The organism is Tessaracoccus flavescens (assembly GCF_001998865.1).
Taxonomy (GTDB): Bacteria; Actinomycetota; Actinomycetes; order Propionibacteriales; family Propionibacteriaceae; genus Arachnia; species Arachnia flavescens.
Window position 1 is genome coordinate 114,034 of record NZ_CP019607.1, and the last position, 55,388, is coordinate 169,421.

Here is a 55,388-nt window from a genome sequence, read left to right on the forward strand (position 1 = left end):
GCGGTCTTCCAGTCACCCTCGGCACCGAAGCCGTAGCCGTCGGCCATGAGGCGCTGGACGGCGAGGCCCGGAAGCTGCTTGAGGCCGCCAAGGTCCTCGAAGGTGGTGGTGAAGGCCAACGCACCGACCTCCTCCAGGAACGCGCGCAGCGCGAGTTCCTGGCGGGCACCGTAACGAAGCGACTCATGACGCTCTCCGCCCGACTTCAGCTCGTCCGCGACGTCGTAGAGCTCCTCGTACTCCGCGCACAGCGCGTCGACGGCCGCGTCGTCGACGGCCTCGACCGCTGCGACGAGCTCATTGACGCCCCACGTGTTCACGCTGACACCGAGCTTGTGCTCCGCCTCGGTCTTGTCGCCCTCGGTGACGGCGACGTTGCGCATGTTGTCACCGAAGCGCGTGAGGCGCAGGGCGCGCAGCTCGGTCCAGCCCGTCGCCGCGCGCGACCAGACGGCGATCTTGTGCTGGACGTCTGGGTTGGTCGAGTGGCCAACGACGATCTTACGCTGCTTGCCGAGCCTGCTGACGATGTAGCCGAACTCGCGGTCGCCGTGCGCGGCCTGGTTCAGATTCATGAAGTCCATGTCGATGGTGTCCCACGGCAGGGCCTCGTTGGCCTGCGTGTGCAGGTGCAGCAGCGGCTTGCTGAGGGCTCCGATGCCGAGGATCCACATCTTGGCGGGCGAGAACGTGTGCATCCACGTGATCACGCCGATCACGGAGGCGTCGGCGTTGGCCTCGAGCATGGCGCGCTCGATGGCGACGCGGTCCTTGAGGATGGGGCGCCACTCGATCTCGACCGGGAGCTCGTCGGAGGCGTTGAGGTTCTCGACGACCTGATTCGACTGCTCCTCGACCTGGGCGAGCACCTCGGGACCGTAGAGGTCCTGCGATCCGGTGAGGAACCAGATCTTGCGGTTGGCGAACGGGGATTCCATGGCTACTTGGTCCTACTTCCTTGGCTGTCCGTAGACGTTCTGGTAGCGGTCGAAGAGGGAGTCGACCAGCTCCTGTGCGATGGGGACGGGCTCGCCGAACTGACGCGAGATGTGCACGGTGCGCGCGACCTCCTCGCACATCACTGCGGCCTTGACGGCGTCGCGGCCGTCCTTGCCGATCGTGAAGGGCCCGTGGTTCTGCATCAGGACGGCCCGGCTGCGGGAGTCCTTGAGGGTCTCGACGATGCCGCGGCCGATGGAGTCGTCGCCGATCAGGGCGAAGGGCCCGACGGGGATGGGGCCGCCGAACTCGTCGGCCATCATGGTGAGCACGCAGGGGATCTCCTCGCCGCGGGCCGCCCAGGCCGTCGCGTAGGTGGAGTGCGTGTGCACCACTCCCCCGAAGTCGTCCATGTGCGTGTAGACGTATGCGTGCGCGGCGGTGTCGCTGGAGGGCTGCAGTGCGTCGGGCGTGCCGTCGTTGACCTTCCTGCCGTCGAGGGTGCACACGACCATCTGGTCGGGGCCGAGCTCGTCATAGGAGACGCCGGAGGGCTTGATCACGAACAGGTCCTCGCCGATCTGGTCCGCGCAGCGGATCCGCTGCGACACATTGCCCGCGGTCCAGACTACGAGCTGCCAGCGGGGCAGCTCGGCGTGAAGATCGGAGACGATCTGACGCGTGCGCGCCACCTCGTCCTGCACCTGAGCGGGTAGCTCGGTAAGCGTCAGCGTCATCGCATCCTCCAATAACTCCGGGGTGTCTCACGGTACAGATCCGCACCCCTATGTGACCGGTCACACACAGGGTACCCGCAGGCTTCCATCGTGTCAATGGCGATCGAGCCGGCGATCGAGCCCGGTATACGCTGACAGACGGCGGAAACCGCGGCCTCACGAAGGGACATGAGTGGCTACGCCGATGCAGGATGTGGCGAGGCTCGCCGGAGTCTCGATCAAGACCGTCTCCAACGTGGTCAACGACTATCCACACATCAGCAAACCACCAGGGCGGAGGTCGAGAAGGCGATCGTCCAGCTCGGCTATGAGCCGAACCTCACGGCGCCGAACCTGCGCCGCGGACGCACGGGGCTGATCGGGCTTGCCCTCCCGGACTCAAGCGCCCCTATTTCGCGGAGCGCGCAGGCTCGGTCATCGCCGCGGCGCAGAAGCGTGGCCTACGCATCCTGATCGAGCAGACCAGCGCCGAACGCTCCCGCGAGATCGACGTCCTGCACGGGGTCGGTCCGCCACCTGCTGGACGGCCTGATCTTCTCCCCGCTCGCACTCGGCGAGGACGACGTGTGCCAACTGCGCGTTTGCTACCCACTGGTGGTCCTCGGCGAACGCGTCTTCGACCACGGTAACGACCACGTGTCGATGAGCAACATCGAGGCCGCCAGGGCCGCGACGAGCCTCCTGATCGAGCGCGGACGAAGGGGAATCGCGCTGCTCGGCAGCCATCCCGGAGAGATCGTCGGCTCGGCCGCGTTGCGCGAACGCGGCTACGTGGGGCCCTCGTCAGCGCCGGTCTGCCCCTCGACCGGAACCTGATCCGGGAGGCGGGGCTCTGGGAGCGTGGGACGGGCGCTGCCGCGATGCGCGCGCTGCTCGAGTCCGGCACGCGGTTCGACGCCGTCTTCGCAATGAGTGACGACCCTGGCGATCGGGTGCCTGCACGCCCTGCACGAGGCGGGTCGTTCCATCCCCGAGGACGTCGCCGTGGTCGGCTTCGACGACATCGACGACACGGCCTTCACCTCGCCCACGCTCTCGACCGTCTCCCCCGGGCGCGAGCAGATCGCGGAACGGGCCGTCGAACTCCTCGCCATCCGCATTCAGAACCGGGTCGAAGGGACAGACGAACCGGACCGCTTCGTGCGGGTCGACGCCGACTTCGAGGTGATTGCCCGGGAGTCGACGGGCTCCTAGGGCTGGTACCCCGCCGACTCGCGCCACACGAACCGCGAAGGCAAAAGCCGCTCGCCAGATCCTCCGCCGTCGAACAGGTCGAACAGCAGGTCGACCGCAGCAGAACCGACCGCTGTGAACGGTTGGCGCACCGACGCGAGGGGAACGCTGAGGAAGGCGGCGACGTCGATGTCGTCGTAGCCGACCAGTGCCACGTCGTCGGGCACGGCCTTGCCGAGTTCCCCCAACCGCTTCAGGGCGCCGACCGCGACCTGGTCGTTCGCGGCGAAGATCGCGTCGACGGAGTCGTCATGGGCGAGCACCTCGTCCACGCCGCGATAGCCGCCGGACGGATCCCAGCCGGTCGTGACCATCGGGCCGCGCGACTCCCCCGCCGCGGCCGCCCAGCCTTCGCACCGGGCGCGGGCCTCGAGCCAGTCGTCCGGGCCGGCAAGGTGGGCGATCCGGCGGCGGCCCGCCGAGACGAGGGCACTGACCGCCTCTTCGGCGCCGCCCCGGTTGTCGGCCCGCGCGCGGGAGAGCCCGGACGGGACGGGGCCCTCGGCCACGACGGAGGTGGGGATGTCACCTGCGAAGCGCTGGGCAAGCCCCATCGAGTCCTCCGACCAGGCGATCACGACGACGCCGTCGACGCCGAGGCCGAGCAGGTGTTCGCGGGCCGAGGTCAGCGAGGCCGGTCGGTCGTCGCGCACCGTGACCGATGCGGTGGTGTAACCGCGGCCGCGAGCCCCCTCGTCGATGGCGAGGGCGGTCAGGTTCGGCCCGAGGAGAGCTGCGTGTACCGCGACCACCCCGATCGTCATCGAGTCGTTGCGGGCCAGCGAGCGGGCGGCGCGGCTCGGACGGTAGCCGAGCTCGGCGATCGCGGCCTGCACCTTCGCGAGGGTCTCGGGGCGCACGAGCCGGGGCTCGTTGAGCACGCGCGAGACGGTCTGGTACGAGACCCCGGCGAGGGCGGCGACGTCGCGGATGGACGGCTTGTCGTGGGCGCGTGGCATCTCAGACGGGCCACAGCTGCTGGGCTGCCATCCAGCTCATCGTGTCGGCGGCGACGAGCAGCCCGCGCGAGCGCGAGAGCAGGGTGTAGCTGATGCCGTCGAGGGTCCGCGCGATGCCGCCGTTCTCGGTGACCATGAGCGCACCGGCCAGATGGTCCCACGGATGGACCGACGAGTAGAAGATGAAGTCGATGTCACCGTGCAGCAGCGCAGGGTAGTCGAAGGCGCAGCAGAAGTTGCTCGAGACGACGGGGCTGAGTCGACCGTCGGCGTCGAAGCCGAGCAGCTTCTTCTTGGAGGTCGCTCCGAGCGGGAGCCGGTCGTGCGATGCGCGCTCGATCGGATCGCCGTTCATCCTGACGCCCGCGCCGCGCTCCGCGACGTAGCCCCGGCCGGTCATCGGCTGCCAGATCCAGCCGCGCGTCGTGACCCCGCCGCGGACCTCGGCGAGGATCACCCCGTGCTGCTCCTTGCCGTTGACGAAGTTCCTCGTGCCGTCGATCGGATCGATGATGAACGCGTGATCGGCGTTGGGCAGCCCCTTGAGCAGGCCGGGCTCGAGGAACACCGTCTCCTCCCCCACGACGGTGGCGCCCGGGAAGGCGGCGTTGAGCAGGCGGGTGAGGTACTGCTCGGCCTCGCGGTCGGCGACGGTGACGAAGTCCCCGGGGTTCTTCTCCTCGATCTCGCCGTCGCTCAACTGCCGGAACTTCGGCGTGATGACCTCGGCGGCCGTCTCCTGGAGCATTCCGAGGATGTCGTCAGTGTCCATGTCGTTCACCTTAGTGGGGACGGGCGGGGCTCAGTCGTCCGCGAGATGGTCCTGGGTCACGAAGTCGATCAGCGTCTCCACCTTGGTGTTGAGCTGGGGCTCGAGGTCGCGCCAACTCTCGACGCGGGCGAGGATGGCCTTCCAGCCCCGGGCGATGTCCGCCTGGTCCTGGTGCGGCAGCCCGAGGGCCGACAGGGTGCCCAGCTTGAAGTCGACGTCCCGGGGGACGCTCGGCCACGCCTTCCTGCCGATCCGTTGCGGCTTGACGGCCTGCCAGATGTCGATGAACTCGTGTCCCTCGATCAGAACGGTGTCGCGGTAGCCGGCCTGGTAGACCTGCTTGGCGATCCGCGACTCCTTGCTGCCGGGGACGAGATGGTCGACCAGCACGCCGAGCCGACGACCCGGCTCCGGGCGGAACTCGGCGACGATGGCGGGCAGGTCGTCGATGCCGCCCAGGTACTCGACGACGACACCGACGTGGCGCAGGTCCTCGCCCCACACCTTCTCGATCAGCTCCGCGTCGTGGCGGCCCTCGACGTAGATCCGGGAGGGAAGCGCCACCTTCGCTGGCGCGGGGGTCTCGCTCGCCCGCGACCCGGAGGCGGTGTACTTCGGCTTGGCCGCGCCGCCCCGCAGCGGCGGGCGCAGCGCCACCGGCTCACCTTCGAGCAGGAAGCCGGCACCGAGCGGGGCGCCGCGCCGCTTGCCCTTGCGATCCTCGAGCAGCACGATGCCGTTCTCCCAGCCGACGACGGCCCCACAGAAGTCGTCGAACTCGACCACGAGGTCGAGTTCGACGGGTACATCACGCGTCTGCTTGAGATGCGCCTTCTGCCAACCGGGGGCCAGCACGTCCTTCGAGTAACGATCCACGGTCAGCGACCGTATCAGCGCAACTCCAGCTTGCGGCTGTACGACACCTTGGCCCACCACATTCCCACGACGGCCATCACGAGCATCCAGCCGAAGATGCCGAGCGGAAGGTACTGCGCATCGTTGGCCGCGGTGGCGAGCCGCATCGGATCGTAGAAGACCGTCACGTCGGGGAACGCGTTCAGGTCGGCCACCGGGGCGAAGAACACGGCGGCGACGCCGACGAGCTGGCTCGCCAAGTAGAACAGGAACCAGACGAGCACGACTCCGCCGAAGCCGGAGCGGTTGATCCAGGCCTCGCTTCCCACCGTCGCCGCGAAGAAATACGGGGTGATGCCGGTGAGCGGAAGGAACACCACGATCACGATGAGCGAGACGAGCAGCCAGGCGGGCAGCTCCCACACCATGGCGAGCGAGCTGAACACGGTGTCGATCGTCGCGGAAGCTGGAATGCCCGATGCGGAGCCGATCCCGATGGCCGCGATCAGGAGCAGGCCAAGATCGAGCACCAGCGCCAGCAGCGACACGAGATAGGCGTAGAGCGCCTTCACCCCGAAGATCGTGGATCCCTTCTCCGGAATCGCCGCCGTGAAGTAGCCGGTCTTCGAGTAGCAGGAGCGGTAGAAGTCGAGCGAGATGAGCAGCTGCACCGCGAACGGGTACAGGGCCGCCACGATGATGGCCACCACCCCGAAGGCGAGGTTCACCGGCGCCGGGAACACCGTGGCGAGCAATGTGGCAGCCGACACGACGAGCGCGGCGCCGAGGGTGAGCAGACCGAGCCAGCGCCAGGTGCGCAGGATCTCGTGCTTGAACAGTGTGGTGATCATCGGTAGACCTCCCTGAAGAGTGCGTCGATGGACAGTCCCCGCTCGGAGCGGAGGTCGTCGACCTCGCCCGTGAGCAGGATCCGTCCGTGCCTCATGAAGGCGACCCCGTCGAGGATCGGCTCCAGATCGTGGATGAGATGGGTGGAGACCAGGACGAGCGCCTCGGGCGACAGGTCCCGGATGATGGCCTGCAGCAGCACCTCGCGTGCGGCGGGGTCGACTCCCGAGATGGGCTCGTCGAGCAGGTAGACCTTCGCCTGGCGCGACATGGCCAGGGCGATCTGCGCCTTCTCCCGCATGCCCTTGGAGAGCGTGGAGAGCCTGCGCCCGGTCTCGAGACCGAAGAAGCCGATCAGGTCACGGGCGTGGTCCTCGCTGAAGTCGGAGAAGAAGTCGCGATACTGCCGGATGCAGGCGTCGAGGGTGGCACCGTCGGGCAGGAAGCTGGCGTCCGGCAGGAAGGACACGACAGCCTTCGATTCGGGGCCGGGGCTGTGGCCGTCGATGCGGACGTCGCCCTCGTAGTCGGCGAGCGCTCCGGCGAGAACCTTCAGCAGCGTGGTCTTTCCGCAGCCGTTCTCGCCGAGCAGGCCGACGATCCGGCCGCCGTCGAGTTCGAGATCGAGGTCGTCGATGGCACGGAACTTTCCGTAGTTCTTGACCAGGTTCGTCACGGAGACGAGGCTCATGGCGTTCCTCCTTCATTGCCGGTGGGCCATTGGCGACCCAGGAGTTCGCGCGCCGCTGTGAGGCTCATGCCGAGGCCCTGCGCGCGTCGGGCATAGGTGTCGGCCGCATCCTCGGCCAGGTCCTCCCGGGCATGGGCGATGACACTCTCGTCATCGGTGATGAAGCGGCCGGTGGTGCGTTCCGAGCGGGTGAGTCCCTGGCGGTCCAGCTCGGCGAGCGCCCGCTGGACGGTGTTGGGGTTGACCTTGAGGTCGAGCGCGAGTTCGCGGACGCCGGGGATCTTGTCCCCCGAGCTCCACTGCCGCACGACGATCCGGCGGGTGAACTCGCTGACGAGCTGCAGCCAGATCGGGGTACTCGGATCAAACTCCATGTCTTTCACCGCCCTTCTGTATCGCTGTACTACGTGCTTAATACAGTAGGACAGCGAGGGGCCGGTGTCAACGGTCAGGTCACCGACTTGAGCAACGCTCGGGGCCCGCAGAGCTCAGAAGCCGCCGGAGCGGGCGACCTCCCCGAGCCAGAGGGCGGAGGCCTTCGGGGTGCGGACCTGGGTCTCGTAGTCGACTCGGACGATGCCGAAGCGACGTGCGTAGCCGAAGGCCCACTCGAAGTTATCCATCAGCGACCAGGCGAAGTACCCCGTCACGTCGGCGCCGGCGTCGATGGACTCCGCGACCGCCGTGAGATGGTCGCGGTAGTAGGCGCCACGGTCGGCGGTGTCGTCGACGAAGCCCGCCTCGTCGGGAGCGTCGTCGTAGGCCGCACCGTTCTCGGTGATCACCATCGGGATCCCAGCCGGCCCGGTGTACTCGTGCTGCAGTCGCACGAGCAGGTCGCGCAGGTCCTGCCCCTCGACCTCCCAGCCCATCGCCGTGCGCCGCTTGCCGCGCGAGACGACGCGCACGCCCTCGGAACCGACCCAGGCACTGCGCCTCGCCCTGCCCCGCTCGGAGGTGGAGGTGAACCCGTCCTCGCTGGACGACCCGTCGCCCCACGACTCCCCGTCGGCTGGCCCCTCGACGGCCATCGCGTTGTAGAAGTTGACCCCGAGGAAGTCGATCGGGGCCGAGACGACCGCGAGATCGCCCTCCCGCACGTTGTCTCCGAGTCCGGCATCGGCCATGTCGCGCAGCACGTCTTCGGGGTAGGCGCCGCGGAACAGCGGATCGAGGAAGACCCGCGCGGTGGCGCCGTCGACCCTGCGGGCGGCCTCGACGGACGCCGGATCCTCCGGGTCGACGGGAAGCGCGGGATTGAAGTTCAGCGTGATCCCGAGCTTGAGCTCCCAGCCCTTCTCGGCGGCGACTGCACGAAGCCGTTCGGCGGCGAGGCCGTGGGCGAGCAGGATGGTGTGTACCGCGGCGACGGCCTCACGGGGATCGGTGTGGCCCGGTGCGTGCTCGCCTCCCGCGTAGGACAGGAAGGTCGAACACCAGGGCTCGTTCAGCGTGCTCCAGTGGACGACCCGGTCACCGAGGGCGCGATAGGTGGCCTCCGCGTAGTCGGCGAACCGTTCCGCGGTTTCGCGGACCGTCCAGCCGCCGCGCTCCTGGAGCGCCTGCGGCAGGTCCCAGTGGTAGAGCGTCAGCCAGGGCGTCACGCCCCTGCCGTTCAGTTCGTCGACGAGGCGGGAGTAGAAGTCGAGCCCTTCCTGGTTCGGCTCCCCGCCGTCCGGGCACACCCTGGCCCAGGACGTGGAGAACCGGTAGGCGTTGAAGCCGAGGTCGGCGATCATGGCGACGTCTTCCGGCATCCGGTTGTAGTGGTCGCAGGCGACCTCTCCGGTGTCCCCGCCGAGCACCGCGCCGGGCACGCGACAGTAGGCGTCCCAGATCGAGTCGGTGCGTCCGCCTTCCTGGCTGGCTCCCTCGATCTGGAAGGCCGCGGTGGCGACGCCCCAGGTGAACCCCTCTGGGAAGGTTGGCATGTCGACCTCTTTCTCTGACGGTGCGAGGTCAGCCTATCCCGGACGGCTCAGTCGAGCAGATCCCGAACCACCCCGTCGGCGAGAAGACGCCCTTGTCGGGTGAGAACCAGGCGCCCGTCCCGCAGCGTCGCCAACCCGGCGCCGAGCACCGATTCGACCCTGCCCCGCTCCGCGTCGGTGAGCACCTCCAGGTCGAGCCCCTCGCTCAGCCGGAGCTCGAGCAGGACCCGCTCCATCCGGTGCTGCTCGTCGGTGAGCACCTCGCGTCCCAGAGCGGGCGAGTTGCCCGCGGCCAGAGCCTCCGCGTAGCTGCGCGGATGTTTGCGGTTCCAGAACCTGACGCCCCCGACGTGCGAGTGCGCCCCGGGGCCGAAGCCCCACCAGTCGGCACCCTTCCAGTAGGCCAGGTTGTGCCTGCACTCTCCGCCTGGGAGCGACCAGTTGCTCACCTCGTAGTTGGCGAACCCGAGCGCCGCGAGCGCCTCGTCGGCCGCGACGTATTTGTCCGCGAGGTCGTCGTCATCTGGCATCGGCACCTCTCCCCTGCGCACCTGGACGGCGAGGCGGGTCCCCTCCTCGACGATCAGCGAGTAGGCGCTGACGTGGTCGACCGGCGTGGCCGTGACGGCGTCGAGGCTCGCCCGCCAGTCGTCGAGCGACTCGCCGGGCGTGCCGTAGATCAGGTCGAGGCTGACGTGCTGGAAGCCCGCTTCGCGTGCCCACCGCGCCGCGTCGAGTCCACGCTGCGGCGTGTGGGCCCGTTCGAGCACGCGGAGCACGTGCGGTACCACCGACTGCAGGCCGAGCGAGATCCGCGTGAAGCCCGCCCCGCGGAGGTGCTCGAAGTAGCCGGGCGTGACGGTCTCGGGGTTTGCCTCCGTGGTGACTTCGGCTTCGGAGGCGACGGGGAAGCGACGACGGATCGACTCGAGGATGCCCGCGAGCTCGGGTGCGGGCAGCATCGTGGGCGTGCCCCCGCCGAAGAAGACGGTCTGCACTTCGCGCTCGCCGAGTTCGCGGGCAGCCAGGTCGAGCTCACGCTCGAGCGCCTCGAGGTAGGTTCCTGGCGCGCGGTCGCCGACCTCGGTCATCGTGTAGGTGTTGAAGTCGCAGTACCCGCACCGCACCCGGCAGAACGGCACGTGCACGTACATCGACAGGGGCGCCGTCGAGGCCCGGGCGTTCTCGGGCAGTGCGCCGTCGAGGGGTGCGGGTTCGCCGTCGGGAAGTTGAGCCACGCTGTCAGCTTAGGGTGAAACTCTGTGGCACCCGTCCCCGCGAGGACCTGAATGGTGCCAGAGTGCTCTCATGCAGATTTCCCGACGCACCGTTTTCATCGCCGGCGGAAGCCTCGCCGCAGCCGCCACCCTTGCCGCCTGCGGGTCGAACAACCCGCTCGCCTCCACGCCCCCGGCGTCGCCCGGCGGCTCGACCGGGCCGTCGGGCTCGGCACCCGCCTCGGACGTCACCCTCCAGCAGTGGTACCACGAGTACGGTGAGCCGGGAGTGAAGGAGGCCGTTGAGAGGTACGCGGCCGCCTACACCGCCGCGAAGGTGGAGGTGAAGTGGACGCCGGGCGATTACGCCTCGATCCTCGCCGCCCAGCTCCTCACCGCCAACGTGCCCGACGTGTTCGAGGTCGAGCAGGGCGGCTCGCTCGACATGATCCGCTCCGGACAGCTCGCCGACCTCACCGAACTCATCGCACCGGTCAAGGACCAGTTCAACCCCGCGGTGATGAAGCGGTTCACGTTCGAGGACAAGGTCCACGGCATCCCGCAGACGATCGACATGCAGCTGCTCTACTACCGCCCCTCGCTGCTCCAGGCCGCCGGGGTCGAGCCTCCGACCACCTTCGACGCGCTCGTCGCGGCAGCCAACGCGGTCAAGACCTCCGACATCGGCGGCTTCTTCGCGGGCAACGACGGCGGCATCGGCGTGCTCGGCACGATCCTGATCTGGGCCTCGGGGAACGAACAGCTCACCGAGGACCGCAGCGCCGTCGCCTTCCTCAACGACAACTTCTACGCGGCCCTGACGGCCTACCGCGAGTTCTACACCTCGCCAGGGCTGCTCCAGGCCGCCTCCGCCGAGTGGTACGACGGCGCGGCGTTCGTCAACGGCGAGGCGGCGATGCAGTGGGGCGGCCTGTGGTCGCTCCCCGACATTCAGAAGGCATGGGGCGACGACGTCGGCGTGCTGCCCTTCCCCGCGATCGGAAGCGGTGGACGTCCTGCCGTTCCGTTCGGGGCCTTCGGCGCCTGCGTCGCGGAGAAGGGCAAGAACGTCGAGGCATCGAAGGAGTTCGTGAAGTGGCTCTGGATCGACCAGGAGGAGTACCAGGTCGACTTCTCCAACTCCTACGGCACCCACATTCCGGCCAAGACGGCGCTCGTCGCCAAGGCCGACAAGCTCGCTGAGGGCCCGGGCAAGGACGCGGCCGACTTCGTCTCGGAGTATGGCTTCGCCAACGACATCATGTGGTCGGGCGCGATGGGCGACGCCTACAACGCCGCCATCAGCAACGTGATCAAGGACGGCAAGGATCCGAAGGCGGAGTTCGCGGCCTTCGAGGAGACCGCGAAGGCCGAACTGGCCAAGCTCCAGGGCTGATGACCGACGCCGCAGCCCCCGCGCAGCCCTCGCCGAGCCGGGGGCTGTGGCATCGCATCCGCGGACGACAGGGCCGGAACCTGTGGTTCGCGGCCTTCGTCGCCCCCTTCTTTCTCGGCCTGCTGATCTTCGTCTACGTGCCGATCGTGTGGAGCGCCTACCTCTCGTTCTTCGAGGCCCGCAACACGGTCACCCCGACGCGGTTCGTCGGCTGGGCGAACTACTCCTACCTCCTGCACGACCGCCTGTTCCTGAACTCGCTCGTGGTCTTCGTGGCCTTTGCGGCGTTCATCGTCCCCCTGACCTACGTCTGCTCGCTGGGGCTCGCCCTGCTGCTGGACAAGATCACGATCGGGAGGGCCTTCTTCCGCTCGGTGTTCTTCATCCCCACCGCGGTCAGCTACGTCATCGCCGCCATCATCTGGCGCTTCGGGTTCTTCAACGGGGCCCGCTTCGGCCTGATCAACTCGTTCCTGAGACAGTTCGGGATCGACCCGGTGAACTGGCTCGGCGGAGGCAACAACCTGTACTGGATCGCGCTGGTGACGGCCCGACTCTGGCTGCAGGTCGGCTTCTACATGATCTTGTTCATCGCCGGCCTGAACAAGATCCCGGTCGAGACCTACGAGGCGGCCGCCCTCGACGGCGCGTCCGGGTGGCGGCTGCTGCGCTGGATCACGCTGCCGCAACTGAAGGCGACCAGCGTTGCCGTGATCATGCTGCTGTTGATCAACGCCTTCCAGGCCTTCGACGAGTTCTACAACATGCTCGGCTCGATCGGCAGCTACCCGCCGTACGGCAGGCCGCCGTTGGTGCACCTGTTCCTCGTCGCGCTCGGCGGCGGTCAGCAGGACCTGGGCGTCGGCGGGGCGGGCACCGTCATCCTCACCTCGATCATCGTCGTGTTCGGCATCGTGCAGAACTGGGTCCTGAACCGGGGTGAGAAGGCATGAAGACCTCCCGCGTCGGACAGGCACTGCGCTACGGCGTCGCGGTCGCGCTCGCCATCGCCTTCCTGCTCCCGCTCTACGTCATCGTGCGCAACGCCTTCTCGACCAACGCCAACATCACCTCGGCGAAGTGGAACTGGCTTCCCGACCAGGTCAACCTGACAAATCTCCAGTCGCTGCTGGCCAATGACTCGATCGGCATCGGCCGCGCCATGCTCAATTCGGCCGTCATGGCGGGGCTGCAGACCGTCGGCACCGTCGTGGTCAGCCTGCTGGCCGGCTACGCGTTGGCCCGCTACGACAACCGCGTGTCGCGTGCGCTGCTCGCCTTGACCATCTTCACGCTGATGGTCCCCGCTGCGACGACGTTCGTCCCGATGTTCATCATCACCGCCCAACTTGGCTGGATCGACACCTTCCGCGGCCTCGTCATCCCCGGCATGTTCTCCGCGTTCGCCACCTATCTCTTCCGGCAGTTCTTCCTCGACTTCCCCACCGAACTCGAGGACGCCTCCCTGATCGACGGGTGCAACCCGTGGACCAGCTTCTGGCGGATCGTGGTCCCGAACTCGACCGGCATCGTGGCCGCGGTCGGCACGATCGTGCTGATCGGCTCGTGGAACGCGTTCCTGTGGCCGACCCTGGTGGGGCGCGACGCGACGCGCACCGTCCAGGTTGCCCTCTCGCAGTTCATGACGAGCCAGGGCGTGCGCTACCCCGAACTGTTCATGGGCACGCTCGTGGCCGTGCTTCCGATGCTGTTCGTCTTCCTCTTCCTCCAGCGCTACCTCGTCCAGGGACTCACCACCTCCGGCCTGAGATGACGGCTCGGGCACACTTGGCGGATGCGTAGTCTCTCCGAGCTGGTCGACGACGGCTGTGACCTTCCGTTCGCTGCGGCGTCCGAGCCGTTACGCTCGGCGGTCGGTGAGCGACGGGTCGCGGTGGTCGAGGCGCCTCCCGGCACGGGGAAGACGACCCTTGCGCCGCCGATGGTGGCGGGCGTCGTCGAGGGGCGTGTCGTCGTCACCCAGCCCAGGCGGGTGGCCGCGAGGGCGGCGGCGAGGCGGCTCGCCCAGTTGACCGGCACCCGCATCGGTGACCTGGTGGGTTTCACGGTGCGCGGCGAGCGCAGGGTCAGTGACTCGACCAGGATCGAGATGGTCACGCCAGGCGTCCTACTGCGCAGGCTGCTGCGCGATCCCGGCCTCGACGGCGTGGGCGCGGTGATCCTCGACGAGGTGCACGAGCGGGGCCTCGACACCGATCTGCTGGTCGGCCTGCTCGGCGAGGTGCGCGAACTGCGCGACGACCTTGCAGTTGTCGCCATGTCGGCCACGGCGGACTCGGCGGGCCTCTCACGTCTGCTCGGCACAGACACGCCGGCCCCGGTCGTCGGGGTGCCCGCGGTGCTGCACAGGCTCGAGGAGCAGTTCGCCCCCGGGCCGCTGCCCACCGACGCGCGGGGCGTGAGCCGCGACTTCCTCTCCCACGTCGCCGACACCACCGTCCGGGCCTTCTCCGAGCGACCTGACGACGGTGACGTGCTCGTCTTCCTGCCCGGTGTGCGCGAGGTGCGCATCGTCGCGGAGACGGTGGCGTCACGGGTGGACGCGGAGGTGCTCGAACTGCACGGACAGGTCGGGTCGCGCGAGCAGGACAGGGCCATCTCGGGCAGGCGCCCCGGCGATCGACCGCGCGTGGTCGTGTCCACGAACCTGGCGGAGTCGTCCGTGACCGTGGACGGCGTGCGGGTGGTGGTCGACGCCGGACTGTCCCGCGAACCGCGGCGCGACGCCTCCCGCGGGATGTCTGGGCTGGTGACCGTGCGCTGCGCCAGGTCGTCGGCCGACCAGCGCGCCGGTCGTGCCGCACGCCAGGGGCCAGGTGTCGTGTGGCGCTGCTACGACCGCGAGACGTACTCGGGGCTGCGGCCGCAGGTCACTCCGGAGGGCCAGACGGCGGACCTGACGTCGGCGCTGCTCACCCTCGCCACCTGGGGCGCGCCCCGCGGTGAAGGGCTCGCTCTTCCCTCTCCGCTCCCCGCGGCCTCCGTGCTCGAGGACGAACAGGTCCTGCGTAGCCTCGAGGCCGTCGACGAGCAGGGGCGGGTGACCTCGCACGGTCGTGAGCTTGCGGAGATCCCCGCCTCGCCGAGGTGGGCGCGTGCGCTGCTGGACGCCGCACCGCTGGTGGGATCACGGCTCGCCGCCGAGGTGGTCGCCGCCGTCGAGCTCGGGGTCGCAGGCGACGTGGCCCAGGAGCTGGGCTCACTGCGGCGCGGATCGTCCCCGGAGACTGGTCGCTGGCGGGCCGAGGCCGACCGGCTGGCCCGCCTCGTCGCCGATAGTGCCGGTTCGGGGGGCTCGGCCGCCACCGTCATCGCGCTCGCCTTCCCGGAGCGCGTGGCCCGCCGGGTCGGCGACGTCTATCTGCTCGGGTCCGGCACACGGGCGGCGGCGCCGCCCACGCTGGCCGGCCACGAGTGGCTTGCGGTCGCGGAGGTCACCCGGGCCTCTGGTGCCAGCGCGGCAGGCACGGGCGCCGTCATCCGCTCGGGGGCGCCTGCAGACGAATCGACCGCGCGCCTGGTTCTCCCCGCCACCCAGGAGGTGCGCGGGGAGCTGGTCGACGGTCGCCTTCGCGCGCGACGCGTCTCGGCGTTGGGCGCCGTCGAGTTGAGCTCGACCCCGGTCCCCGCCCGTGAGCTCGGATCGGACGCCGTCTTCGACGTGCTGCGCACGAAGGGCCTCGAGGTCATCGGCTGGAGCGGGTCGGCCGATGCCCTACGGCGAAGGCTCGCCCTGCTGCACCGCGTCATAGGGCCGCCGTGGCCGGACGTCGGTGACGATGCGCTGCTGATGCGGCTCGCCGAGTGGCTCGGCCCGGAGGTGGAGGGCGCCGCCCAGAGCGGTCGCCTGGCAGGGATCGACCTCACCGCTCCCCTGCGAAGACTGCTGCCCTGGCCGGAGGCCGGTCGGCTCGATGAGCTCGCACCGGAGCGTCTGGAGGTGCCGAGCGGGTCGCGGATCCGGCTCGACTACCCGGCCCACGACGAGGCCGGGCCGGTGGTCGTGGCGGTGAAGCTGCAGGAGTGTTTCGGGTTGGCAGCCACCCCGAGGCTGGCCGACGGGAGGGCAGAGGTGGTGTTTCACCTGCTGTCGCCTGCGGGGAGGCCGCTGGCGATCACGGGCGATCTCGCCTCGTTCTGGTCGGGGCTGTACACGCAGGTGCGCGCCGAGATGCGGGGCAGGTACCCCCGTCATCCGTGGCCGGAGGATCCGTGGACCGCTCCGGCGACGGCGAGGACGAACCGCAGGCGCTAGGACGGTGCTGAATAACCCGCGCGTCGCGGGGTGCTGATCGGGGTGGGCTTGCGATCCTTGTTTCATGCAGGGTGAGGCTGATCGGCAGCGGGAGCTGTTGGACGTGGAGGCGTTGGCGGGACATCTGTTGGTGCCGGGGAGCGTGTTCGCGTTCCTGGCCGAGCACCGGTTGCGGTTGTTCCCGCCGGAGCTGTTCGCCGACCTGTTTCCCTCGGGGCGGGGTCGGCCCTCGATCCCGCCAGAGGTCATCGCCTCGGTGCTGGTGCTGCAGTCCTTGTACGGGCACTCTGACAGGGAAGCGGTCGAGGCGCTCACGTTCGACCTGCGCTGGAAGGCCGCGTGCGGGTACGCGGTCGACGGGGCCGGGTTCCACCCTTCGACGTTGACGTACTGGCGTAAGCGGCTGGCCGCCAGCCAACGTCCGGACCGGATCTTCGAGGCGGTCCGCGAGGTCGTCATGGCTACCGGTGTCCTGTCGGGCAAGACGCGGCGGGCGTTGGACTCCACGGTGCTCGACGACGCGGTCGCCCGGCAGGACACGGTCACCCAGCTGATCGCCTCGATCCGCCGGGTCGGCCGCGACGTGCCGGGCGCGCACGCACTGGTGGTCCAGGAGTGCACCCGGTTGGCCGAGGTCACCGGCGGTGACTACACGGTCGCTGGCAAGCCGCGGATCGCCTGGGAGGACGAGGCCGCCCGGACCGAGCTGGTGAGCGCACTGGTGGGCGACGCCCTGGCCCTGCTGGCCGCTCTCGACGCCGCCCACCACGACGAGCACGGCGACCCGGACGGCCTGGCGCTGCTGTCCGAGGCGGGTGGGAAACCGGCCGAGGCCCTCGCGCTGCTGGCGTTGGTCGCCGGGCAGGACGTCGAGCCGGCGGAGGGTTCCGACGGCACCGACGGGCGGTGGCGCATCGCCCGCAAGACCGCGCCGGACCGGATGATCTCCACCGTCGACCCCGATGCCCGGCACGCGCACAAGACCCGCGAACGGCGTCAGGACGGGTTCAAGGCCCATGTCGTCGTCGAGCCGGACACCGGGCTGATGACGATGGTGAAGCTGACGAAGACCAACGGGGCCGAGCACTCCGACGCCGCGGTGGGTGCCGACCTGGTCACCACCGACTCCACCCTCACCGCCACCCCTGACGCGCCGGTGCAGGTGCTCGGCGACTCCGCCTACGCCTCCGGTGACATGCTGGCCACGCTCGATGCCCGCAAGTGGGAACCGGTCCTCAAACCCTGGCCGCTGCGGCCGGCTGTCGAGGGCGGGTTCACCCTGGACGACTTCATCCACGACCCGGTCGCCGGGACGTTGACCTGCCCGGCCGGGCTCACCCGCGGCGTCAGTGCCAAGGGCAAGGTGACCTTCGGCGCCGCGTGCGCCGGCTGTCCGCTGCGGCAGCGGTGCACCACCGCCGAACGTGGCCGCAAGGTCACCCTGGGTGAGCACCACCAGCTCCAACGACAGCACCGCGAACGAGCCACCGACCCGGACTTCCAGGCCGTCTACCGACGGCACCGGCCGATGGTCGAACGCTCCATCGCCTGGCTCACGCGCGGAGCACGCCGCGTGCCCTACCGGGGCGTGGCCAAGAACGACGCCTGGCTGCACCACCGCGCCGCCGGTCTCAACCTGCGACGCCTCCTCAACCTCGGGCTCACCGTCCAGGACGGGACCTGGGCCATCGCCTGAGGGTGGGACCGGGGGCCGCTGGGCCCTTGCCACGCCGCCCCGATCGAGCGCAGGATGGCCTCAGGCGGGCGGAACGACCCCGACTGTCGCACCCCAGGGTGCTGACCTCACTGCCGCAAAGACGGCCTTGGCGTCGCTCCGCCCGCCCCCCTCACGCCATACCCGCCTCAGATCACACCTTGTTCAGCGCCCTCCTAGGGCTACTTCTTGGTCGACTCGGAGGTCGAGAGGGCTGCGACGAAGGCCTCCTGGGGCACCTCGACGCGACCCACCATCTTCATCCGCTTCTTGCCTTCCTTCTGCTTCTCCAGCAGCTTGCGCTTACGGGAGATGTCGCCGCCGTAGCACTTGGCCAGGACGTCCTTGCGGATGGCGCGGATCGTCTCGCGGGCGATGACTCGCGAACCGATGGCCGCCTGGATCGGCACCTCGAACTGCTGCCGCGGGATGAGTTCCTTGAGCTTCGAGGCCATCTGCAGGCCGTAGCTGTAGGCCTTGTCCTTGTGCACGATCGCGGAGAACGCGTCGACCGGGTCGCCGTGCAGGAGGATGTCGACCTTGACCAGGTCGGCCGCCTGCTCGCCGTCGGGCTCGTAGTCGAGCGAGGCGTAGCCCTTCGTGCGCGACTTGAGCGCGTCGAAGAAGTCGAACACGATCTCGGCCAGCGGGAGCGTGTAGCGGATCTCGACCCGGTCCTCGCTGAGGTAGTCGAGTCCGCGCTGGATGCCGCGGCGGGTCTGACACAGCTCGAGGATCGTGCCGATGTACTCCGACGGGGCGAGGATCGTGCCGCGCACGACCGGCTCGTACACCTCCGCGATCTTGCCCTCGGGGTATTCCGAGGGGTTCGTCACGGTGTGCTCGGTGCCGTCCTCCATGACCACGCGGTAGACCACGTTGGGGGCGGTGGAGATGAGGTCGAGGTTGAACTCGCGTTCGAGCCGCTCCCGCACGATCTCCATGTGCAGCAGGCCGAGGAAGCCGATGCGGAAACCGAAGCCGAGCGCGCTGGAGCTCTCAGGCTCGTAGGTGAGCGCCGCGTCGTTGAGCTGGAGCTTCTCGAGGGCCTCGCGCAGCTCGTTGAAGTCGTCGCCGTCGATCGGGTAGAGGCCCGCGTAGACCATCGGGTTGGGCGAGCGGTACCCGCCGAGGTCGGACACGGCGGGCCGGTTCTCGAGCGTGACGGTGTCGCCGACGCGGGACTGGCGCACGTCCTTCACGCCCGTGATCAGGTAGCCGACCTCGCCGACGCCGAGGGCGTCGGACTTGACCGGCTCCGGGGAGATGACGCCGACCTCGAGCAGTTCGTGGGTGGCCTTCGTCGACATCATACGGATGCGTTCGCGGTGGCTGAGCTCACCGTCGACCACGCGCACGTAGGTCACCACGCCGCGGTAGGTGTCGTAGACCGAGTCGAAGATCAGTGCGCGTGCGGGGGCCGCGGGGTCGCCGACCGGTGCCGGGATCTGCTCCACGACGGTGTCGAGCAGCTCGGCGACGCCCTGGCCGGTCTTGCCGGAGACGCGCAGCACGTCGTCGGCGTCGCAGCCGATGATGCCCGCGAGCTCCTCGGCGTACTTCTCGGGGTTGGCGCCCGGAAGGTCGATCTTGTTCAGCACCGGGATGATGTGCAGATCGGCCTCGAGCGCGAGGTACAGGTTGGCGAGCGTCTGCGCCTCGATCCCCTGCGCTGCGTCGACGAGGAGGATGGCCCCCTCGCAGGCCTGCAGCGAGCGGGACACCTCGTAGGTGAAGTCGACGTGGCCCGGGGTGTCGATCATGTTGAGGATGTGGGTGACGCCGTCCCTCGTCCAGGGCATGCGCACGGCCTGCGACTTGATGGTGATGCCACGCTCGCGCTCGATCTCCATCCGGTCGAGGTACTGGGCACGCATCTGACGGGCGTCGACGACCTCGGTCAGCTGCAGCATTCGGTCGGCAAGAGTGGACTTGCCGTGATCGATGTGGGCGATGATGCAGAAGTTGCGGATGATCGCCGGATCGGTCTTACCTGGGCGCGGTGCGGGCATCGATATCCTCGTCAGGGTTCAGGGGACAGACAAGTCTCTCACGGATTGAGCAGGGCGGCGAACCGTCGACCCGCGGGGTGATTCGTGGTACCTCACTGTCAAGTCCCCGCGAAATGGTAGGCCTTACCTCAGATATTTTTCCCCGCGAAAACAAGGGTTAGCTGGCCCGGGTTTTGAGGCCGGCGGGGTCGGGTGCCTTCCATGCGATGTGTTGTTCGAGACGGGCTGTCTTTCGGCCTGCGAGTCGGGTGAGCTCCTGTTGGATCTCGGTGATGCGTCGTTGCATTGCGACGGGTTTGAGGGTGGCCTTGTAGGCGGCTAGTTCTGTTTCCTGGGCGGGGTTGAGGACCCCGGCGGCCAGGAGCCTCTGGTAGGGGGAGCGTGGCTTGTCGTAGAGGCGTTTGCGGCGCCCTACGGTGTCGGTGGCCCAGCCTTCGGGTTTCTTCGTGGGGGTGAAGAAGTTGAGCCGGTCGTTGACCAGCGGCCATAGCTGGTTGAGTAACGCGAGTTCGGTGGCGGTGTCGTAGCGGTGGTAGAAGCCGTAGCGGCGCACGAGGTGGTTGTTCTTCGATTCGATGGTGGCTTGATCGTTTTTCTTGTAAGGCCGCGACCGGGTGAAGAACACCTCTCGTTGGCCGGCCCAGCCGATCAGGTCGTGGTTGATGAACTCCGAGCCGTTGTCACAATCGATCCCGGTGACCGCGAACGGGACCTGGGCGATGAAGTGGTCGAACGCGGTCCGGATGTGGAGGTGGGCGTTGTTGCGGATGGAGTAGGTGAAGCTCCAGCCGGTGTGCATGTCGGTGAAGTTCACGCTGCGGGCGAACTCGCCCTTCAGCGTGGGGCCGCAGTGGGCCACGGTGTCGACTTCGAAGAACCCGGGTTCGGCTTCGACCTCGTCACCGGCTTTACGCACGGTGATCGAGTTTCGTAGCAGGCTGCCGGGCTTGGTGGCGGTCTTTCCTCGGATCGGGTCCTTCGCCCGCGCCGGTGCGAGGTACCGGTCGATCGTGGCCGCCGACATCGATTCCAGCTCGGCCCTGACCTCGGCGCTGTAACGGTCCTGGCTAGGCACCAGTTCGCCTTCGGCTTCCATCGCATCGATCAGATCGCTCATGGATGCGGCGAGGTACTGCCCGCAACTGCCCCCCGAGGCCGCCCATACCCGCTGCAGGATCAGCCTGGCGTCGTAGGAGTACTTACACGCCTTGGTCTTGCGCCGATCGATCACCGCGACCGTCGCGGTGGCCCGTCCCGGGGCCTGTTTCAACCGGGCCACCAACTGCTGGCGGGCATGGTCACGGTTCCAGCCGGTGATCTCGACCACGTGGTCGAGGATCTGGGACTTGCCCTTCTTCGGGGCCGCGGCATAGGCCTTGGCGTACTTCTTCGTGATCTCGACTCGGGCTGCCATCGACAGCTTCTCTCCAACCTCCACACCCCATCGTGGCCGGTCACTGTTTCCCGGGGAAAAGTATGTGAGGTACGGCCCCTTCGTTCGCGGGGACTATGTATGAGTGTCGTCGTGATTTGGTGGCACGGAGCTGGCTCAGGTAAGGTTGATCGTCGCGTGCAAACGCATGACCGAGTCAACACACTTTGAGTAAAAGAGGCTTGCCCAGTGGCGAACATCAAGTCCCAGAAGAAGCGCATCAAGACCAACGAGATCGCGCGCCAGCGTAACAAGGCCGTCAAGTCGAGCCTTCGTACCCACGTCCGCGCCGTCCGCACCGCTGTCGCCGAGGGCGACAACGCCAAGGCCGCCGAGCTGGCCCAGGTCGCCAACCGCGCTCTGGACAAGGCTGTGAGCAAGGGCGTCATCCACAAGAACCAGGCCGCCAACCGCAAGTCGGCCATCTCCTCCTCCGTCGCGGCTCTCTGAGCCTGCTGACGAGGTAGCTGCACCTTCAAGACAGCGTCCTGGCCCTCGGTCGTCAGGACGCTGTTTTGCGTGCCCGGACACGGCCGAGTGAGCCGCTCCCCCGCCCCTTCGACTAGCGGCGGGTGAGCGCGAGGACTCCGAGCACCATGCGCTCCAGCGCGAATGCCGGGTCGGTCGCGGCGCCCTTGACCTCGGCGTCGCCCACGGCGATCAGCTGGATCGCGGACGCGACCGAGCCGGCGCCCCAGTTCCTGGACGTGCGGGCGTACTCCTTCAGCTTGAACGGCGGGACGCCGACCTGCCGCGCGAGATCGGGCCCACTGAGCCTGCTGTTCGAGGCATCGAGGTAGCGCCCCATGCCGCGGAAGGCGCTGGCCATCGCGCTGGTGATGAGCACCGGGGCGGCCCCCGTCCCCAGCGCCCAGCGCAGCCGCTCCATCGCGACGTTCGCATTGGCGGCCAGCACGGCGTCGGCCACGGCGAACGACGTCACCTCGGCCCGCCCGGCGAAGTACCGCTTGATCAGGCCCGAGTCGATCTGACCACCGTCGGCGTCATCGGCCAACTGGGCGACGCCAGCCGCGAGTGCTCGCATGTCATTGCCGACCGCCGCGACAAGCTCAGCCGCGGCGTCCGCCGAGATCCGCACGCCACGGCCGCGCGCCTCCTCGGCAACGAACTTCGGCAGGTCCCACGGCTTGACCGCCGCGACCGTCTCCGTCGGCACCTTCGCCTTCTTGAGCTTGTCGATCAGGCCCTTGCCCTTGTTCCCGCCTTGGTGGACGAGGATGAGACACAGGTCATCGCCGGGATTCTTCGCCACCTCGACGAGCTGGTCGACCACTCCTGCCGGGCAGGCGCCGACGTCGTCGATGACCGCGATGATGTCGCTCGAGAACAGCGACCCGCCGACGACCTCGGACAGCATCGTGTCCTCGAGCTCGGTGGCCGTGATCTCGTTCACATCGGCGTCGGGGCGCTCCGCGAGCGCGTCCGCGCGGGTGCGCGCCACCGCGCGCTGAGCCAGGAAGGACTCGGGACCTGTGACGAGAAGGGTGCTGCCGAAGGAGGCCATGGACCTAGCTTGCCAGTCACCACCGACCCCAGGTACCCGGGAATAAGGCACGGACGAAGATAGTTGAAATTCGAACCAGACGGACGAGAAGAATGGAGCCGCTGGTGACCACCCTCCTGACCTACAACTTGGGAGTCCAGGCCTTAGAGGAGCGCGACTACAAGACCGCGGTCGAGCGGTTCTCCAGCGTCCTGGAAGCCGATCCCGGCAACACCAACGTGCGCGAGTATCTGGCGCGCGCCCACTTCCACCGCGCCGCCCTCGTCGTCGGATTCACGTGCCTGTGTAACCTTTCGGGCACCTGCACGGAGTAAGGGGTGTGCCAGGTTGCCGACCACGGCACCGCGAGGACGCGTTGCACGAAGGAGGCCCGACGGTGGACGCACAGGCGTTGCCCGAGCAGGGCGCAGGCTCAGCAGACGACAGCCTGCTGCCCGGGGACACCCATTCGGTCGTCAACCGCTACGAGTCGATGGTCTACGGCATCGCCGTGACCCACACGAAGTGCCGCGGCGACGCCGACGACGTGTACCAGGAGGTCTTCCTGACCTACCACCGCCGGCAACCCGAGTTCAACGACGAGGAACATCGCCGCGCCTGGCTGATCACCACGACGCTCAACTGCGCGCGACGATCGGCGCAGAGCTCGTGGCGCACCCGCGTGGTGCCGCTGACTCCCGGGGTCGTCGTCGACACCGGCGCCGACTTCACGCTGGCCACCGACGAGCAGAACGTGCTCTTCCGCGCCCTGCGTGATCTGCCCGAGACGCAGCGCAGCGTCGTCTACCTGTTCTACTTCGAGGATCTCCCCGTCGCGCGCATCGCAGAGCTGCTCGACGTGGAACCCGGAACCGTGAAGGTGCGCCTCTCCCGAGGACGCGCCCAGATGCGCGAGTTGCTCCTGGGAGGGCTGTTCGATGAATGACAAGATCTTGCGTGACATGGCCGAGCAGTTCAGGCCGGACCCCTCGGTGCGGGCCGATCTGCTCGCCCGGATCGCTGCCGAGCCGGCTGGCGCGCCCGAGACCCCGCGACCGCAGGCCTCGCCGTCACGACCCCGACGGCGCCGCGTGGCGTGGATCGCCAGCGCCGCGGCGGTGGCCGTGGTGGCGGGTCTTGCCGCGATGCCCTCACTGATCGGCGGGAGCCAGGACCACTCGGACCCGCCGGCAGCACCGACGGCCGAGGCCGCGCCGGGAGACTACTCCCACGTCTACGACGCGGTTCGGAACGTGTTGAAGGAGCACCCCCAGGCGGACATGGGCTTCCAGTTCCAGTGGGGCACAGATAGAAGGCCAGAGGGTTCTGCGGCCGACACGTCCGCTCCTGCGGCCGACGGCGCCGGCCAGTACGCGACCAACGTCCAGGTCGCGGGCATCGACGAGGGCGACATCGTCAAGAGTGATGGGCGCACGATCTTCGCCGCGTCCGGCGACGACGTGGTGCTGCTCGCCGCACAGGGTGCCGACACGCACGAGCTGGCCAGGATCGACACCTCCACCACCGCGGGACGGGAGGGCGGCACCGCCCAGGGGCCGGTGGTCGACCTGATGCTGCACGGTTCGTCACTCGTCGTGCTGGTCACCGAGTACGAGCCGCGCCTGTCCGAGCTCCCCGCCAGCCAGGAGTCCGCGTACGTGCCCTACGACGCCACCCAGACGAAGGCGCTCATCTACGACGTCTCCGATCCGGCCGCACCGACGCTGAGTCAGAGCCTCGGCCAGAGCGGAGCCTTCTCGACGTCGCGGCTCTCGGGCGACCTGTTGTACCTGGTGACCCAGCACGCCGTGACCGATCCCCACGCCATCGACCCGGCCGTGCCGGGAACCTTCGTCCCGTCGACCACGGATGACGGGACGAGCACTCCGCTTCCTGCCGATGACCTCGTGTTGATGCCGCGGCCGGACGGACCGCGCTACTCCGTGGTCAGCAGCATCGACCTGGCCACCAACGAGCGGGTCGACACGCTGTCGGTGCTTGGCGGTTCGCAGACCACCTACATGAGCGAGGAGTCGCTCTACCTCGCCTCGGTGGAGTACGCAGGAGATGCCGACGGCGATCAGGCACGCGACGAGACGGGCATGAGGTCGGTCACCGAACAGACGAAGCTCGCCCGGATCGCCCTCGACGACGGAAGACTCACCGCTGCGGCCGAGGGGACGGTTCCCGGCGTCCTGCTGAACCAGTTCGCGATGGACGACTACGAGGGCAGGCTGAGGCTGGCCGTGACGCTGAACGGCGTCTCCACCTCGGGCCAGTGGGAGTCGACCCCCTCGCTGCTGGTGCTCGACGGGAACCTTGAGGTGATCTCGTCGATCCCGAAGCTGGCCACCAACGAGACCGTCCAGTCGGTGCGCTTCGTCGGGCCCGTCGCCTACGTGGTGAGCTTCCGCCAGATCGACCCGCTGTTCGCGATCGATCTCAGCGACCCGGCGGCCCCGAAGGTGATGGGCGAGCTCAAGATCCCGGGCTTCAGCACCTACCTGCATCCGTGGGCGGACGGCCAGCTGCTCGGACTGGGGATGGACGCCACCGACGACGGCATGGTCACCGGCCTGAAGCTCAGCATGTTCGACACCTCGGACCCGTTCGCCCTCAAGGAGCAGGCAGTCCTGAAGGTGCCCTACGCCGACTCGGAGGCGCTGCGCAACCACAAGGCCGTCCTCGTCGATTCTGAGCACAGCCTGATCGGCTTCCCCGCCCTCAACTACTCCGGGGGCGGCTCGACCGCGGACTACGTCGTCTACCGCTTCGAGGACGGCGCCTTCAGGCTGGCTGGCAAGCTTCCCGTCGAGGCGTCCGAGCAGCAGTGGGTCTCCTCCGTGCGTGGGCTGACCATCGGCGACAGCCTGTATGTCGTGACCGAGCGAGGGGTGGACGTGTACGGGGCGGACTCGCTGGAGAAGGTGGCCTCGGAGGAACTGGGCTGAACCGGTGACCGCCGCCTCGGCGCGCGGCGGATGCGGGTCACCACTAGACTTCCTGCGAGCAGCAGCACACTCAAAGGAGAGCCATGACCCCGATCCGCTTCGGCATCCTCGGCGCCGCAGGCATCACCCCGGCCGCCCTCATCGCCCCGGCCTCTGAGAACCCCGACGTCGAACTGGTGGCCGTGGCCGCCCGCGACCGGGGTAGGGCCGAGCGGTTCGCCGCCGAACACGGCATCGGCCGCGTCGAGGACAGCTACGAGGACCTCCTCGCCGCCGACGACATCGACGCCGTCTACATCCCGCTTCCCAACTCCGAGCACGGCAGGTGGACGCTCGCCGCGATCGAGGCGGGCAAGCACGTCCTCGTCGAGAAGCCATTCGCGTCCAACGCCGACGAGGCGGAGCGCGTCGCGGCGAGGGCCGCGGACTCGAACCGCGTGGTGATGGAGGCCTTCCACTACCGCTATCACCCCCTCGTCGCGGAGGTGATCGGCCTGATCAACGACGGGGCCATCGGCGACCTGGTCGACGTGAGCGCCTGGTTCGACGTGCACCTGCCCGACCGGAGCAACATCCGCTACATCCACGACCTGGCGGGCGGGTCCACCATGGATCTGGGCTGCTACTGCCTGCACCTGGTGCGCAGCCTGGTCGGTGAGGAGCCCGAGGTCGTCTCGGCCACGTACCGCCCCTCCCCCGAGGACGACCGGATCGACGAGGCCCTCACCGCCGAACTGAGGTTCCCGGGCGGGGTCACCTCGACGGTGTCGAGCTCGCTGCTCGAGGACGTCGAGCGGCAGTCGGCGACGATCACCGGGACGCTCGGCGTGCTCCAGGTCGAGGGCTTCGTGAAGCCCCATGAGAGCAACTCGCTGACGCTGAAGACCGACGGCGACAGCACGAGGATCGACGTCCCGGTGCACCCCACGTCGTACGCCTGCCAGCTCGGCCTCTTCGTCTCGGCCGTGCGCGACGGCGCGGAGATTCTCACCGGCCCGGAGGACTCGGTGAAGCAGATGCGCGCCATCGACGCCATGTATCGCGCGGCGGGGCTCGAGCCTCGTCAGTGACCGTGGTCTGCTGAGGTTTGCCGGGTCGGCCCTATTCGCGCAGCGGCCAGGTCCCGCAGGGGGTGAGTTCATAGCGGTAGCCGAGCGGGCTCTCCCAGACGAGCACGTCGGGCCCGCGCTGGAGCGACTTCCAGGCCCTCGCCGTCTTGGCCCGATGGGCCCGACGGTTCAGCGGGACGAGGTTGCCGAGCCGGGTCTGCGCCCGGTACCCCTCCCGCCACGGCACCGTGTGGTCGAGATCGAGCCTTCGGGAACTGCGGTTGGAGTACGGGAACATCTCCGTCGGCATGACGATCTCCACCGCACGCTTGAGCTGCGCACCGGGCTCATACCCATCAGACGGATCCAGGTCGGCGAGGTCGATCACCGGATGAACCGTCACCTTTGCCTCCCCGAGCAACTCCCCCAGCAGCCGGCTGGTGATCCAGCCAGCCTTGTCGACCCGCGCGGCGGGCGCGAGGCCACCGACCGAATCGGCGTGGATGTGAACGGCGAGCCCGAGCTCGGGCCGGTAGACCTTGGAGGGTCGGGATCGTGCCGCCTCGTGGTGTTCAGGGTCGCCCGGCAGGGTGGGTTGGTCGCCGCTCTGCAGCAGGGCGAGCGCGTGCGCGGGGTTCGCGAGGATCCCAAGGGCCTTCGCCCGCCGCTGCTGCAGCGTCAACTCGGGGAACCGGTCTTCGAGCAGCCTCGCCACCCGCGTCGCCGTGACGTCGAGGCTGCGCGCATCGAGCACATCGAGCCTTCCGGTGAGGTTCATGCACCCGTCGAAGAGGCCCCACACATGGACGCCGCGGTCTTCGCGCGCGAGCCGCTCGCGCTCTTGTGCGGCGGCACGGTCGGCCTCGATGATCAGCTTGTCCAGCAGGTTGAAGGCGGCCGTCCAGCCGAGAGCGCCCTGCCGCGGCAGCCAGCGCAGCGTCACGGCTTCGGCCACCTCGGGCCGGAGGTGAGAACACCTGGCCGCGGCCTTGACCGCCCGCGACGCCTCGACCTTGAGCTCCACCACCGCGGCGAACAGCTTCGGGTGCCGGTGCTTGAGGTTGAGCGCCTCGATGAGGCGGTGACCCGCCGCATGCGGGCTGCACTCAAGCAATCCTGCCAGCTCGAGGCTCAGGAACTCGGAGACGAGGGGCGTGCCCTCGGCGCCGACCCGGATCCGCTTCTCGGTGAGGACGGCGAGCAGCTCGTCGGTGTCGACCCGGTAGCACTCGGCGAGCTCGCAGATCGAGGCCAGCAGATCTGCCTCTGCCCGGCGACGTCGCGTCATGGCCGAGCGGATCGCCTCCGCCTGCTGCCTCGCCATTGCCTCCATGACTTCACGCTACAGACCGGGTCTGACATACATGATGGTAGGCGTCTTGGGGAGTCGTGACCCTGCCTCTGACTGGTGCCCTGCTGGGCTACCGACAAATTGATCCGTCCGGCTCTCCAAGGCATGGGTGACGACCGCCCGGCCATGACCTAATACGAGCCTGATCACGAGTCCGGTGTATGGCCTGTCTGACCAGACGGCCGTCACTCGACCCATCCCAGCGTTCAGGAGTAGGCCATGACCATCATGACAAATCCCGGCGACCATGTCGCCGGCATCGATTCACACAAGGACACCATCCACATCGCGGTGATCACCGCCACCGGCATCGAGGTCGCCGACCACGAGTTCGACACCACCACCGCGGGATACCGTCAGGCAGTGGCCTGGCTGGTCGCTCACGGCCCGATCACCGCTGTCGGCGTGGAAGGAACCTCCAGCTACGGGGTCGGGATCACCGCCACCTTGCGCCGCAACGGGATCGGTGTCGTCGAGGTCAACCGCACCCGCCCCGCCGAACGGCGCAAACAAGGCAAGACCGACCGGCTCGATGCCTACCGCGCTGCCCGGGCAGTCCTGTCCGGTGAGGCCACCACCGCCCCCAAGCACGACACCATCGAGCCCTTACGGGCGCTGGTGATCACCCGCCGCAGCGCGAACAAGGCCCTTCAGGCCTGCTGGCGTCAGATCAACAGTGTCCTGGTCAACGCCAGCCCCCGACTCCGCGACAAATACCGTGAACTGGGCCGCGACAAGCTTGTCGACCAGTTGGCCAGCACCCGCCCCGACCAGATCAAAGACCTCCACGACGCCACCAGCCTGCGTGCCCTGCGTAGCCTCGCCCGACGTCACCAGTTCCTCCGCGCAGAGCTCGATGACCTCGATACGCAACTCGACGAGCACACCACCGCCCGCAACCCAGGCCTGCGCGCTATCCACGGTATCGGCCCGGCACTGGCAGCGATCTTGCTGATCACCGCCGGTGACAACCCCGACCGGCTACGCAGCCAAGCATCCTTCGCTGCCCTCTGCGGCACCAGCCCCATCCCCGTCTCCTCCGGCAAAACCCAACGCCACCGCCTCTCCCGCGGAGGCGACCGGCAAGCCAACTGGGCACTGCACCAAGCGATCAAAGTCCGCATGTCCCAGGACCAACGTACCCGCGACTACCGCGACCGCCACCTCGCCACTGGCAAGACACTCGCAGCCGTCTACCGCAGCCTCAAACGCGCCCTCGTCAGAGAAGTCTTCAAAGCCCTCACGGGCCACTGCGAGATCCCCAACTACACCGACCTCAGACCAGCCCGACAAGCCAAGAACCTCACCCTCACCAACGCCGCCGAAGCCTGCCACACCTGGCCAGCACGCATCTCCGAAATAGAACTCGGCAAACGCCGAGACGACAACCTCGCCCACCGCTACCGCGAATGGCTCACCGCCGCTTGACACCACATAGGAGCATCAATTCTGCTGCTCTGAGCCTCGATGTGTGAAGGTCTGATCGTTGTGTGCAGCGGCAAGTTCAAGAGTCGCCCGCAGAGCTGGGCAACAACGCCGCGTGTTCGACAACAGATGGGTGCACTCGACCGGGCCACGGCGCTCTGGCTGCTGATCCGGTTCCTGTCTGCCAGTCGCCACCTGCGCATGACTCATCAAGGACTCCGTCTATGGCTCCGACCTCGGCGGTCACCGTCCGTTGCGTGCGTTGTCCCTTCTCCGGGGTCCCGATACTGAGCAGCCCGACAACTCTGGCCATTGCCCAGCGCGTTGTCAAAGATCGACCCTCGCAGTTGACTCGTACCAAACGAACGGAGTCTCCAGAGACACCGGCGCGGATCAAGCTACCTTCGGGTGACCACGCCGAGCGCCGTCTCTCCTCGCGCAACCAGGACCGTACCCTGCCTGTCCGTCCTCGCGACGGTCATGCCGAGGCCCTCGGCCAGGTCGATCGCCGCCTTCGCCGGGTGACCGTAGTCGTTGTCGAGACCCGAACTCGCCACCGCCAGCGCGGCACCCGTCACCGCGAAGAAGCGGCGCTCCTGTCGCGACGATCCGTGATGCGGGAGCTTCAGGATCTGAGCCTCGAGGGACACCCCAACCTCAGTCGCCGACCGAAGCGCCTCCAGTTGGGCGGGCGGTTCGGCATCACCGGCGAGAAGCACCCGCAGCCCGGCCGACTCCGCGACCCCGACGACCGAGGCGTCGTTCTCGGCCGAGCCTTCACCCTCCTCTCGCACTGGCCCGGGTTGTTCGGGCACCGACGCCGTTGACCACTCCGCCTCACCGATCCGGAGCCGCTCACCCTCCACGGCCGAGCGCACCTCTCCCCCGGCCCCGCCCACCGCATCGACGAGCCACCGCGGCGGCTCACCCGAACGCACCAGGACCAGACGCGGCCGGAACCGCTCGATCACCTCAACGGCGCCTCCCGTGTGGTCGGCGTGATAGTGCGTGAGCACCAGCATCGGCACCTCGTCCACCCCGAGCCCTGACAGGCACTCCAGCGTCGGCCCCGGCTCCGGCCCAGCATCGACCAGGACCGCGGCCCCAGGGCCGGCGCGGATTGCGGTGGCGTCACCCTGGCCGACGTCGCAGAAGGCGACCGACCATTCCCCCGGCCAGCCGAGCGGGACCGGCCGGATCAGGCTCGCCGCCAGCAGCACCGCGACGAAGGCAGCTCCGCCGAGCCAGCTCCGCAGCACCCACACCAGAGCGGCTGCCAGTGCTCCGGACGCCACCGCGACCGCCGCGACGCTCACCGGAGATGCGGGCCATTCCCAGGTCGACGCCGGCAGCGCGGCGCCAGCCTGTGAGATCCAGAGGATGGGCTGGGCGCACCAGCCAGCGAGCCAGCCAGGCAGCACGGCTACCTCGCCGAACGGACTCAGCACCGCCGCGAGCAGGCCGAGCACGGTCGTCGGGCCGACGAAAGGTGCGGCGAGCACATTGGTCCCGACCCCCACCACAGAGACCCGGTCGCTGATCGCCGTCACGATCGGCTGCGTGGCCAGCTGCGCCGCGAGCGAGACGGCGAATGCCTCGGCGATCCAACGTGGACACCACCTCGTCAACGAGTCGCGCAACACCGGGCCGAGCAGCACGATCCCCGCGCACGCCGTGACCGACAGGGCGAACCCCACCGAGCGGGAGAGCCACGGATCACACCACACCAGCACCGTCACCGCGAGACACAACGCCCGGACGCTGCGGTTGCCCGGCCCGACCCCGGTCGCGGCGAGCGCGACGATTCCCATGGCCGTCGCCCGCAACACCGAAGGCTCCTGGCCACACACAAGCACGAAGAAGCCGACCCCCAACAACGCAACGATCCGCACCCACCAGCCGCGCACCCCGACCGCCCGCACGGTCGCGAGCAGCACGCCAAGCAGGAGAGTCAGGTTCGCGCCCGAGACGGCCATCAGGTGGGTCAGGCCGGTGGCCTGGAAGTCCGCACGCATCGCATCGTCGACCCGTGAGGTGTCCCCCACCACCAGCGACGGCACAAGGGCGGCCTGCTGAGGCGGGGAGTGGCTCACGGCGCTGCGCAGGCCGGAGCGCATCTGGTTGGCGACCGCGTTCAGCCACGACGGCGACGACGTGCGCCCCACGACCTCACGCAGGCTCAACACCGCCGCGACAGCCTCGTCCGGACGCGGCTCCCCCAGTCGTCCCCGGACGCGGTACCCGGCCCCCGGCTCAAGCGTCAGCAGCCGCTGTCCCAGTTCGCCGCTGGCCAGCACCACGACGGGGACAGCCGTGAGCACCCTGCTCCCCCGCGCCTCCACGGACACCAGCTCGGCGGGGGCCACGATGATCTCCGAACGGGGAACGGCCTCGGCCGTGAGCCGCAGCTCGACGAGTCCGACGGCCCCGGCCGCGGCGAGATCGGCGACGGGACCGGTGTGCCGTTGCCACGACCTCAGGCCGGCAGTCAGCGCCGTCACGACCACGACGAGGATGATCACGGCCACCCACGCCCGGTTGGCCCTGTGCGCAAGCAGCGCGAGCAGGACGAGCCCGACCAGCATCGCGCCCACCGCCTGTGGCTCGGGGCGCCAACCGGACGAGGCGATGAAGCTCGCTCCCCACGCCGCAACCGCGACGGGGAGCAGGCGCCAGTCGTGGTGTTTCATGTCCGCACCTGAGGGGCGAGCTTCTCATACGTCTTCGGCCCGATTCCGCTGATCTCCTGCAACTCCTCAACCGAACCGAACTTCCCGTTCTCCTCCCGCCAGGCGAGGATCGCCGCGGCCATCACCGGCCCCACCCCCGGCAACTCCTCCAACTCGGCCTGAGTGGCGGTGTTGAGGTTCACCACGCCATCGTTGGAAGAGCCGCCGCCACCATCGGAAGTCTGGTCGGTCTCGATCTCGCCGAGCGGCTCGTCGACGGTGCCGATCAGGATCTGCATGCCATCGCTGACCGGCGCGGCGAGGTTCAGGGAAGCCGGATCGGACTCCGCAGTCAGTCCACCGGCTGCAGCGATCGCGTCCTGCACGATCGAGCCCGCGGGAACCTGGACGACACCGGGTTCGGCGACCGCCCCTCCGACGTGAACGCGAAGCAGCGTAGGCACGCTCGGGCTGGGCGTCGCGGCAGCAGGTGTCTCGGCAACCGCCTCCGGCGTCAACTGCACCTCGGTGGCTGCGCTGCGGCCGAGTGCGAAGATCGTCACGACCACAGCGGCCACCAGCAGCAGACCCACCACCGCGGCATGACGCGGCGTGACCGCCGCCCCCAGCCTTCGCCACGGTCCAAGAGCCGTCACCGTCGGCTCGACCGGCGGCTGCTCCGGCACCGCTGCAGATGGCTCAGCTTCGGTGGGGGCAGGCTCGTCCGCGGCACGCCGAGGGGCACCGAGCGGGGGTTGCCCGGCGCTGATCAACGCCAGGCGTGCACGGGTGAACTCCTCGAGCTGATCCATACCGACACCATCGGGCGTTCGGAGGGCCGAATGGTCAGGTCACTTCCAGGCTGTGGAGAACTCGGCCGGACACGGAAAAGGGGCCCCGTCCGGATCGGACGGGGCCCCTGCTCGGCGCTGGTTACCTGCCCGGCACCAGGCTCAGCATCTTCGGCAGGCGGGCGATCACCTTGACCACCTCACGACCGGCGAGCGACCGCTGGACGCCGTCGTCGGCGAGTGCCAGTTCGAGGGCTGCCTCCTCCGTGATGTCGGCGGGCACCTCCAGCTTCGCGCGGATCTTGCCCTGGATCTGGACGACCATCGTGGCGGTGTCGTCGACGGTCAGGGAGCCGTCGGCAACCGGCCATTCGCTGTTGGCCACCGACGGGGGAAGCCCGAGGGCCTCCCACATCTCCTCGGCCACGTAGGGTGCGACGAGGCTCAGGGACTGGGCGATGAACTGCGCCGCCTCCCGGACCGCCGGATCGGCAGCGCCCGCCTCGCCGTCGATCGCCTTGCGGGTGGCGTTTACCAGCTCCATGGTGCGCGCGACGGCGACGTTGAAGCGGCCGGACTCCAGCAGCGTCGAGATCTCCACGATGGCCTTGTGGGTGGCCTTGCGCAGGTCCTTGTTACCCGCGGCGAAGTCGACGTCGGTGTCGGAGGCGACGTCGGTGGCGAGCCGGTAGGCGCGCTGCAGGAACTTCAGGCTCGAGGAGGGAGACAGGTCCGCCCAGTCGATGTCGTCCTCCGGCGGGCCGGCGAAGATCATGGTCAGGCGGACGGCGTCGACGCCGAACTCGTCGATCTGCTTACCGAGGTCGACGCCGTTGCCGAGCGACTTGCTCATGGCCTTGCCCTGGTTGATCACCTGGCCCTGGTTCAGGAGGCGCAGCATCGGCTCGTCGAACTCGACCATGCCCATGTCGCGCAGCACCTTGGTGAAGAAGCGCATATAGAGCAGGTGCAAGATGGCGTGCTCGACGCCGCCGACGTACTGGTCCACCGGCATCCAGCGGGCGACGTCCTCAGGGTTGAACGGGCCGCCCTCGTAGCCGGGTGAGCAGTAGCGGAAGAAGTACCACGACGAGTCAACGAAGGTGTCCATCGTGTCGGTGTCACGACGGGCGGGGCCACCGCACTTCGGGCAGGTCGTGTTGACCCACTCGGCAGCCGACGCCAGCGGTGAAGTGCCCTTCGGCGCCAGCTCCTGGCCGCGCAGTTCTGGCAGGACGACGGGCAGCTGGTCGTCGGGGACCGGTACCTCACCGTCGACCTCACAGTGGATGATCGGGATGGGGCAGCCCCAGAAGCGCTGTCGCGAAACCAGCCAGTCTCGCAGGCGGAACTGGACGGTGCCCGTCCCGTTGCCGTCCGCCTCGAGCTGTTCGGTGATCCGCGCGACACCGGAGGCCTTGTCGGTCAGCCCGTCGAGGATCCCGGAGTTGACGTAAGCACCGTCGCCGCTGGTGGCGACCCCTGTCTCGGCGGGATCGGTCCCGTCGACGTCGATCACGGTGCGCACCGGCAGGTCGTAGGTGCGGGCGAAGTCCAGGTCGCGCTGGTCGTGTGCGGGCACCGCCATGATTGCACCCGTGCCGTAGTCGGCCAGCACGTAGTCGGCCGCCCACACGGGGACCTTCTCCCCGTTGACGGGGTTGACGGCGTGGCGGCCGAGCCAGACACCCGTCTTCGCGTGCTCGGTCGACTGGCGCTCGATCTCGGTCGACTTCTTGACCTCGGTCAGGTAGGCCTCGAAGGCCTCACGCTGTTCGTCGCTGACCAGTTCCTGGGCCAGGTCGGAATCGGGCGCGACAACCATGAAGGTGGCACCGAACAGGGTGTCGGGGCGCGTGGTGAACACCGTCACCGGCTTCTCGCGTCCCTCGACGACGAAGTTGACGTGCGCGCCCTCGGAGCGGCCGATCCAGTTGCGCTGCATGGCGAGGACGTGCTCGGGCCAGCCGCCCTCCAGCTGCGACATGTCGTCCAGCAGCTGCTGGGCGTAGTCGGTGATCTTGAAGTACCACTGGTTCAGTTTGCGCTTGGTGACCTCGGTGCCGCAGCGCTCGCAGTGCCCGTTGACGACCTGCTCGTTGGCGAGCACCGTCTGGTCCTTGGGGCACCAGTTGACGTAGGAGTCCTTGCGGTAGGCGAGTCCGCGCTCGAAGAAGCGCAGGAACAGCCACTGGGTCCAGCGGTAGTAGTCCGTGTCGGAGGTGTGCAGGCGGCGCGACCAGTCGAGGCTCAGGCCGTAGCGCTTGAAGGAGCGCACCTGGGTCTCGATGTTGGCGTAGGTCCAGTCGGCCGGGTGGCTGTCGGCCTTGATCGCCGCGTTCTCTGCGGGCAGACCAAACGAGTCCCAGCCGATCGGGTGCATGACGTCGTAGCCCCTGAGGCGCCAGTAGCGCGACACGACGTCGCCCATGGCGTAGGCCTCGGCGTGGCCCATGTGCAGGTCGCCCGAGGGGTACGGGAACATGTCGAGGACGTAGCGACGCTCGTGGCTGCCGTCATCGAGGGGCCGGAAGGTCTCGTCCTGCTCCCAGAAGGCCTGCCACTTCTCCTGTGCCTGCACCTTGTCGTACTGACCCGGCTCTTGGCTCACGCTACTTCTCCTGCTCGGCGGTTCTCGCGCGCGTGTGCGCACAAGGTGCCAATATACCGCCGTGCGCTGGAATGCGCCCCTGGGGATCAGGCGAGGTAATCGTCCAGTTCCGCGCTCGTCGGAGGCTTTGCGCCCTGACGGGTCACGACGATGGCCGCGGCCGCAGCGCCCCGCTCGAGAGCTCCCTCGAGATCGGACGGGTCGTCGGCGTAGGCGGAGAGGAATCCGGCCATGAACGTGTCGCCGGCGCCGACTGTGTCGACCACTTCGACCTTGTGCCCCGGCACCTGCACGACCCGCCCATCGGGGCGCACCGCGGCGACGCCATCGGGGCCCAGCGTGACGATGAACATGGCGAGGCCATACTCCTCTGCCCACGCCTGTGCATAGCCGAGCGGGTTCTCCTCGTCGTCGACCAGCCAGGCGATGTCCTCGTCGCTGGCTTTGACGATGCCCGCTCCTCTGCCGACGGCGGCCATCAGGTCGGAGACCAACCTGAAGTACTCGGCGCGGTCGGGAAGCGTGGAGGGGCGCACGTTGATGTCGAAACTGATCGCCGCCTCGGTCCGGGAGACGAAGTCGAGCATGTGCCTCGCCCCTGGCCCGAGCACGGAGCCGATCGAGCCGAAATGCAGCCAGTCGTCGGCCTCGAGCGTCGGGAACTCCTCGGGCTTCCAGTTGAAGTTGGAGGTGCCGTCGAAGTGGAACGTGTAGCTGGCCTTGCCTTCACCGTCGAGCGAGACGACCGCCACCGAGGTGGGATCGTCCGTGTCGACGGCCAGTTCGAGGTTGACCCCCGCCGCCTCCAGATGGCTGCGCAACTGGTCGCCGAAGGCGTCCGAACTCAGCCTGCCGAGGAAGTACGTGTCCTGACCAAGCCGCGACAGCGCGGCCGCGCTGTTGAGCGGACCGCCGCCGGAGCGTGCGATCCATCGACTCTCCTCCGGGGAGATGACCTCCTCGGGCATCAGATCGATCAGTGCCTCGCCACACACCACAAAACGCATGGCCAAACCATACGACACGGGGGTGGACCTCGCGCGGCGGGTCTGTGCGTCATCAGCACTGGTCCCATCTGGCAGGGGGCAGTCCCTCCTGGTGCAGCTTGAGCAGCGTGAGCAGCAACGGATGCCTCGCGTCGAGTTCGCTCAACTGCTGCAGGCAGGCCGAGTGCGCCGCGCCTCTGCCGCTGAGCCAGGAGGCGAAGGCGAGCAGGCCGAGCACGTTGGGCAGGTAGCGGGAAGGGCAGACCCTGCGGGCGGCGACGAGGCGTTGCCACATCGCATCTGCCGTCCAGGTCTTGAGCCGACAGAGCAGGGCCCCGGTGCGGTCCTCGTCTCCGAGCAGCACCGCAAGCAGGACGGCATCGGCGCGGGGCAGCGCCGCCTCGCCCTCGGCCAACTCGCGCAGCCGGGCCATCGCCTGATCGTCGCTGAGCCGGCCGACGGCCGCCTCGGCCCGCAGCACGACGTGCTCGTCCGGTGGATCGCTGCCCGTCACCGGGGCGACTGCCTCATCCCGGTCGGCGCAGAGGTTTACCCCGCCGAAGACTGCCTGGGCCGCGACGGCGCTGGTGTCGAAGCGGTAGGACTCCGGGACCCCGCTGTCGCACATGCTCCAGTAGCGCCCGCCGTCGGTGACCAGCGCATCGACGACCCGCTCGTGGCCCACCAGATCGGCGAACTCGCACACGGCGATGCTGGCCAGATCCGGGTCGCCGTAGCCGATGAACACGAACTCGTCGGCCCCGACCTGCTCGGCGCAGCGCAGGACCTGCTCGGAGATCCTTTCGAAGTGGTCGGCGAACCAGTCGAGATCAACCCGGGCACAGAAGCGGACCGTGTTTCCAGATAGCGCCATCGCCACACAGGAGTCTCGAGGGTGGAAGCCCAGCATGATCACGGGCAGGGAGAGCAGGTCTGCGCGGCTCGTGCCGCGGATCATCGGTGTCGTCATGCCTTCTTGATCGACCGGTCGGCGGTCACGATTGCATGCGGGTTTCCGGCTGTGAACAACTTCGCATGGGTAGTCTTGCCACATCATGAGCAACTCTCAGTGGCCCGGCAACCAGAACAACTCGCCGTGGGCGTCCCAGGACCCGAACTGGAAGCCCACCGACTTCCACGACGCCCAGGGCCGCGACCCCCGGACCCCGTTCGGTCAGCAGCCCCAGCAACCGCAGCAGTCCTACCAGGACCTCGAGCCGCCGAAGAGGCCGAGCTCGACCCTGTTCATCGTGCTGGGCGCTGTGCTCGTGGTGGCCCTCATCGTGATCGGGATGCAGTTCCTCGGCGGTCCGGACGGTGAGGCGACCGCCACCCCCACGCCGTCCGCCCAGTCGGAGGTCGAGCCGAGCCCGGAGCGGACAGGCAACTGGATCCCCTTCGAGGGCAACGGCGACGGAACCTTCGAGATCGTCAGCTATTCGTGGGCAGACGACGAGCTGACCGCGCGGATCCGGGTCGACGTCAAGGAGGGCGAGTACAGCTTCACGGTGTTCGCCTTCGCCAACGAGACCCGCGCCAGCTACGACCCGCTCGATCCGAGCGGCTTCACGGTGCGGGCAGGTGAGCCCTACGAGACGACGGTGACGTTCCTGATGCCGAACGCCGACTCGACCATCGTGCTTGCGACGCCGTCTGGTCGGACGGCGCTCAACGCTCTGCCGGTGAAGGCGGGTTGACCTGGCTCGCGGTCTCCGCGGCTGCCTCCCGCTCGGCCCCGGCGCGCTCGCGCTCCTCGACCGCGTCCGGATGATCCTTCGAGAGCAGGACCACTCCGTAGACGGCGATGGCTCCGGTGACGGCCATCCCGAGCATCGGCCAGAAGCCCATCGAACCTCCCTCGCCGAGCACGATCAGCCCGAAGAGCACCGCCACGAACGGGTCCACCGTCGTCATCGTGCCGACGGTGATCTCGGCCGGGCCCGATGCGTAGCCCTGCTGGATCATCCACACGCCGAGCCCGTAGCAGGCAAGCATCATGGCCACGGATGCGATGAAGGTCCAGCTCGTGAGGCTGTGCTCGTGCTTCTGGACCAGGTCCATGGCGTGCTTCATCAGTCCGGAGGCCAGTCCGTAGAACGTGGCCCCGACCGCCGACCACAGCATGGCCTTCGCCCAGGGGGCGGCCCTCGTCGCGAAGAACGACAGGATGGCGCACACCACACACACCACGATGAACGAGATCAGCACCGGCTGGAACGACACCTCACGCTCCCCCTTCGCGAACAGCGAGGAGAACACGGTGAAACCGACGACGCCGGCGACGGTGACCGCGACCGCCGTCCAGACCTTTCCGGTCACGTGATGCTTGTGGATGCGTGAGGCCAGCAGCACCGACCACGGCACGGCAAGGATGCCGACGGGCTGGACTACTGAGACCGGCGCGAAGCTGAGCGCGGTGAGGTGGATGGCGGCCCCGAGGAACACGAGGAGCAGGCCGAGCAGCCACTTGGGGATCTTGAAGAGGCTGAGCAGCCCCTTGATCGACAGCGTGTTGGACGATGCAACCGCGTTCGGGTCGAACGTGGACTTCACGCCGAGGCTCTGCAGGATCGCTCCGCTTGCGAACAGGAACGAGCCGACCACCTGCATGGCGATCGCGAGCGCGATGTCGAACGTCACTTGGGTACCTTCCGTCTGAACGAGAGTGAGCTTAATCCAGTGCGGGCCGACTGCTCATGCCACTCAGGTCCAGACGAGATCCGACGCCGGTGGGGGTCGTCCCTGATCAGCCGGTGTAGACCACGACCTTGTCACCCTCGCTGACCGAGTCGAAGAGGGCGGCGACCTTCTTCTTGTCGCGGACGTTGACGCAGCCGTGCGACGAACCGTTGTAGCCGCGGGCAGCGAAGTCGGACGAGTAGTGGACGGCCTGTCCACCGCTGAAGAACAGTGCGTAGGGCATCGGCGTCTTGTAGATGCTCGAGACATGGTTGCGTGACTTCCAGCCCACCGAGAACACGCCGTTGCGGGTAGGGGTCAGCTCGGAGCCGAAGCGCACGTCCATCTGCATCTGGATCTTGCCGTCGACGACGAGCGCCAGCTTGCGCTGCGCCTTGGAGATGCACACGACGCGTCCCTGGAGGCAGCGGTCGTCGAGCGTCATGCTCGGCGACTTGGGCTTGGGCGCGACGTTGTTCAGTTCGTCGGCGGTCGGCTTGCGGGTCATCCCGTTGAGCCGGTCGAGCGTGCGCTGGTCGACCTCACCCGTGACGGGGATCTCGCGCTTCTTCTGGAACCCGGAGACAGCCTCGGCGGTCTTCTTCCCGTAGTCGCCGTCGATCAGGTCGGTGTACCAGTCGAGCTGCTTCAGGCGTGCCTGCAGGTCCTTGACCTTGTCGCCCTTCGCCCCGCTCGCCAGCAGCGCCGGGCCCGGCTTGAGCACATTGTGCATCTCGTCCTTCGTCGGCTGACGGGTCATCGAGACGAGCTTGTCCCAGGTCGCCTGGTCGACCTCGCCGGTGGCGGGCAGTCCGCGCTTCGCCTGGAAGCCCTCGACCGCGAGCAGGGTCGCGTCGCCATAGGTGGACGTGATCTTGCCCTCGAACCATTCGAGCTGCAGAAGCCGGTGCTGGAGTTCGCGGACCTGTTCGGAGTCGTCGCCCTTCTTCATCAGCGCCGGGGCGGCCGGCTCCGGTTCGGGAACCTCCGACTCGACGGGCTCATCCGGGTCGTTGGGGACCTCCGCCTCCTCCGGGTCGAGCGTGGGCTCTGCTGTCGGCTCGGCCGACGGCGTCGGCTCCGGCTCAGGCGTGGCGATCGGCTCCTCGGAGGGCATCGCCGGCTCGGGAGCCGGGGACTGCTCGACGGCGGCGCTCGGCGTCGGCTCGTCGACGGGCGCCGGGTCGGCGACCAACGTCTCAGGGGCGCAGGCGGACAGTCCGAGCGCGGCGACGGCGACGAGCGCGACGGCGCCGCGGCGCACGGATGACAGGGACAACACGCGTGACCTCACAGGGGGAAGATGGGTCTCAGGGCGTTGGCAGCATACGACGAGATCGTCCGTGGTTGCGGTTGCCTGTCCGGGGTGTCGCCTCATCTCGCGTCCTTCCTGCGTCCTTCGGGTGGTTTACACCCTGACTACGCTCTCGACATCCCGGCAGGTTGCATGCCGTCGGCTACGCGCCCGCCCTCGATCCGCTCGACGACCGAGAGCAGCCGCGCCCGCAACGGTGCCGCCTTGGCGGCGAACCCGCGCTGAAGGGCCGCGTACTGCGCCCGCCCCTCAGCGGTCTCGACCCGGACGGGCTCAAGCCCCCAGTGGCGCATGTCGTAGGCCGAGGCGGCCATGTCGACCTCACGGATCTCGCGCGCGAGCAGGAAGGTGTCGAACAGCAGCTCAGAGTCGACCGCAGGCAACAGCTTCCCCGCCCACTTGTACAGGTCCATGTTGACGTGCAGGCAGCCAGGCTGGTCCAGCTCGGCCTGGCGTTCCCTCGTCGGAGTGAGCAGGTTGAGCGGCTTGGCGGGCGGGGTGAAGAAGCGGAACGCGTCGAAGTGCGAGCAGCGGCAGCCGACCTCCTCGACGATCGCCGCGACCTTCTCGGGCGGGAACCGCAGCTTCAGGTATGGGTGCCTCGTCTCCCCCGGAGACAACCGGTAGACCATCGCCCACTCGTGCATGCCGAAACAGCCGAACCTCGGCGTCGCGGCCGAACTGGCAGCCAGGAGCCGTCCGGCCTCCCGCGCCGTCGCGCCCCGCTTGGCGAGGAAGGCCTCAACGTCCACCGTCATTCCACGCGCGACCCGCCGCTGGAAGGGCAGGGACGCCCGGCTCTCCGCGTCCTCGAGAACGATCCCGACCCCGGGATGCCACTGCTCGAGATGGCTCGGCCGAAGGTTGTAGTAGTGGAAAAGGAAGTCCTCGACCGGGTGCTTCTCGCCGCGGGCACGCCGCTCGATCACCCGAGCCAACTGTGGCGCCACCCGGGCGCGGTGGGCTTCGGCCCGCGACTCCCACTCGGACCGGGACAGCACCGTGCCGACGACCGTTGCGCTCATCGCCCCTTCAGCGCGGCGCGGCGCTGCCTCCAGCCGGGCAGGTACTCGTCCATCCGGGCGGTGAAGCGCGGGCCGTGGCTGGCCTCCCAGAGGTGCACCAGTTCGTGGACGAGGACGTACTCGAGGGACTCGACGGGCCATTCGGCCAGTGCGACGTTCAGCGTGATCGCGCCGCTGCGCGTGTTGCAGGTGCCCCATCGCGACGTCATGCGGCGCAGCTTGAGGCTGGACGCTGACTTTCCGATGCGCGGCTCCCAGATCCGTTGCAGGGCGGGGAGAACGGAGTGCAGTTCGCGCCGGTACAGGTTGTCCAGCGCCCGCCTGAGCCCCTCGTCATCAGGGCCGGACAGAGCGATCTGCCCGCCCTGCACCCGCGCGGAAGCCCGGTCGCCCTCAGCGACCCGAAGCTCGCGCCATTCGCCCCAGAGTTTCGCGCGCCCGCCGTCGACGAGCGGCTCCACGAGCGGCGCCCGCATACGCACCTTCTGCTGGGCGGTGGCGATCCAGGCAAGGTTGTCGTCGATGAAGCGCCGCACCATCGACTCGTCGAGCTGGGCGGGGACCGAGGCCCTGAGCCGCCCATCCGGTGGAACGACCCGCAGCCGGAGCGACCGGATGGGCTTGTAGGTGACCTCGACCGCGTGCCCTGCATGACGCAGGACGTAGTCGTGAGGCCGGGTTCCCATGCGGGTCATGGTAGACACCACCTGGGACGGTTTCACGTAGCCCCTTGTCAAGCGCCACTCAACCGGCACTTTGTGGAGATTTCCGACCCTGATGATGTGATTTTGGTGAACAAAGAGCAAACTAGTGCCTGTGCCCCCCGAACTGGTCGTGCTGTCCCTCGTAGTCGTCACCGCACTGCTCTTCGACTTCACCAATGGATTCCATGACACCGGAAACGCGATGGCCACTTCCATCGCCACCGGTGCTCTCAAACCAAAGGTCGCCGTGGCACTCTCGGCGATCCTCAACCTCGTCGGAGCGTTCCTCTCCGTAGAGGTCGCGCTCACTGTCACCAATGCCGTCGTGAACATTCAGGACGCGGACGGGGCACCACGTCCCGAGCTGATCGACGACGGTGGACAGGCGCTGCTGCTGATCGTGCTGGCCGGCCTGGTCGGCGCGATCCTCTGGAACCTCCTCACCTGGCTCTTCGGCCTTCCCTCGAGCTCCTCGCACGCCCTCTTCGGAGGCCTGATCGGCGCGACGATCGCCGGTCTCGGCCCCGCCGGGGTGAAGTGGGTCGGCGACGGGACCAAGCTCGACGGCGTCGTCGGGAAGGTGATCCTCCCCGCGCTCATGTCGCCGGCGATCGCCATCGCGGTCGCCGCCGTCGGCACCTGGCTGATCTACAAGATCACCAACAACGTCGCGGCCAAGTACCGCGACACGGGTTTCCGCTGGGGCCAGATCGGCTCGGCATCGCTCGTGTCGCTGGCCCACGGCACCAACGACGCCCAGAAGACGATGGGCGTGATCACCCTCGCCCTGATCGCCACCGGCTCCTGGACGGACCTGCACCAGGTGCCCTTCTGGGTGAAGCTGTGCTGCGCACTCGCGATCGCGCTCGGCACCTACATCGGCGGCTGGCGCATCATCCGCACCCTCGGCAAGGGTCTCGTCGAGATCAGCGCCCCCCAGGGAATGGCGGCCGAGTCCTCCTCCGCCGCCGTGATCCTCGCCTCGTCGCACCTGGGCTTCGCCCTCTCGACGACCCACGTCGCCACGGGCTCGATCCTCGGCAGCGGCATCGGCAAGCGTGGCGCAAAGGTCAACTGGGGCGTCGCGGGCCGCATGCTCATGGCCTGGGGAATCACGCTTCCCGCCGCGGGAGCGATGGGTGCGCTCACGTGGCTGATCGGGCATCTGGTCGGCGGCCTGCTCGGCCCGATCGTGATCTTCCTGATCCTGGTGGCGCTCTCCGCCTGGATGTACGTCCACTCCCGCCGCCAGCCGGTCGACCACAACAACGTCAATGACGAGTGGGTCGAGGGTGTCACCAACCGCATCCTTCCCGAGCCTGTCGAGGTCGGCGCAAAGGTCAGGAGCAAGCTATGAACAACCTCTGGCTCGCCCTCGAGGGCGCTTGGCACGTCCTCCTCGCGGGGCTGCTGCTCGGCGCCGGCCTGCCCGCCGTCTTCGCGCTCGGTGTCCGGGCCCTGTCCTACGGGGTCGGCGCGGACATCGACGCGACGGACCACACGCCCCACCCCATCGCGAAGGTGATCGCCTACTTCTGCTTCGGCATCGTGCTGCTCGCCATCGCGATCGGCATCGCCACCATCGTGGCGAGCGGATTCGGCATGGAACTCGTGTTCCGCGGAGGACTTCCCGCGTTCGTCCCCAAGTGATCAGCTGAGCGCCACGCGCAGCAACGCCGAGGCGGCGGGTGACGGCCTACGCCCACGCCAGACTGCACGCAACTGACGCTCGAGGCCCACCCCGTTCACAGTGACGGCGACCAGGTCGCCGCGCACGAGCGACGACGCGACCGCGAGTTCACTGATCACCGCCGGATCCGATCCGGCTAGGGCACCTGCCCGAACCGAGGCGTTCGAGCCCAGCTCGAGCGCTGGACGGGCAGGGCTCAGGGCCGCCAATGCGGCATCGAGCGTGGAGCGCGTCCCCGATCCCGACTCCCTCATGATCAGCGGTGTGGCCGCGAGCGTCTCCGCATCGACGACGCCGCTCTCGGCCCATGGATGCCCGGGTGCGACCACGACGACCAGCCGGTCGACGGCCACGACCCGGGACTGCAGACCCCGCCTCACCGCCGGCGTCTCGACGAACCCCAGCTCGGCACGGCCGCTGGCCACCTCGTCGAAGACCTCCTCCGAGTTGCGCACCTTCAGCCTCACCTCGAGCCCTGGGTGCTCACGCCGCGCCGTGGCCAGCCAGGCGGGCAGCAGGTGCTCGGCGAGGGTCATCGAGGCGGCCACCTCCAGGTGGGTGCGAAGCTCGGCGTTCAGCCTCGACGCCTCCCCCAGCAGCCGCTCCGCCGCGGCGAGGGTCTCCCGCGCCCGCTCCACGATGGGGCCCGCCTCGTCGGTGAGGCGCGCGCCACGGGGATGCCGGATCAGCAGCTGCACGCCGAGCCCCGCCTCGAGTGCTGAGAGGGCTCGCGACGCGTTGGGTTGCGCCATGCCGACCGAGCGTGCCGCGGCGCCGATCCCGCCCTGATCGGCGACGGCGACCAGCAGCTCGAGGTTGTCGAGGGAAAGCCATGCCCTGTGCATATCGAGATGATATGCCCGGATGCGGGACTGACGTCTACCGACGGGCCGGTCACTGGGGTTGGGTTGAGGCCATGACCACCGAAACGCTGCAGCGAACCACCTCCATCGCGCCCGGGCTCGCGCTCACCGCCCTCGCCGTGGCCGTCTCGTGTGGGGTCAGCCGGGTGGGAGTCAGCGCGTTGCTCGTGGCCATCGTGCTCGGCGTGGCGGCCGGGAACCTGTTCCGGCTGCCCGCCTCCATCGAGCCGGGGCTCGCGTTCGCCTCGAAACGACTCCTGCGGGCCGGCATCGTCGTCCTCGGGTTGCAACTGACGCTCGGGGATATCTGGGCGCTCGGCCCGGGGATGATCGGCGTCGTGGTGGCGGTGGTGTGCGTCGGCATCTCCTCGACCCTGTGGCTTGGCCGCAGGATGGGCGTGCCGCGCGACCAGCGCCTGCTGATCGCCTGCGGGTTCTCGATCTGCGGGGCGGCGGCGGTGGCAGCGGTCGACGGGGTGATCGACGCCGAGGACGACGAGGTGGTCAGCGCCGTGGGTCTCGTGGTCGCCTTCGGAACCGGGATGATCGGCCTCGTGCCCGCGGTGGCCGCGCTGCTCCAACTCTCCCCCGCGACCGCAGGGCTGTGGGCAGGGGCGTCAATCCACGAGGTGGCCCAGGTGGTGGCGGTCGGCGGTTCGCTCGGGGCGGCCGCCCTCTCGGCCGCGGTGGTGGTGAAGCTCGCCCGCGTCCTGTTGCTTGCGCCCGTGATGGCGATCGTGTCGCTGCAGAGGCGACGTTCGGGCGGATCCCGTCCGGCGCTGGTTCCGCTCTTCGTGCTGGGCTTTCTGGCGATGGTCGCTCTGCGCTCGACCGGCGTGGTCCCCGACGGCGCGGCCGCGGCGGCGTCGACCGTCCAGACCGTGCTGCTGGCGGCAGCGATGTTCGCGCTCGGCACCGGCGCCCGGCTCAGCGCTTTCCGCAGGCTCGGCGCACGTCCGGTCGCGCTCGCTACCGCGTCGACTCTCGTCGTCGGCGGCGTCGCGCTCGGCGGAACGCTGCTAGTGGCCTGACCCCGGTTCGAAGCGGGCCGCGCTGATGTCGAGCAGGTGCTGGGCCCGGTTGATGGTGGCCGACCGGTAGGCACCCGAGGCGCGTGCGTCGAGGAGGGCGGCCTGCTCGGCATCGACGAGAATGCGCTGCAGCTCCAACTGCTGCTGGAGTTTCAGCGGAGCCGCGTCGAGCCCCCGTTTATCCTCCTCGGAGGTGCGCCTCCTGCTGACCTGGCGGGCCGCCTCGAGGATCTCCGGGGCGAAGTCCGAGCCATCCGGGCGCCTGTTGAGGAGTGATTCACATGCGTTTCGCACAGTTCATGGCATCAGGGGCGGGCCGAGGCCTCCGCGTCGCGGCCGGCATCATCGCCATCGTGGCGGGGATCGCCGTGCTCGCGATGAAGGGATCGGTGATCCTCGGCGTCGTTCTGCTCGCCGTCGGCGCCTTCTTCGCGGTCGTGGGGTCGATCAATGTCTGCCCGCTCACCCCGATCTTCGGTGGCCCGTTCAACGGCAGGAGGGTCAACCCCAGCTGACCCTCCCCCGTCGGGTGCGCGGCTCAGGAGATGAGCTTGAGGGCGATCTCCCCGAGCTGCGCGCCTCCCACTCAGTAGGCGACGCTGAAGCGCTCGCGACGGTGTGCGGGCTTCTCGATCTCGTCGACGAAGGCCTGGGCGAAGTCGGCGCCCGAGATGTCGGAGGTGCCCGCGGCGTCCGACATCAACACATCGCCTCCGATGCGGAACTGCCCGGTGTGGCGGCCCGGGTTGAAGCCACCGAAGTTGGCCGCGGGGCTGAGGTAGAACCAGTCCAGCGACTCGTCTGAGGCGCGCAGGTCCTCGAGGATGTCGGCCATCTCTCCCGACTCGGCCTTTACGGCCTCCGGGAACCCGGGCGTGGACGACAGCGTCGGGCCGTCCTCCTCGACCAGCAGCGATCCGGCTCCCCCGACGACGCCGAGCCGCTTGCCCGCGCTCTTGACCTCGTCGGCGAGACCGGCGACGACCCCACGGAGGTTCCCCTCGAGCGACCCGCGCGGCGAGAGCGCCTCGACGACCACGTCGGAGTTCGCGACCGCGTCGGCGAGCAGGCCGGCGTCGGTCACGTCACCCGTCACATAGGCGACCCCCTCGATCTTCTGCTCGGGCTCCTTGCGGGCGATCACCGTCACCTCGTTGCCGCGCGCGGCGGCCTCGCGCGCGATGTTCGAGCCTGCGTAGCCGGTGCCGCCGATCACTGTGATGCGTGCCATGTTGTCCATCCTTCCGGGCTTCCTGCGAAGCCATCATCACTTACCATAGGAGAGTAGGCACCCTTTTAGAAGTACGCACCGCAAAGTGCCTGACTCCCCGTCCGGTGCCTGAGGAGGATCACATGCCCTGGGACCCCTACGACCGCAACTGCCCGAGCAGGAGGCTGCTCGACCGGATCGGTGACCGCTGGACCGTGCTGATCGTGGGCATCCTCGCCGAGGAGGGGCCGATCCGTTTCGGCGAGCTGGCCCGGCGCGTCGACGGCATCTCGCAGAAGATGCTGACCCAGACGCTGCGCAACCTCGAGCGGGACGGGTTGGTGCGGCGAACCCTCTATCCGCAGGTCCCGCGACGGGTCGAGTACGAACTGACCGACTCGGGCACCTCGCTGCGTGGCCCGCTACGCGCCCTCGAGGAATGGGCGGTCGAGCACATGGGCCCCGTCTCAGCTGCGCAGGCGGCCTACGACGAGGCTTCAGCATGAGGTTCATCCATCCGGCGTCCGTGCTGAACCCGAAGCAGGCCGACAAGTTCTTCGCCGACGAGGCTTCCTCCGCCGGATGCCCGGGGGACGACGGGCCGACTCGATGTTCGTCGCGCACCTCGACGATCTGCCGGCTCTGGTGGGTCGACGGCACGTGTCGCGCGGTGCGCAACCATCCGCAGTCCGCGCTGGGCGCCATCGACGAGGCGGGGCTGGACGAGTTCATCGACACCCTTGCCCCGAGAATCGCCGAACTCGGCGTCGCCTCCGTGACCACCGACGTCACCCTGGACGAGAAGCGCCGCTGGGGGCTCGTGGAGGTCGGCTCGGGCAGTGTGGGCGAACTGCCTGCAGGGCTCGGCGTGGACGACCTCTTCCCGGACACCGATGGGTGACCAGGCCTGCAGGGCGACGGTGCTGGCCCCGCTGATCGCCGAGGCAGCGGCCCGGATGGCAACGACACGGATCGCCCTGATCGACCTCGGCCGACCGGCCGGGCTCAACCTGGTCGTCGACCGCGCCCGCGTGCTCTACTCACCCGGCCCCCAACTGGGCCCTGTCGATTCGACGGTCTGCGCCGAGGCGAGGGTGGTCCGCGGCGCGGCACCCCCCGCAGCCGAGGTGCCGCGGGTCGTCGAACGACTGCTTCTCGCACGATCCCCGCTCTCCGTGGACCAACGCGACGTCCTCCGCCGGGCCTCACCCCCTGAGCTCCGCGATGAGGTGGACCGGCAACTCGACATGTTGACCTCCCTGCCGGTGCACCGTGTCGCGGGCGACCCCGTGGCCAACCTTCCTGCGGCGATCGCGTCGGTCAGGGCCGATGTGACTCCCATGGTGATGACGACCTGGACGGTGGCGCGGCTGAGCCGTCCGAGACGGGCCGAGCTGCTCTCCGCCGTCACCGGCGCGGGCCGACCGGTGGCCTGGGTCTCGGCCGAGGGCGTGGGCGTGGCGCCGTCGATCCCCACCTATGGTGACCGGCCCGCCTCCGGACACAGCATCCTGGGAATCCTCACGACGGGAGAGGACAGCACGACCGCGACCGCGGTCGGGCGATGCTGGAGCCGCGGGGCCATACTGTCGTGGCTCGGGTGAGGAGAGACCGATGAACATGCGCGCAGCCACGTGCGACGCGAGTCGGGACGTGGCTGCGGCGTAGGGGGATGGTCAGCGGCCGATCAGCTTCGAGAAGAAGCCTCCGGTCGCTGCGGTCTTCTCGTGACCCCCGCACCACTGGGCCGCGGGGACGGTGCGCTTGACGTCTGCGATGTGCTGGCCGCATCCGGCCCAGGTGGTCTTTCCGCACTGCTTGCAGGCGACGGGTCGACACATGATGGTTTCTCCTTGGTTGGGTTCGTGTGATCAGGCGAGGGTGAGGAAGAGCTTCTCGAGCTCTTCGGTGGTGATGTCCTCGTCGCGGCTGACGCCGTCCGGGTCGGCGACGCAGTCGCGCATCGCCGTCGCGATGACGGCGAAGCCGGCCTTGTCGAGCGCCGATGAGACGGCGGAGAGCTGGGTGACGACGTCGCGGCAGCTCCCGCCGTTCTCCACCGAGTCGATGACGGCGTTGAGTTGTCCCCGGGCGCGCTTGAGCCGGTTGAGGATTTTCCTGCGGGCGTCGGGATCCTGGGTTGCCATGGGTGCCCCTATCGGGTGGTGAGGACGGTGTCGGCGCGGTCGCCGAGGGTGGCCCGGAGGGTGAGCATCCCGCCGGAGAGCGAGGCCGAGTCGAACCCCGACTGGGTCAGGATCCGGTGCGCGATCGCCGAGCGGACCCCGGAGGCGCACAGCACCCGCACCGGGCGCCCGGCGGCGGCCTCGCGCACCTCGTCGAGGCGTTCCCGCAGTTGCGTGTGGGCGATGTTCAGCGATCCGGGAAGGTGTCCGGTCGCGTACTCCCCCTCGCTGCGGGCGTCGAGGATGAGCGCCTCAGCGCTGACGTCCTCGAGGTCGTCGGCGTACCAGAGGGTGAGCGTCTCGTCCAGCACGTTCGCCGCGAGCATGCCGGCGAGGTTGACGCCGTCCTTCGCCTGGCCGTACGGCGGCGAGTAGGCGAGGTCGAGGTCGATCAGGTCGGGAGCGGCCATCCCCGCACGGATCGCGGTGGCGAGGACGTCGATCCGCTTGTCCACGCCGTCGAGGCCGACCGCCTGGGCGCCGAGCAGCAGCCCGTCGTCGGAGCGCATGTGCAGGACGAGCCGCACCTGGGTGGCACCCGGGAAGTAGCCGGCATGCTGGTTCGGATGCAGGTGGACGGTGCGGTAGTCCAGCCCGGCCGCATCGAGAGCGGCCCGGTTGGCGCCGGTCATGGCCGCGGTAAGGCTGCCGACCCGGACGATCGCCGTCCCTACGGGGTTCGGGATGGGACGTGCCGACCCGGGGCGGACGATGTCGTCGGCGACGAGGCGACCTGCACGGTTCGCAGGCCCGGCAAGCGGCACGGGTCGGCGCATGCCGGTGACGGCGTCGGTGGCCACGACGGCGTCACCGACGGCCCAGACCCCGTCGGCGGAGGTCCGCCCGTGTTCGTCGACCACGATGGCGCCGCGTTCGCATTCGATGCCCGCCGCCTCGAACGGTGCGGTGTCGGGGCGCACACCAACCGACAGGACGACGAGATCGGCAGCGATCCGGCTCCCGTCGCCGAGGACGACTGTCGCCTCGTCGGGTCCGTCCTCGATCGACGTGGCGGCCACGGCGTCGCGCACGGTGACCCCGATGGCACGCAGTTCCTGCGTGACGAGGTGGGCGAGTTCGGGCTCCAGCGGCGGCAGGACGTGGGGCGCGAGCTCGACGACCGTCACGTCGAGCCCTCGCATGGCGAGCGCCTCGGCCGCCTCGAGCCCGATGAAGCCTGCGCCGAGGACGACGGCACGGCTGGCGCCTTCGTCGACATCGGACTTGAGCCTGATGGCGTCATCCACCGTCCGCAGGGTGCTCACGCGCGGCGAGTCGAGCCCCGGTATGTCCGGCCGTATGGCCTTCGCGCCCGGCGACAGGACGAGCGCGTCGTAGGCGAGCTCGACGGGACCGTCCGGGGTCTGCGCGGTGACTGTCCGGCGCGCGGTGTCGACGGCCGTCACGTCGTGGCCGGTGCGGACGTCGAGGTTGAGCGCAGCGCGCAGCGAGGCCGGGGTCTGGACAAGGAGCTTTCCGCTGTCCTCGATCTCGCCCCCGACGTAGTACGGAAGCCCGCAGTTGGCGAACGACACGTGCCGTCCACGTTCGAGCACGATGATCTCGGCCGTCTCATCGAGGCGGCGGGCACGGGCGGCAGCGCTCATGCCGCCGGCGACGCCTCCGACGACGACGATCCTCATCGAGACACCTCCCCCGCCTGGGCGGCGACCTCGGCGTGCAGGTCGCTCATGTCGAGCCCCCTGACCGCTTCGATCAACTGATCGAGGTCGGGCCCGCGCACCGCACCCGGTTCCGCATGGACGATGACACCCTCGCGGAACGCCACGAGCGTGGGAATGGAGGCGATCTCGAATGCCTCGGCCAGTTCAGGCTGTGCCTCGGTGTCCACCTTCCCGAACAGGATGTCAGGGTGGCGCTCGGAGGCCTCCTCGAAGATCGGGGCGAAGACCTGGCACGGGCGGCACCAGCCTGCCCAGAAGTCGAGCAGGACGATGTCGTTGCCTGCAACACTCTCGTGGAGCGTCGCGTCGGTGATTTCTCGGGTTGGCATACCCCGAGCATATACCCCTGGGGGTATTACTTCAAACGGTCAGCTGTTGGTCCACTGGGCGCCGTACTGGACCTCTCCCGGATACAGCTCGTCCTTTCCGCCCGAGGCGTAGGTGAGCTCCACGCGCTCGATGCGCACCAGGTCGATCGCGCAGTCGTAGTTCACGGTCGCCACGGTCGAGCGATGCAGGGCGCCCGGCGCAACGGCCTTGGAGATGGTCAGCCGCTGGCTGCTGTTGCCCGACATGTCGGTGGCCGTCGAGCCGTCCGGGTTGTAGAACGAGACGTCGATCACCACGGACTGGAAGGTTTCGGTCTTTGACAGGTTCGTGAACTCGGGCGTGACGGCGAAGAGGCACCCCTTTGCGGGACCCTTACCGGACTTCTCGAACCAGTAGTTGCTGACCTTGAACAGGTTCTTGCGTCGCGTCTCTTCCGCGGCCTGCTTCTCCTGTTCCTCCTTCTCCTTCTGCTGCCGCTCCTTTTCCGCGGCCGCCTCCTCGTCGGCCCTACACTTGTCGACCGCGGCGTAGAGCTCCTCGTAACCCTTCAACCTTTCGAGCTGGGACGGGTTCAGCGGTTCGACAGCCTCGGCCGCCTCGTACCCTGCGGCGCACTCGGGCGCCGCGGCCCAGGCGTCGACGATCACCTGCACCGATTCGAGCTCCTCCTGCTGGTCCTGGAACTCACCCTTCGCCTTGGTCAGGGTCGAATAGTTGCTGACCTGACCTCGGACCTCCTCGCGAACCTCGTTGTACCGCTGCTCAGCCGTCTTGATGCGATCGGCATCATCGAGATCGACGGAGGCGATGGCACTGATGGCGCTCTTCGCCGCAGAGACCGCTTCGGCATCGGCCTCGGCGAGTTCGCGCGCCTTGATCGAGCTGTAGGCGAACCAGCCGCCACCCGCCACCAGCGCGAGCAGGAGCACCCCGACGACGATGCCGATGACAAGGCCGTTGCCCTTCTTCTTCTTCTTTCCGGGCTGCCACTGCGGGTTCTGTTGCTGGTTCCACGCGAAAGGAGGCCCGCCGGGGCCGGAGGGGCCACCAGTGAACCCCATCGGGCCGTTCGGTCCACCGGGGCCGTTCGGTCCACCGGGGCCGTTCGGTCCACCGGGGCCGTTCGGTCCGCTCGGGCCGGCCGCGTACGGGTTGCCTGCCGGGTAGGAGCCCGGCTGTGCCCCTTGCCGCTGGTTCCCGGGACCGACAAAGTCCGGACCGCCCTGCTGCGCGTTTCCGGGAGACCCCGGGCCGTTGGGCGGCCCCTGCCGGTCTCCCCAGTTTCCGTTCGCTCCAGCCATCACGTCTCCCCTGCAGTGTTTGTCGCGAGTCTGTTGGCGCGAGCATAGCCGCGCCCGGTGTCGCGAAGCGGAAGATCGTCCACGTGCGCGGCGGCCGGGCGGCGCGGCGGCGGCCCTGTCGGGAACCTGCCACGTCCTGGCAGTGACTCTGGGCCCTCCCTCGGGACACGATGGGTGGAGGCGTCGGCGGTTCCCGCGCCTCCGCGGCTATGGCTCTTGACACGACGGCAGATCTTGGCGCCTGGCGTAGTTCCACGACGCAGCCCTGGCTCCTGACGTTTGTTGGTCAGAGGGTGGGGCCAGGTCACTCCGACGCGGCCAGCAGGTCACTTTGCAGCTCGAGGGTTCGGGCGGCGAGATCGTCGCGGATCAGGTCCATGCGCTGGTCGCCTTCAATGCCGCGCAGGGAGGGTTCCTCTGTCGTCCAGCGCTCGATGGTGCCACGCATTCCCTCGACGGGGGCCAGCTGGGCCTCGGCTCCGATGAGGACGACACGGTCGACGCGGCGCAGCAGCTCGGCATCGATGGCCTTGGGGAACTCCCCCTCGAAGCTGCCCCCGACGCGCTCGACGCTCCCACGGGAGGCGGCATTGAGCGCGCTGCCGGGTCGCGTTCCGGCCGAATGGACCTCGATTGCGTCCCGGCAGGCCTGGCGCATCAGCGCGGCTGCCATCTGGCTCTTACCGGCGTTCTTCACGCACACGAACAGCACTGAGGGGCGGGTGGGGTTGGTCATGACAGTTCTCCCAGGAGGGTCGTGAGGGCCGCGAGACCCTCGGGTCGAGGAGTGAAGTGGGCCCAACGTCCACGCATTTCACGGTTGACCAGACCGGCTTCCACCAGCTTCTTCAGATGGTGCGACAGGGTCGGCTGCGTCACGCCGAAGACCTCCGGGAGGTGACAGGCGCACACGCTCGAACAGCAGCTCGCGGCGATGTGGTGGAAGATTCGCAGCCGCACCGGGTCCGACAGCGCCTTGGCGACAAGGGCAACCTGTTCGGCCCTCTGGGGCGAGATCGTGGCCCCGCCAGGCAGGCAGGTGGAGGAATCGAGGGTCAGGTCCACCGACATGGTCATGGAATCACCCTACCTCACGTATTGACGATCATCGATGTGTCTGTATCACCTGACGTATCGACGTCCATATGTCGGATGTCCTGATCTTGTGGAGGTTTCATCATGTCGGTCATTCGTGTCTTCGAACCCGCGCTGTGCTGCAACACGGGGGTCTGTGGCCCGGAGCTGGACCAAGCGCTGGTCGACTTCACCGCCGCGGTCAACGCGCTCAAGGACCGTGGAGTAGACATCGAGCGCTCCAACCTGGCCAGTGACCCGTCGCTGTTCGCGCAGAACCCTGTGGTCGTGAACTTCCTCCAGACTGCGGGATCCGAGAGCCTGCCCCTGACCTTGGTCGATGACGTCACGGTGCTGACTGGTCGTCATCCCCGGCTGGACGAGCTCGAGCGCTACGCCGGGTTGGTAGACGAGGCCCCTGCCGGCGGCTGCTTGTCGGCGGAGAATCCCGTGATCACCACGGGCTGCTGCGGATCGTCACAGCCGACGTCCGCTCCGGCAATGGGGGGATGCTGCGGCGAGTCGACGGCAACGTCAACCGACTCGGACTGCTGCTGAACGCCCCGCCCCCAAGAGACCCCAGGAGACTGACATGTTCAACTTCCTCGCCGACGCCCCTCGGCACTTCTTCTTCACCGGCAAGGGCGGCGTGGGCAAGACCAGTATCGCGTGCGCGACGGCCGTCCGCCTGGCCCGTCAGGGCAAGCGCGTGCTGCTGGTCAGCACCGACCCTGCCAGCAACGTCGCCCAGGTCTTCGGCGTGGCCATCGGCAACAAGGTCACGCAGATCCCCGCCGTGCCGGGATTGGCCGCGTTGGAGATCAACCCTGACCAGGCGGCTGCCGCCTACCGTGACAAGATCCTCGAGCCGGTACGGGCCATCCTGCCGATCAAGGAGATCGAGGCCATCACCGAGCAACTGTCCGGTTCGTGCACCACGGAGATTGCCTCGTTCAACGAGTTCACCGACCTGCTGGCCGACCCGGAGATGACCCGCGACTACGACCACGTGATCTTCGACACGGCACCCACAGGTCACACCATCCGCCTGCTGCAGCTGCCCGGCAGCTGGACCAGCTACCTCGACAACGGCAAGGGCGACGCCTCCTGCTTGGGACCGATGAGCGGGCTGGAGAAGAACCGCGCCACCTACCGTGCCGCGGTCCAGGCCTTGACCGATCCGACGCGCACCCGACTGGTGCTCATCGCCCGGGCCCAACAGTCCACCCTGCGTGAGGTGGCTCGCACCCTCGAGGAACTGGCCGAGCTCGACATCCATGCGACCAACCTCGTGGTCAACGGCCAGCTCTCGGCATCCGCCGCGACCGATGACCTCTCGCGTGCCATCCACGCCCGCGAGCAGACGGCCCTCAGCGGAATGCCGGCAGCGTTGGCGGCACTGCCACGCGACACCATCGAGCTCAAGTCGGTCAACATGGTCGGCCTCGACGCTCTCGAATCCCTGCTCGACGAGCGCGTCGACGTCGCCGCTGCCGAGGAACCACAGACCAGCGGGAACGATGTGACGATGCCCCGTCTTGCCGCTCTGGTTGATGAGCTGGCCCAGGCAGACCACGGCCTGGTGATGGCCATGGGCAAGGGAGGTGTCGGCAAGACGACCCTGGTGAGTATTCGAGCCTGACGGGACCACTGGATATTGCCTCTGGGAGCCATCGATATTGACGTTGGGGGCCACCGGTGGCGCTGGTGGGGGCCGGGGGCCGTCCACCAGCGCCGGGCTGGTCACTTCGTGGCGGTGTGTTCTCTCATGTTGTGGGTGCCGGTGTCGATCCAGATGGTGTTGTGGACGATGCGGTCCATGATGGCGTCGGCGTGGACTCCTCCGCCGAGGCGCTGGTGCCAGTCCTTCTTCGCGTATTGGGTGCAGAAGACGGTGGAGGTGGTGTCGTAGCGGCGCTCGAGGAGCTCCAGGAGCATGCTGCGC

Annotated in this window: 58 protein-coding genes (2 of these 58 only partly in view); 24 read left to right on the forward strand and 34 right to left on the reverse strand. The window is 68.5% G+C overall.

Annotated features, from left to right (window positions below; translation table 11 throughout):
• On the reverse strand, positions 1-938 hold the 5' portion of the coding sequence (araA, locus tag BW733_RS00550) for an L-arabinose isomerase (RefSeq protein WP_077346950.1). It extends 574 nt beyond the left edge of the window; the window shows 938 of its 1,512 coding nt (coding positions 1-938); it begins with the start codon at positions 936-938; its stop codon lies beyond the left edge, outside the window.
• Between the two features lie 12 nt (positions 939-950).
• The gene (locus tag BW733_RS00555) at positions 951-1,676 is read right to left on the reverse strand and encodes an L-ribulose-5-phosphate 4-epimerase (protein WP_077346952.1); all 726 of its coding nucleotides are present in this window, start codon (positions 1,674-1,676) and stop codon (positions 951-953) included.
• Between the two features lie 184 nt (positions 1,677-1,860).
• Here BW733_RS00555 and BW733_RS19935 point away from each other — a divergent pair, with 184 nt between their 5' ends.
• The 3 genes from BW733_RS19935 to BW733_RS18725 all read left to right on the forward strand — a co-directional run bounded on the left by BW733_RS19935 (position 1,861) and on the right by BW733_RS18725 (position 2,870).
• A complete protein-coding gene (locus tag BW733_RS19935; protein WP_418361337.1) occupies positions 1,861-2,034 on the forward strand; it encodes a LacI family DNA-binding transcriptional regulator in 174 nt (57 codons plus the stop codon).
• A 284-nt stretch (positions 2,035-2,318) separates the two neighbouring features.
• Positions 2,319-2,492: a hypothetical protein gene (locus tag BW733_RS18720; RefSeq protein WP_202970242.1), complete on the forward strand. Its 174-nt coding sequence runs from the start codon at positions 2,319-2,321 to the stop codon at positions 2,490-2,492.
• 96 nt (positions 2,493-2,588) lie between these two features.
• Positions 2,589-2,870, forward strand: a complete 282-nt coding sequence (locus BW733_RS18725; RefSeq protein WP_202970243.1) for a substrate-binding domain-containing protein — start codon at positions 2,589-2,591, stop codon at positions 2,868-2,870.
• Here BW733_RS18725 and BW733_RS00565 read toward each other — a convergent pair.
• From BW733_RS00565 to hemW, 8 genes are all read right to left on the reverse strand, one after another.
• Positions 2,867-3,868 carry a LacI family DNA-binding transcriptional regulator gene (locus BW733_RS00565; RefSeq protein WP_077346954.1) on the reverse strand — a complete coding sequence of 334 codons (1,002 nt, stop codon included), beginning with the start codon at positions 3,866-3,868 and terminating at the stop codon, positions 2,867-2,869. The genes BW733_RS18725 and BW733_RS00565 overlap by 4 nt on opposite strands.
• Position 3,869: 1 nt before the next feature.
• Complete coding sequence (locus tag BW733_RS00570) at positions 3,870-4,640, reverse strand: inositol monophosphatase family protein (RefSeq protein ID WP_077346956.1); 771 nt, start codon at positions 4,638-4,640, stop codon at positions 3,870-3,872.
• 30 nt (positions 4,641-4,670) lie between these two features.
• Positions 4,671-5,516, reverse strand: coding sequence for a DUF3097 domain-containing protein (locus BW733_RS00575; RefSeq protein WP_077346958.1), 846 nt, complete (start codon positions 5,514-5,516; stop codon positions 4,671-4,673).
• 14 nt (positions 5,517-5,530) lie between these two features.
• Positions 5,531-6,346, reverse strand: coding sequence for a hypothetical protein (locus BW733_RS00580; RefSeq protein WP_077346960.1), 816 nt, complete (start codon positions 6,344-6,346; stop codon positions 5,531-5,533).
• The gene (locus tag BW733_RS00585; protein ID WP_077346962.1) at positions 6,343-7,035 is read right to left on the reverse strand and encodes an ABC transporter ATP-binding protein; all 693 of its coding nucleotides are present in this window, start codon (positions 7,033-7,035) and stop codon (positions 6,343-6,345) included. Before BW733_RS00585 ends, BW733_RS00580 begins: the two co-directional genes overlap by 4 nt.
• Positions 7,032-7,409, reverse strand: coding sequence for a GntR family transcriptional regulator (locus BW733_RS00590; RefSeq protein WP_077346964.1), 378 nt, complete (start codon positions 7,407-7,409; stop codon positions 7,032-7,034). Before BW733_RS00590 ends, BW733_RS00585 begins: the two co-directional genes overlap by 4 nt.
• Before the next feature lie 114 nt (positions 7,410-7,523).
• Positions 7,524-8,966 (reverse strand): glycoside hydrolase family 1 protein, encoded by a 1,443-nt coding sequence (locus BW733_RS00595; protein ID WP_077346966.1) that lies wholly within the window; start codon positions 8,964-8,966, stop codon positions 7,524-7,526.
• A gap of 47 nt (positions 8,967-9,013) precedes the next feature.
• Complete coding sequence (hemW, locus tag BW733_RS00600; RefSeq protein ID WP_077346968.1) at positions 9,014-10,204, reverse strand: radical SAM family heme chaperone HemW; 1,191 nt, start codon at positions 10,202-10,204, stop codon at positions 9,014-9,016.
• Between the two features lie 70 nt (positions 10,205-10,274).
• On the opposite strand from hemW, the gene BW733_RS00605 reads away from it, so the two are divergent.
• The 5 genes from BW733_RS00605 to BW733_RS00625 all read left to right on the forward strand — a co-directional run bounded on the left by BW733_RS00605 (position 10,275) and on the right by BW733_RS00625 (position 17,551).
• Positions 10,275-11,579, forward strand: a complete 1,305-nt coding sequence (locus BW733_RS00605; RefSeq protein WP_077346970.1) for an ABC transporter substrate-binding protein — start codon at positions 10,275-10,277, stop codon at positions 11,577-11,579.
• Positions 11,579-12,532 (forward strand): carbohydrate ABC transporter permease, encoded by a 954-nt coding sequence (locus BW733_RS00610; protein ID WP_077346972.1) that lies wholly within the window; start codon positions 11,579-11,581, stop codon positions 12,530-12,532. Before BW733_RS00605 ends, BW733_RS00610 begins: the two co-directional genes overlap by 1 nt.
• A complete protein-coding gene (locus BW733_RS00615) occupies positions 12,529-13,353 on the forward strand; it encodes a carbohydrate ABC transporter permease (protein WP_077346974.1) in 825 nt (274 codons plus the stop codon). Before BW733_RS00610 ends, BW733_RS00615 begins: the two co-directional genes overlap by 4 nt.
• Before the next feature lie 21 nt (positions 13,354-13,374).
• The gene (gene hrpB / locus BW733_RS00620; RefSeq protein WP_077346976.1) at positions 13,375-15,855 is read left to right on the forward strand and encodes an ATP-dependent helicase HrpB; all 2,481 of its coding nucleotides are present in this window, start codon (positions 13,375-13,377) and stop codon (positions 15,853-15,855) included.
• A 64-nt stretch (positions 15,856-15,919) separates the two neighbouring features.
• Positions 15,920-17,551: an IS1182 family transposase gene (locus tag BW733_RS00625; protein ID WP_077346978.1), complete on the forward strand. Its 1,632-nt coding sequence runs from the start codon at positions 15,920-15,922 to the stop codon at positions 17,549-17,551.
• 200 nt (positions 17,552-17,751) lie between these two features.
• Here the strand turns inward: BW733_RS00625 and lepA are convergent, their stop codons facing one another.
• Together lepA and BW733_RS00635 are read right to left on the reverse strand one after the other, a co-directional pair.
• Positions 17,752-19,581 (reverse strand): translation elongation factor 4, encoded by a 1,830-nt coding sequence (gene lepA, locus BW733_RS00630; RefSeq protein WP_077346980.1) that lies wholly within the window; start codon positions 19,579-19,581, stop codon positions 17,752-17,754.
• 157 nt (positions 19,582-19,738) lie between these two features.
• Positions 19,739-20,995 carry an integrase catalytic domain-containing protein gene (locus tag BW733_RS00635; RefSeq protein WP_152024495.1) on the reverse strand — a complete coding sequence of 419 codons (1,257 nt, stop codon included), beginning with the start codon at positions 20,993-20,995 and terminating at the stop codon, positions 19,739-19,741.
• A 207-nt stretch (positions 20,996-21,202) separates the two neighbouring features.
• Between BW733_RS00635 and rpsT the strand changes: the two genes are divergently transcribed.
• Positions 21,203-21,463, forward strand: a complete 261-nt coding sequence (rpsT, locus tag BW733_RS00645) for a 30S ribosomal protein S20 (protein ID WP_077346982.1) — start codon at positions 21,203-21,205, stop codon at positions 21,461-21,463.
• Positions 21,464-21,575: 112 nt separating this feature from the next.
• On the opposite strand, the gene holA is transcribed toward rpsT, so the two are convergent.
• Positions 21,576-22,538, reverse strand: coding sequence for a DNA polymerase III subunit delta (holA, locus tag BW733_RS00650; RefSeq protein WP_077346984.1), 963 nt, complete (start codon positions 22,536-22,538; stop codon positions 21,576-21,578).
• A gap of 104 nt (positions 22,539-22,642) precedes the next feature.
• On the opposite strand from holA, the gene BW733_RS00655 reads away from it, so the two are divergent.
• From BW733_RS00655 to BW733_RS00670, 4 genes are all read left to right on the forward strand, one after another.
• Positions 22,643-22,852: a tetratricopeptide repeat protein gene (locus tag BW733_RS00655; protein ID WP_161490093.1), complete on the forward strand. Its 210-nt coding sequence runs from the start codon at positions 22,643-22,645 to the stop codon at positions 22,850-22,852.
• A gap of 62 nt (positions 22,853-22,914) precedes the next feature.
• On the forward strand, positions 22,915-23,463 hold the full coding sequence (locus BW733_RS00660; RefSeq protein WP_077346988.1) for an RNA polymerase sigma factor: 549 nt from the start codon (positions 22,915-22,917) through the stop codon (positions 23,461-23,463).
• Positions 23,456-25,468 (forward strand): beta-propeller domain-containing protein, encoded by a 2,013-nt coding sequence (locus BW733_RS00665; protein WP_077346990.1) that lies wholly within the window; start codon positions 23,456-23,458, stop codon positions 25,466-25,468. Before BW733_RS00660 ends, BW733_RS00665 begins: the two co-directional genes overlap by 8 nt.
• An 83-nt stretch (positions 25,469-25,551) precedes the next feature.
• The gene (locus BW733_RS00670) at positions 25,552-26,538 is read left to right on the forward strand and encodes a Gfo/Idh/MocA family protein (RefSeq protein ID WP_077346992.1); all 987 of its coding nucleotides are present in this window, start codon (positions 25,552-25,554) and stop codon (positions 26,536-26,538) included.
• 31 nt (positions 26,539-26,569) lie between these two features.
• On the opposite strand, the gene BW733_RS18445 is transcribed toward BW733_RS00670, so the two are convergent.
• Complete coding sequence (locus BW733_RS18445; RefSeq protein WP_152024505.1) at positions 26,570-27,850, reverse strand: HNH endonuclease signature motif containing protein; 1,281 nt, start codon at positions 27,848-27,850, stop codon at positions 26,570-26,572.
• Between the two features lie 237 nt (positions 27,851-28,087).
• Between BW733_RS18445 and BW733_RS00680 the strand changes: the two genes are divergently transcribed.
• A complete protein-coding gene (locus tag BW733_RS00680) occupies positions 28,088-29,296 on the forward strand; it encodes an IS110 family RNA-guided transposase (RefSeq protein WP_202970148.1) in 1,209 nt (402 codons plus the stop codon).
• A gap of 395 nt (positions 29,297-29,691) precedes the next feature.
• On the opposite strand, the gene BW733_RS00685 is transcribed toward BW733_RS00680, so the two are convergent.
• The 5 genes from BW733_RS00685 to BW733_RS00705 all read right to left on the reverse strand — a co-directional run bounded on the left by BW733_RS00685 (position 29,692) and on the right by BW733_RS00705 (position 37,320).
• Positions 29,692-31,983 (reverse strand): ComEC/Rec2 family competence protein, encoded by a 2,292-nt coding sequence (locus BW733_RS00685; protein WP_077346996.1) that lies wholly within the window; start codon positions 31,981-31,983, stop codon positions 29,692-29,694.
• Positions 31,980-32,774: a helix-hairpin-helix domain-containing protein gene (locus tag BW733_RS00690; RefSeq protein WP_152024506.1), complete on the reverse strand. Its 795-nt coding sequence runs from the start codon at positions 32,772-32,774 to the stop codon at positions 31,980-31,982. Before BW733_RS00690 ends, BW733_RS00685 begins: the two co-directional genes overlap by 4 nt.
• Positions 32,775-32,895: 121 nt before the next feature.
• Positions 32,896-35,364 (reverse strand): leucine--tRNA ligase, encoded by a 2,469-nt coding sequence (gene leuS, locus BW733_RS00695; RefSeq protein ID WP_077346998.1) that lies wholly within the window; start codon positions 35,362-35,364, stop codon positions 32,896-32,898.
• 86 nt (positions 35,365-35,450) lie between these two features.
• Positions 35,451-36,371 (reverse strand): carbohydrate kinase family protein, encoded by a 921-nt coding sequence (locus BW733_RS00700; RefSeq protein ID WP_077347000.1) that lies wholly within the window; start codon positions 36,369-36,371, stop codon positions 35,451-35,453.
• 52 nt (positions 36,372-36,423) lie between these two features.
• Positions 36,424-37,320, reverse strand: coding sequence for a DUF4192 family protein (locus BW733_RS00705; protein ID WP_161490094.1), 897 nt, complete (start codon positions 37,318-37,320; stop codon positions 36,424-36,426).
• An 85-nt stretch (positions 37,321-37,405) separates the two neighbouring features.
• Here BW733_RS00705 and BW733_RS00710 point away from each other — a divergent pair, with 85 nt between their 5' ends.
• Positions 37,406-38,047 carry a hypothetical protein gene (locus BW733_RS00710; protein ID WP_077347004.1) on the forward strand — a complete coding sequence of 214 codons (642 nt, stop codon included), beginning with the start codon at positions 37,406-37,408 and terminating at the stop codon, positions 38,045-38,047.
• Here the strand turns inward: BW733_RS00710 and BW733_RS00715 are convergent.
• The 4 genes from BW733_RS00715 to BW733_RS00730 form a co-directional block, all read right to left on the reverse strand.
• The gene (locus tag BW733_RS00715) at positions 38,019-38,990 is read right to left on the reverse strand and encodes a hypothetical protein (protein ID WP_077347006.1); all 972 of its coding nucleotides are present in this window, start codon (positions 38,988-38,990) and stop codon (positions 38,019-38,021) included. The two genes, BW733_RS00710 and BW733_RS00715, sit on opposite strands and share 29 nt — an antisense overlap.
• A 106-nt stretch (positions 38,991-39,096) precedes the next feature.
• Positions 39,097-40,311 (reverse strand): peptidoglycan-binding protein, encoded by a 1,215-nt coding sequence (locus BW733_RS00720; RefSeq protein WP_237268255.1) that lies wholly within the window; start codon positions 40,309-40,311, stop codon positions 39,097-39,099.
• 137 nt (positions 40,312-40,448) lie between these two features.
• Positions 40,449-41,369: a 3-methyladenine DNA glycosylase gene (locus BW733_RS00725; RefSeq protein ID WP_077347008.1), complete on the reverse strand. Its 921-nt coding sequence runs from the start codon at positions 41,367-41,369 to the stop codon at positions 40,449-40,451.
• Entirely contained in the window at positions 41,366-42,055 is a 690-nt protein-coding gene (locus BW733_RS00730) for a M48 family metallopeptidase (protein WP_161490095.1), read from the reverse strand. The genes BW733_RS00725 and BW733_RS00730 overlap by 4 nt, the downstream gene beginning before the upstream one ends.
• 130 nt (positions 42,056-42,185) lie before the next feature.
• Here BW733_RS00730 and BW733_RS00735 point away from each other — a divergent pair, with 130 nt between their 5' ends.
• Entirely contained in the window at positions 42,186-43,430 is a 1,245-nt protein-coding gene (locus BW733_RS00735; protein WP_077347010.1) for an inorganic phosphate transporter, read from the forward strand.
• Entirely contained in the window at positions 43,427-43,723 is a 297-nt protein-coding gene (locus tag BW733_RS00740) for a hypothetical protein (RefSeq protein WP_077347012.1), read from the forward strand. Before BW733_RS00735 ends, BW733_RS00740 begins: the two co-directional genes overlap by 4 nt.
• On the opposite strand, the gene BW733_RS00745 is transcribed toward BW733_RS00740, so the two are convergent.
• Complete coding sequence (locus tag BW733_RS00745; RefSeq protein WP_077347014.1) at positions 43,724-44,608, reverse strand: LysR family transcriptional regulator; 885 nt, start codon at positions 44,606-44,608, stop codon at positions 43,724-43,726.
• A 71-nt stretch (positions 44,609-44,679) separates the two neighbouring features.
• Between BW733_RS00745 and BW733_RS00750 the strand changes: the two genes are divergently transcribed.
• The gene (locus BW733_RS00750) at positions 44,680-45,657 is read left to right on the forward strand and encodes a YeiH family protein (RefSeq protein ID WP_152024507.1); all 978 of its coding nucleotides are present in this window, start codon (positions 44,680-44,682) and stop codon (positions 45,655-45,657) included.
• On the opposite strand, the gene BW733_RS00755 is transcribed toward BW733_RS00750, so the two are convergent.
• Complete coding sequence (locus tag BW733_RS00755) at positions 45,646-45,951, reverse strand: hypothetical protein (RefSeq protein WP_077347018.1); 306 nt, start codon at positions 45,949-45,951, stop codon at positions 45,646-45,648. The genes BW733_RS00750 and BW733_RS00755 overlap by 12 nt on opposite strands.
• On the opposite strand from BW733_RS00755, the gene BW733_RS00760 reads away from it, so the two are divergent.
• A complete protein-coding gene (locus BW733_RS00760) occupies positions 45,939-46,172 on the forward strand; it encodes a YgaP-like transmembrane domain (protein ID WP_077347020.1) in 234 nt (77 codons plus the stop codon). The genes BW733_RS00755 and BW733_RS00760 overlap by 13 nt on opposite strands.
• A 71-nt stretch (positions 46,173-46,243) precedes the next feature.
• On the opposite strand, the gene BW733_RS00765 is transcribed toward BW733_RS00760, so the two are convergent.
• Positions 46,244-46,888, reverse strand: coding sequence for an NAD(P)-dependent oxidoreductase (locus BW733_RS00765; protein WP_077347022.1), 645 nt, complete (start codon positions 46,886-46,888; stop codon positions 46,244-46,246).
• Between the two features lie 122 nt (positions 46,889-47,010).
• Between BW733_RS00765 and BW733_RS00770 the strand changes: the two genes are divergently transcribed.
• Genes BW733_RS00770 through BW733_RS00780 form a run of 3 tightly spaced genes read left to right on the forward strand, consistent with a single transcriptional unit; the run spans position 47,011 to position 48,471 of the window.
• Positions 47,011-47,373 (forward strand): winged helix-turn-helix transcriptional regulator, encoded by a 363-nt coding sequence (locus BW733_RS00770; protein WP_077347024.1) that lies wholly within the window; start codon positions 47,011-47,013, stop codon positions 47,371-47,373.
• On the forward strand, positions 47,370-47,768 hold the full coding sequence (locus tag BW733_RS00775; RefSeq protein ID WP_077347026.1) for an ATP-grasp domain-containing protein: 399 nt from the start codon (positions 47,370-47,372) through the stop codon (positions 47,766-47,768). Before BW733_RS00770 ends, BW733_RS00775 begins: the two co-directional genes overlap by 4 nt.
• Positions 47,761-48,471: a DUF2332 family protein gene (locus BW733_RS00780; RefSeq protein ID WP_077347028.1), complete on the forward strand. Its 711-nt coding sequence runs from the start codon at positions 47,761-47,763 to the stop codon at positions 48,469-48,471. The genes BW733_RS00775 and BW733_RS00780 overlap by 8 nt, the downstream gene beginning before the upstream one ends.
• A 72-nt stretch (positions 48,472-48,543) precedes the next feature.
• Here BW733_RS00780 and BW733_RS18450 read toward each other — a convergent pair whose 3' ends face one another.
• The 7 genes from BW733_RS18450 to BW733_RS00815 form a co-directional block, all read right to left on the reverse strand.
• A complete protein-coding gene (locus BW733_RS18450; protein ID WP_169836063.1) occupies positions 48,544-48,708 on the reverse strand; it encodes a DUF8730 family Cys-rich protein in 165 nt (54 codons plus the stop codon).
• A gap of 30 nt (positions 48,709-48,738) precedes the next feature.
• On the reverse strand, positions 48,739-49,014 hold the full coding sequence (locus BW733_RS00785; protein WP_077347030.1) for a metal-sensitive transcriptional regulator: 276 nt from the start codon (positions 49,012-49,014) through the stop codon (positions 48,739-48,741).
• Positions 49,015-49,022: 8 nt separating this feature from the next.
• Complete coding sequence (locus BW733_RS00790) at positions 49,023-50,696, reverse strand: FAD-dependent oxidoreductase (protein WP_077347032.1); 1,674 nt, start codon at positions 50,694-50,696, stop codon at positions 49,023-49,025.
• On the reverse strand, positions 50,693-51,067 hold the full coding sequence (locus tag BW733_RS00795; protein WP_077347034.1) for a thioredoxin family protein: 375 nt from the start codon (positions 51,065-51,067) through the stop codon (positions 50,693-50,695). Before BW733_RS00795 ends, BW733_RS00790 begins: the two co-directional genes overlap by 4 nt.
• A 39-nt stretch (positions 51,068-51,106) precedes the next feature.
• Positions 51,107-52,129, reverse strand: coding sequence for a hypothetical protein (locus BW733_RS18535; RefSeq protein WP_179947107.1), 1,023 nt, complete (start codon positions 52,127-52,129; stop codon positions 51,107-51,109).
• A 544-nt stretch (positions 52,130-52,673) separates the two neighbouring features.
• On the reverse strand, positions 52,674-53,105 hold the full coding sequence (locus tag BW733_RS00810) for an arsenate-mycothiol transferase ArsC (RefSeq protein ID WP_077347038.1): 432 nt from the start codon (positions 53,103-53,105) through the stop codon (positions 52,674-52,676).
• Positions 53,102-53,446, reverse strand: coding sequence for an ArsR/SmtB family transcription factor (locus BW733_RS00815; RefSeq protein ID WP_077347040.1), 345 nt, complete (start codon positions 53,444-53,446; stop codon positions 53,102-53,104). The genes BW733_RS00810 and BW733_RS00815 overlap by 4 nt, the downstream gene beginning before the upstream one ends.
• A gap of 102 nt (positions 53,447-53,548) precedes the next feature.
• On the opposite strand from BW733_RS00815, the gene arsD reads away from it, so the two are divergent.
• Together arsD and BW733_RS00825 are read left to right on the forward strand one after the other, a co-directional pair.
• Positions 53,549-54,001, forward strand: a complete 453-nt coding sequence (gene arsD, locus BW733_RS00820; protein WP_077347042.1) for an arsenite efflux transporter metallochaperone ArsD — start codon at positions 53,549-53,551, stop codon at positions 53,999-54,001.
• 34 nt (positions 54,002-54,035) lie between these two features.
• The gene (locus tag BW733_RS00825) at positions 54,036-55,085 is read left to right on the forward strand and encodes a TRC40/GET3/ArsA family transport-energizing ATPase (RefSeq protein ID WP_237268256.1); all 1,050 of its coding nucleotides are present in this window, start codon (positions 54,036-54,038) and stop codon (positions 55,083-55,085) included.
• A gap of 101 nt (positions 55,086-55,186) precedes the next feature.
• Here the strand turns inward: BW733_RS00825 and BW733_RS00830 are convergent, their stop codons facing one another.
• Positions 55,187-55,388: the final stretch of an ATP-binding protein gene (locus tag BW733_RS00830; RefSeq protein ID WP_077347044.1), read on the reverse strand. 542 nt of this gene lie beyond the right edge of the window; the window shows 202 of its 744 coding nt (coding positions 543-744); its start codon lies off the right edge, out of view; its stop codon occupies positions 55,187-55,189.

Coding starts and splice junctions, on each gene's coding strand:
- BW733_RS00555 (WP_077346952.1), bottom strand. CDS start 1,676: ATGACGCTGACGCTTACCGAGCTACCCGCTCAGGTGCAGGACGAGGTG.
- BW733_RS19935 (WP_418361337.1), top strand. CDS start 1,861: ATGCAGGATGTGGCGAGGCTCGCCGGAGTCTCGATCAAGACCGTCTCC.
- BW733_RS18720 (WP_202970242.1), top strand. CDS start 2,319: ATGAGCAACATCGAGGCCGCCAGGGCCGCGACGAGCCTCCTGATCGAG.
- BW733_RS00565 (WP_077346954.1), bottom strand. CDS start 3,868: ATGCCACGCGCCCACGACAAGCCGTCCATCCGCGACGTCGCCGCCCTC.
- BW733_RS00570 (WP_077346956.1), bottom strand. CDS start 4,640: ATGGACACTGACGACATCCTCGGAATGCTCCAGGAGACGGCCGCCGAG.
- BW733_RS00580 (WP_077346960.1), bottom strand. CDS start 6,346: ATGATCACCACACTGTTCAAGCACGAGATCCTGCGCACCTGGCGCTGG.
- BW733_RS00585 (WP_077346962.1), bottom strand. CDS start 7,035: ATGAGCCTCGTCTCCGTGACGAACCTGGTCAAGAACTACGGAAAGTTC.
- BW733_RS00590 (WP_077346964.1), bottom strand. CDS start 7,409: ATGGAGTTTGATCCGAGTACCCCGATCTGGCTGCAGCTCGTCAGCGAG.
- BW733_RS00595 (WP_077346966.1), bottom strand. CDS start 8,966: ATGCCAACCTTCCCAGAGGGGTTCACCTGGGGCGTCGCCACCGCGGCC.
- BW733_RS00605 (WP_077346970.1), top strand. CDS start 10,275: ATGCAGATTTCCCGACGCACCGTTTTCATCGCCGGCGGAAGCCTCGCC.
- BW733_RS00610 (WP_077346972.1), top strand. CDS start 11,579: ATGACCGACGCCGCAGCCCCCGCGCAGCCCTCGCCGAGCCGGGGGCTG.
- BW733_RS00615 (WP_077346974.1), top strand. CDS start 12,529: ATGAAGACCTCCCGCGTCGGACAGGCACTGCGCTACGGCGTCGCGGTC.
- hrpB (WP_077346976.1), top strand. CDS start 13,375: ATGCGTAGTCTCTCCGAGCTGGTCGACGACGGCTGTGACCTTCCGTTC.
- BW733_RS00625 (WP_077346978.1), top strand. CDS start 15,920: ATGCAGGGTGAGGCTGATCGGCAGCGGGAGCTGTTGGACGTGGAGGCG.
- lepA (WP_077346980.1), bottom strand. CDS start 19,581: ATGCCCGCACCGCGCCCAGGTAAGACCGATCCGGCGATCATCCGCAAC.
- BW733_RS00635 (WP_152024495.1), bottom strand. CDS start 20,995: ATGGCAGCCCGAGTCGAGATCACGAAGAAGTACGCCAAGGCCTATGCC.
- holA (WP_077346984.1), bottom strand. CDS start 22,538: ATGGCCTCCTTCGGCAGCACCCTTCTCGTCACAGGTCCCGAGTCCTTC.
- BW733_RS00665 (WP_077346990.1), top strand. CDS start 23,456: ATGAATGACAAGATCTTGCGTGACATGGCCGAGCAGTTCAGGCCGGAC.
- BW733_RS00670 (WP_077346992.1), top strand. CDS start 25,552: ATGACCCCGATCCGCTTCGGCATCCTCGGCGCCGCAGGCATCACCCCG.
- BW733_RS18445 (WP_152024505.1), bottom strand. CDS start 27,850: ATGGAGGCAATGGCGAGGCAGCAGGCGGAGGCGATCCGCTCGGCCATG.
- BW733_RS00680 (WP_202970148.1), top strand. CDS start 28,088: ATGACCATCATGACAAATCCCGGCGACCATGTCGCCGGCATCGATTCA.
- BW733_RS00685 (WP_077346996.1), bottom strand. CDS start 31,983: ATGAAACACCACGACTGGCGCCTGCTCCCCGTCGCGGTTGCGGCGTGG.
- BW733_RS00690 (WP_152024506.1), bottom strand. CDS start 32,774: ATGGATCAGCTCGAGGAGTTCACCCGTGCACGCCTGGCGTTGATCAGC.
- BW733_RS00700 (WP_077347000.1), bottom strand. CDS start 36,371: ATGCGTTTTGTGGTGTGTGGCGAGGCACTGATCGATCTGATGCCCGAG.
- BW733_RS00705 (WP_161490094.1), bottom strand. CDS start 37,320: ATGACGACACCGATGATCCGCGGCACGAGCCGCGCAGACCTGCTCTCC.
- BW733_RS00710 (WP_077347004.1), top strand. CDS start 37,406: ATGAGCAACTCTCAGTGGCCCGGCAACCAGAACAACTCGCCGTGGGCG.
- BW733_RS00725 (WP_077347008.1), bottom strand. CDS start 41,369: ATGAGCGCAACGGTCGTCGGCACGGTGCTGTCCCGGTCCGAGTGGGAG.
- BW733_RS00730 (WP_161490095.1), bottom strand. CDS start 42,055: ATGGGAACCCGGCCTCACGACTACGTCCTGCGTCATGCAGGGCACGCG.
- BW733_RS00740 (WP_077347012.1), top strand. CDS start 43,427: ATGAACAACCTCTGGCTCGCCCTCGAGGGCGCTTGGCACGTCCTCCTC.
- BW733_RS00745 (WP_077347014.1), bottom strand. CDS start 44,608: ATGCACAGGGCATGGCTTTCCCTCGACAACCTCGAGCTGCTGGTCGCC.
- BW733_RS00750 (WP_152024507.1), top strand. CDS start 44,680: ATGACCACCGAAACGCTGCAGCGAACCACCTCCATCGCGCCCGGGCTC.
- BW733_RS00760 (WP_077347020.1), top strand. CDS start 45,939: ATGCGTTTCGCACAGTTCATGGCATCAGGGGCGGGCCGAGGCCTCCGC.
- BW733_RS00765 (WP_077347022.1), bottom strand. CDS start 46,888: ATGGCACGCATCACAGTGATCGGCGGCACCGGCTACGCAGGCTCGAAC.
- BW733_RS00770 (WP_077347024.1), top strand. CDS start 47,011: ATGCCCTGGGACCCCTACGACCGCAACTGCCCGAGCAGGAGGCTGCTC.
- BW733_RS00775 (WP_077347026.1), top strand. CDS start 47,370: ATGAGGTTCATCCATCCGGCGTCCGTGCTGAACCCGAAGCAGGCCGAC.
- BW733_RS00780 (WP_077347028.1), top strand. CDS start 47,761: ATGGGTGACCAGGCCTGCAGGGCGACGGTGCTGGCCCCGCTGATCGCC.
- BW733_RS18450 (WP_169836063.1), bottom strand. CDS start 48,708: ATGTGTCGACCCGTCGCCTGCAAGCAGTGCGGAAAGACCACCTGGGCC.
- BW733_RS00785 (WP_077347030.1), bottom strand. CDS start 49,014: ATGGCAACCCAGGATCCCGACGCCCGCAGGAAAATCCTCAACCGGCTC.
- BW733_RS00790 (WP_077347032.1), bottom strand. CDS start 50,696: ATGAGGATCGTCGTCGTCGGAGGCGTCGCCGGCGGCATGAGCGCTGCC.
- BW733_RS00795 (WP_077347034.1), bottom strand. CDS start 51,067: ATGCCAACCCGAGAAATCACCGACGCGACGCTCCACGAGAGTGTTGCA.
- BW733_RS18535 (WP_179947107.1), bottom strand. CDS start 52,129: ATGGGGTTCACTGGTGGCCCCTCCGGCCCCGGCGGGCCTCCTTTCGCG.
- BW733_RS00810 (WP_077347038.1), bottom strand. CDS start 53,105: ATGACCAACCCCACCCGCCCCTCAGTGCTGTTCGTGTGCGTGAAGAAC.
- BW733_RS00815 (WP_077347040.1), bottom strand. CDS start 53,446: ATGACCATGTCGGTGGACCTGACCCTCGATTCCTCCACCTGCCTGCCT.
- arsD (WP_077347042.1), top strand. CDS start 53,549: ATGTCGGTCATTCGTGTCTTCGAACCCGCGCTGTGCTGCAACACGGGG.
- BW733_RS00825 (WP_237268256.1), top strand. CDS start 54,036: ATGTTCAACTTCCTCGCCGACGCCCCTCGGCACTTCTTCTTCACCGGC.